This is a genomic window from Vibrio sp. (assembly GCF_050299255.1).
Lineage (GTDB): Bacteria > Pseudomonadota > Gammaproteobacteria > Enterobacterales > Vibrionaceae > Vibrio.
Genome location: NZ_JBNKVP010000026.1, coordinates 1 through 41,747, shown reverse-complemented (window position 1 = coordinate 41,747; position 41,747 = coordinate 1). Strand labels below are relative to the sequence as shown.

The 41,747-nt window shown below is 48.1% G+C and carries 40 protein-coding genes and 2 pseudogenes; 17 read left to right on the top strand and 25 right to left on the bottom strand.

Features of this window, described 5'->3' with window-relative positions:
• The 11 genes from ACQY6F_RS09395 to ACQY6F_RS09345 all read right to left on the bottom strand — a co-directional run.
• On the bottom strand, positions 1-845 hold an 845-nt coding region (locus ACQY6F_RS09395), incomplete at its 3' end, for a dihydroxy-acid dehydratase (RefSeq protein ID WP_428773897.1).
• An 87-nt stretch (positions 846-932) separates the two neighbouring features.
• Positions 933-1,415 (bottom strand): gluconokinase, encoded by a 483-nt coding sequence (locus ACQY6F_RS09390; protein ID WP_428773892.1) that lies wholly within the window; start codon positions 1,413-1,415, stop codon positions 933-935.
• Positions 1,416-1,449: 34 nt separating this feature from the next.
• A complete protein-coding gene (locus ACQY6F_RS09385; protein WP_428773895.1) occupies positions 1,450-2,727 on the bottom strand; it encodes a TRAP transporter large permease in 1,278 nt (425 codons plus the stop codon).
• Between the two features lie 151 nt (positions 2,728-2,878).
• Complete coding sequence (locus ACQY6F_RS09380; RefSeq protein WP_428773890.1) at positions 2,879-3,427, bottom strand: TRAP transporter small permease subunit; 549 nt, start codon at positions 3,425-3,427, stop codon at positions 2,879-2,881.
• Between the two features lie 53 nt (positions 3,428-3,480).
• Positions 3,481-4,497, bottom strand: coding sequence for a TRAP transporter substrate-binding protein (locus ACQY6F_RS09375; RefSeq protein WP_428773888.1), 1,017 nt, complete (start codon positions 4,495-4,497; stop codon positions 3,481-3,483).
• Between the two features lie 434 nt (positions 4,498-4,931).
• Complete coding sequence (locus tag ACQY6F_RS09370; protein WP_428773887.1) at positions 4,932-6,671, bottom strand: methyl-accepting chemotaxis protein; 1,740 nt, start codon at positions 6,669-6,671, stop codon at positions 4,932-4,934.
• Positions 6,672-6,783: 112 nt separating this feature from the next.
• On the bottom strand, positions 6,784-7,845 hold the full coding sequence (locus tag ACQY6F_RS09365) for a YjhT family mutarotase (RefSeq protein ID WP_428773886.1): 1,062 nt from the start codon (positions 7,843-7,845) through the stop codon (positions 6,784-6,786).
• A gap of 15 nt (positions 7,846-7,860) precedes the next feature.
• A complete protein-coding gene (locus ACQY6F_RS09360; RefSeq protein WP_428773884.1) occupies positions 7,861-9,018 on the bottom strand; it encodes an N-acetylneuraminate epimerase in 1,158 nt (385 codons plus the stop codon).
• Positions 9,019-9,388: 370 nt separating this feature from the next.
• Complete coding sequence (locus tag ACQY6F_RS09355; RefSeq protein WP_428773883.1) at positions 9,389-10,126, bottom strand: AAA family ATPase; 738 nt, start codon at positions 10,124-10,126, stop codon at positions 9,389-9,391.
• A 365-nt stretch (positions 10,127-10,491) separates the two neighbouring features.
• On the bottom strand, positions 10,492-11,571 hold the full coding sequence (locus ACQY6F_RS09350; RefSeq protein ID WP_428773881.1) for an FUSC family protein: 1,080 nt from the start codon (positions 11,569-11,571) through the stop codon (positions 10,492-10,494).
• A 79-nt stretch (positions 11,572-11,650) separates the two neighbouring features.
• Complete coding sequence (locus ACQY6F_RS09345; protein WP_428773879.1) at positions 11,651-12,142, bottom strand: MarR family winged helix-turn-helix transcriptional regulator; 492 nt, start codon at positions 12,140-12,142, stop codon at positions 11,651-11,653.
• Positions 12,143-12,242: 100 nt separating this feature from the next.
• Here ACQY6F_RS09345 and ACQY6F_RS09340 point away from each other — a divergent pair, with 100 nt between their 5' ends.
• Positions 12,243-13,427, top strand: a complete 1,185-nt coding sequence (locus ACQY6F_RS09340) for a multidrug effflux MFS transporter (RefSeq protein WP_428773877.1) — start codon at positions 12,243-12,245, stop codon at positions 13,425-13,427.
• 64 nt (positions 13,428-13,491) lie between these two features.
• On the opposite strand, the gene ACQY6F_RS09335 is transcribed toward ACQY6F_RS09340, so the two are convergent.
• On the bottom strand, positions 13,492-14,883 hold the full coding sequence (locus ACQY6F_RS09335; protein ID WP_428773876.1) for a sensor histidine kinase: 1,392 nt from the start codon (positions 14,881-14,883) through the stop codon (positions 13,492-13,494).
• The gene (locus tag ACQY6F_RS09330) at positions 14,876-15,601 is read right to left on the bottom strand and encodes a response regulator (protein ID WP_428773875.1); all 726 of its coding nucleotides are present in this window, start codon (positions 15,599-15,601) and stop codon (positions 14,876-14,878) included. The genes ACQY6F_RS09335 and ACQY6F_RS09330 overlap by 8 nt, the downstream gene beginning before the upstream one ends.
• A 179-nt stretch (positions 15,602-15,780) precedes the next feature.
• Here ACQY6F_RS09330 and ACQY6F_RS09325 point away from each other — a divergent pair, with 179 nt between their 5' ends.
• Entirely contained in the window at positions 15,781-16,140 is a 360-nt protein-coding gene (locus ACQY6F_RS09325) for a hypothetical protein (protein WP_428773873.1), read from the top strand.
• 60 nt (positions 16,141-16,200) lie between these two features.
• Complete coding sequence (locus ACQY6F_RS09320) at positions 16,201-16,368, top strand: SHOCT domain-containing protein (protein WP_428773871.1); 168 nt, start codon at positions 16,201-16,203, stop codon at positions 16,366-16,368.
• Between the two features lie 81 nt (positions 16,369-16,449).
• Here the strand turns inward: ACQY6F_RS09320 and arsB are convergent, their stop codons facing one another.
• A complete protein-coding gene (gene arsB, locus ACQY6F_RS09315) occupies positions 16,450-17,514 on the bottom strand; it encodes an ACR3 family arsenite efflux transporter (RefSeq protein WP_428773869.1) in 1,065 nt (354 codons plus the stop codon).
• Positions 17,515-17,739: 225 nt separating this feature from the next.
• Here arsB and thpR point away from each other — a divergent pair, with 225 nt between their 5' ends.
• A complete protein-coding gene (thpR, locus tag ACQY6F_RS09310) occupies positions 17,740-18,264 on the top strand; it encodes an RNA 2',3'-cyclic phosphodiesterase (RefSeq protein WP_428773868.1) in 525 nt (174 codons plus the stop codon).
• A gap of 127 nt (positions 18,265-18,391) precedes the next feature.
• On the top strand, positions 18,392-18,871 hold the full coding sequence (locus tag ACQY6F_RS09305) for an aminoacyl-tRNA deacylase (RefSeq protein WP_428773866.1): 480 nt from the start codon (positions 18,392-18,394) through the stop codon (positions 18,869-18,871).
• A 73-nt stretch (positions 18,872-18,944) separates the two neighbouring features.
• On the opposite strand, the gene ACQY6F_RS09300 is transcribed toward ACQY6F_RS09305, so the two are convergent.
• The 3 genes from ACQY6F_RS09300 to ACQY6F_RS09290 form a co-directional block, all read right to left on the bottom strand.
• A complete protein-coding gene (locus ACQY6F_RS09300) occupies positions 18,945-20,486 on the bottom strand; it encodes a glutamate synthase-related protein (protein ID WP_428773865.1) in 1,542 nt (513 codons plus the stop codon).
• 334 nt (positions 20,487-20,820) lie between these two features.
• Complete coding sequence (locus ACQY6F_RS09295) at positions 20,821-22,398, bottom strand: alkaline phosphatase (protein ID WP_428773864.1); 1,578 nt, start codon at positions 22,396-22,398, stop codon at positions 20,821-20,823.
• Between the two features lie 343 nt (positions 22,399-22,741).
• Positions 22,742-23,320, bottom strand: coding sequence for a nucleoside 2-deoxyribosyltransferase (locus ACQY6F_RS09290; RefSeq protein ID WP_428773863.1), 579 nt, complete (start codon positions 23,318-23,320; stop codon positions 22,742-22,744).
• Between the two features lie 414 nt (positions 23,321-23,734).
• Here ACQY6F_RS09290 and ACQY6F_RS09285 point away from each other — a divergent pair, with 414 nt between their 5' ends.
• From ACQY6F_RS09285 to ACQY6F_RS09260, 6 genes are all read left to right on the top strand, one after another.
• Positions 23,735-26,527: a M16 family metallopeptidase gene (locus ACQY6F_RS09285; RefSeq protein ID WP_428773861.1), complete on the top strand. Its 2,793-nt coding sequence runs from the start codon at positions 23,735-23,737 to the stop codon at positions 26,525-26,527.
• Between the two features lie 186 nt (positions 26,528-26,713).
• Entirely contained in the window at positions 26,714-27,652 is a 939-nt protein-coding gene (gene lpxL, locus ACQY6F_RS09280) for an LpxL/LpxP family Kdo(2)-lipid IV(A) lauroyl/palmitoleoyl acyltransferase (RefSeq protein ID WP_428773859.1), read from the top strand.
• Between the two features lie 126 nt (positions 27,653-27,778).
• Positions 27,779-29,002, top strand: a complete 1,224-nt coding sequence (gene trpB, locus ACQY6F_RS09275) for a tryptophan synthase subunit beta (RefSeq protein WP_428773857.1) — start codon at positions 27,779-27,781, stop codon at positions 29,000-29,002.
• Positions 29,003-29,172: 170 nt separating this feature from the next.
• Positions 29,173-30,375 (top strand): cation:proton antiporter, encoded by a 1,203-nt coding sequence (locus tag ACQY6F_RS09270; protein WP_428773855.1) that lies wholly within the window; start codon positions 29,173-29,175, stop codon positions 30,373-30,375.
• A gap of 393 nt (positions 30,376-30,768) precedes the next feature.
• Positions 30,769-30,969, top strand: coding sequence for a hypothetical protein (locus tag ACQY6F_RS09265; protein ID WP_428773854.1), 201 nt, complete (start codon positions 30,769-30,771; stop codon positions 30,967-30,969).
• 220 nt (positions 30,970-31,189) lie between these two features.
• On the top strand, positions 31,190-31,693 hold the full coding sequence (locus tag ACQY6F_RS09260; RefSeq protein WP_428773853.1) for a SixA phosphatase family protein: 504 nt from the start codon (positions 31,190-31,192) through the stop codon (positions 31,691-31,693).
• 235 nt (positions 31,694-31,928) lie between these two features.
• On the opposite strand, the gene ACQY6F_RS09255 is transcribed toward ACQY6F_RS09260, so the two are convergent.
• Positions 31,929-32,171 carry a DNA alkylation repair protein gene (locus ACQY6F_RS09255; RefSeq protein ID WP_428773852.1) on the bottom strand — a complete coding sequence of 81 codons (243 nt, stop codon included), beginning with the start codon at positions 32,169-32,171 and terminating at the stop codon, positions 31,929-31,931.
• A 270-nt stretch (positions 32,172-32,441) separates the two neighbouring features.
• Between ACQY6F_RS09255 and ACQY6F_RS09250 the strand changes: the two genes are divergently transcribed.
• Entirely contained in the window at positions 32,442-33,752 is a 1,311-nt protein-coding gene (locus tag ACQY6F_RS09250; protein WP_428773851.1) for an ATPase, read from the top strand.
• Between the two features lie 137 nt (positions 33,753-33,889).
• Here the strand turns inward: ACQY6F_RS09250 and ACQY6F_RS09245 are convergent, their stop codons facing one another.
• The 3 genes from ACQY6F_RS09245 to ACQY6F_RS09235 form a co-directional block, all read right to left on the bottom strand.
• Positions 33,890-34,141: a DUF2999 family protein gene (locus ACQY6F_RS09245; protein ID WP_428773849.1), complete on the bottom strand. Its 252-nt coding sequence runs from the start codon at positions 34,139-34,141 to the stop codon at positions 33,890-33,892.
• Between the two features lie 105 nt (positions 34,142-34,246).
• Positions 34,247-34,477, bottom strand: coding sequence for a DUF3820 family protein (locus ACQY6F_RS09240; RefSeq protein WP_428773848.1), 231 nt, complete (start codon positions 34,475-34,477; stop codon positions 34,247-34,249).
• A gap of 99 nt (positions 34,478-34,576) precedes the next feature.
• Positions 34,577-34,927: a helix-turn-helix domain-containing protein gene (locus tag ACQY6F_RS09235; protein ID WP_428773847.1), complete on the bottom strand. Its 351-nt coding sequence runs from the start codon at positions 34,925-34,927 to the stop codon at positions 34,577-34,579.
• Between the two features lie 209 nt (positions 34,928-35,136).
• On the opposite strand from ACQY6F_RS09235, the gene ACQY6F_RS09230 reads away from it, so the two are divergent.
• On the top strand, positions 35,137-35,808 hold the full coding sequence (locus tag ACQY6F_RS09230; RefSeq protein ID WP_428773845.1) for a glutathione S-transferase N-terminal domain-containing protein: 672 nt from the start codon (positions 35,137-35,139) through the stop codon (positions 35,806-35,808).
• Positions 35,809-35,875: 67 nt separating this feature from the next.
• Here the strand turns inward: ACQY6F_RS09230 and ACQY6F_RS09225 are convergent, their stop codons facing one another.
• Positions 35,876-36,232, bottom strand: a complete 357-nt coding sequence (locus ACQY6F_RS09225) for an NADH:ubiquinone oxidoreductase (RefSeq protein ID WP_428773843.1) — start codon at positions 36,230-36,232, stop codon at positions 35,876-35,878.
• Positions 36,233-36,650: 418 nt separating this feature from the next.
• On the opposite strand from ACQY6F_RS09225, the gene ACQY6F_RS09220 reads away from it, so the two are divergent.
• Positions 36,651-37,814 (top strand): threonine/serine exporter family protein, encoded by a 1,164-nt coding sequence (locus ACQY6F_RS09220; RefSeq protein WP_428773841.1) that lies wholly within the window; start codon positions 36,651-36,653, stop codon positions 37,812-37,814.
• 93 nt (positions 37,815-37,907) lie between these two features.
• Here the strand turns inward: ACQY6F_RS09220 and ACQY6F_RS09215 are convergent.
• Positions 37,908-38,105 (bottom strand): annotated as a pseudogene (locus ACQY6F_RS09215) (alternative ribosome-rescue factor A); the annotation flags it as partial.
• A 394-nt stretch (positions 38,106-38,499) separates the two neighbouring features.
• Between ACQY6F_RS09215 and ACQY6F_RS09210 the strand changes: the two are divergent.
• Entirely contained in the window at positions 38,500-38,709 is a 210-nt protein-coding gene (locus ACQY6F_RS09210; protein ID WP_428773840.1) for a cold-shock protein, read from the top strand.
• Between the two features lie 66 nt (positions 38,710-38,775).
• A complete protein-coding gene (locus tag ACQY6F_RS09205; RefSeq protein WP_428773838.1) occupies positions 38,776-39,309 on the top strand; it encodes a YaeQ family protein in 534 nt (177 codons plus the stop codon).
• Positions 39,310-39,368: 59 nt separating this feature from the next.
• Here ACQY6F_RS09205 and hmpA read toward each other — a convergent pair whose 3' ends face one another.
• A complete protein-coding gene (hmpA, locus tag ACQY6F_RS09200) occupies positions 39,369-40,541 on the bottom strand; it encodes an NO-inducible flavohemoprotein (protein ID WP_428773837.1) in 1,173 nt (390 codons plus the stop codon).
• 376 nt (positions 40,542-40,917) lie between these two features.
• Here hmpA and ACQY6F_RS09195 point away from each other — a divergent pair.
• Positions 40,918-41,136: pseudogene (locus tag ACQY6F_RS09195) on the top strand (nitric oxide reductase transcriptional regulator NorR); the annotation flags it as partial.
• Here ACQY6F_RS09195 and ACQY6F_RS09190 read toward each other — a convergent pair.
• A complete protein-coding gene (locus ACQY6F_RS09190) occupies positions 41,095-41,316 on the bottom strand; it encodes a hypothetical protein (protein ID WP_428773893.1) in 222 nt (73 codons plus the stop codon). The pseudogene ACQY6F_RS09195 and the gene ACQY6F_RS09190 overlap by 42 nt on opposite strands.
• Positions 41,317-41,747: the final 431 nt, after the last annotated feature.

Below are 41,747 nucleotides of genomic sequence, written 5' to 3'. Positions count from 1 at the left end.
ACCACATGACCCAGCGCTTTCGGGCTGCGATGATAACCGCTCAGCGACGCGATATGCTGAGCGATTTTCTCGGTCAGTTTTTCCCTTAGCGGATCAGTGGGCGAAACAAATGCCGAACCCGGCAGCATCAAGCCCATGGCTTCCAGTACCAGTTGATTGGTATTGGCGGTGCCAAAGAAGGTGCAGGTACCGGCAGAGTGATAGGCTTTACACTCCATCGCCAGCAGCGCCGATTTGTCCACTTCACCTGCAACATATTTTTGCCGGGTCGAGACTTTTTCGTCATTACTCAGACCGGTGGCCATCGGGCCCGATGGCACAAACGCGCTGGGCAGGTGACCAAACGCCAGCGCCCCCATCAGCTGCCCCGGGGCGATTTTATCGCACACCCCCATCAGCAAAGTCCCGTCGAAGGTATTGTGGCTCAGCGACATAGCGGTGGACTGGGCGATCAGATCCCGGGAAAACAGTGACAGCTCCATGCCATCATTGCCCTGGGTGATGCCATCACACATTGCCGGTACACCACCGGCGACCTGGGCGGTGTTGCCCAGTGGTAATAGTGCCCGCTTGATCACGTCCGGATAATACAGATAGGGTTGGTGAGCACTCACCATATCATTGTAGGCGGTGACTATCGCCAAATTCACCTTGGTAAAATCCAGAATTGAGGCTTTTTCCTCTGTAGTGGAGGCCGCCACCGTGTGGGCCAGGTTGCCACAAGCCAAACCAGCACGCAGTTTTCCCTTACTGGCTTGTCTCTCTAGGTTATCCAAATAGCTTTTGCGGCTTTGTGCACTTCGTTTAACGATAGTGTTTGCCACTTCAACAACTACTGCGTTCATTGTCATCTTGTCTTACCTAAGGGCCAGCAAAGTGGCCCGTAAATTCATCTTACTTACCAAAGGGCTGCAAAGTCAGCCGTGCAAAAATCAAATTCTGGCGAGGATTTCATCCACTATCTGGTCTGGAGCCTGCTTGATGTCGATATGAATCGCTTCCTGTTCGGAGGGTTCTATCAGGGTTTCAAACTGGCTTTCGAGCATCGCCGAGCCTTGAAAATAGTGCCCTTCCCTCGCCTTATGCCGAGACCAAATGGTGTCAAAATCTCCTTTCAGGTAACAGAATGTCAGCGTGTTGCCGCCACTGCGCAGAATCTCCCGGTATTCCGGTTTCAGAGCCGAGCAGGCGACTACTAACTGGTCCTCGCGCTGGATAAGCTGGCTAAGGCTCTGTAGCCAGGTCTTCCGGTCTTCATCAGTCAGGGGAATCCCGCTGCGCATCTTCTGAATATTTTCTTCCGGGTGAAAATCATCACCATCGAAAAAAGGAATGTTCAGCGTAGTTGCCAGTGAGTGACCAATCGACGATTTCCCACAGCCAGAAACCCCCATAACGACATATTTTTTGTTCATAGTGTTGACTCTAATTTAGGGTTAACGGACAGGCTTATCGCCACCATAAAGCCAGTTCAGGGAACATAATGACCAATGCAAGCACTGCAACTTGCAGGGCGATAAACGGTAGTAATGCAGTGAAGATTTCACCCAGAGTGATGTCTTTCGGCGCCACCGATTTCAGATAGAAAGCGGCCGGGCCAAATGGTGGTGACAGGAAGGCCACTTGCATGTTCAGGCAGAACACCACACCAAACCAGATAGGGTCCATACCAAGGCTGGTAATGATCGGCACGAATATCGGCATGGTCAGCAGCGCAACACCAACCCAGTCGAGGAACATGCCCAGCACGAACAGGATTGCCATCATGATCAGCAAGGTGGTCATGGCATTACCGCCACTCAGCGCCATAATGGTCTGCTCAACGAAATCGATACCACCCATCAGGTTGTACACGCCCACCAGAGCCGAAGCACCGATACCGATCCACATGATCATGCCGCAGGTACGCATGGTCGCGACAGCCGAATCTTTTACCATTGCCCAGTTCAGCTCTTTACGAATCGCCGCACTGATCGCAATACCCACCACACCCAGTGCAGAGGCTTCCGTCACCGACGCAATACCGGTGTAGATACTGCCCAGCACGGTTGCAACAGACAGCAGCGGGAAGAACAGCGCCTTAAAGTAGCTTGGGGTATGTTCTGAATCTTTGGCCAGGTCTTCCTCTGACGGCAGCGGTGCAAGTGACGGATTGAGTTTGCAGCGCACTAGCACGTAGATCATATAGAAAGCAGCCAGGATAAATGCCGGCAGAAACGACGCTTTAAACAGATCGCCAATCGAAACCGATGCCGACAGGCCGTAGATAATCAGTACGATACTTGGTGGCAGCATGGTTCCGAGTGCGCCGCCGGCACAGGTGGTCCCGATTGCCAGCTTACGGTCATAACCCAGGCGCAGCATTTGCGGTAGGGCCAGGATACCCAGCAGCACCGTTTCGCCACCAATTACGCCAGACATAGACGCCAGGATCACCGCGACAATCAGGGTTTGTACCGCAACGCCACCACGAATCTTACGGCCAACACTCTTCATCGCGTCAAACAGATCCCGGGCGATACCAGAGCGGTCGAGCAACGCGGCCATCAGTACAAACATGGGCACGGCCAGGAAGACATAACCGTTAACAAAACTGAATATACGGCTGGTCACCAGTGGCAGCGCATCTACGCCAAACCAACCCAAGGTGAAAATCAGTGCCACCAGGCCGGTCACGAATGCCAGCTGCATCCCGGTTAAAAGCAGGCCAATCATCAAAACCAGCATCAACAGACTGCCGTAAGCAATACCGATTGAAGAGAGATTAGCTGTGAATGCCTGGAAACCCACCCAACCTAATGCGGCAGTCAAAGTAACGAGGCCCGCTATCAACGCAATGGGTTTGCGGCTGCCAGCATCCTGGCTAATAGAAGATGAATTAAGCATTGTCGTCTTCCTTTAGTTCTTGAATTTCATTGATCAGGTGCAGCGTGAACTGAATGAACATCAGCACCACAGTGACCAGGATTAAGCCTTTCAGCAGCGCAGGAAAAGGCGGGTTCCAGGCAGTACCGGAGGTTTCCAGCCTGACTTCTCCCCAAGGGGTCAACCATGAGTTGGTGACCATCTGCCAGGCGGCGTAAGTCAGCAGACCACTGAACAAAAGCCCTGCCAGATGGTGGAATATGTTCAGGTAGTGTTTGGTTTTCTCGGATACCGCGTCGTAGATCAGTACCACGCGTACGTGCTTATCCGTCGCCAGCGCGTATGCACCACCCAGTACGAAAAGCGCTCCGCCAATAAATGATGCGGATTCGTGTACCCAGATGGTTGGAGCATTAAACAGATAACGGCTGGCAACTTCGTAAAAAGAAATAATCACAGTGAAGACAAATAATAAGCTCAGTATCTCGCTTAATTTGGCGATCACTTTATCCAGGGTGTTCTTGGGCATTTCAGCCACAATTTCAGTGTGTGAGTTTTTCATAATGGTATTTCCAAAAAGTAGGGAGGCGAGAAAACCTCCCTATATATAACAACTTATAGAAGGCCTGAATTTTTCAGGTAAGTCGTAATAGAGTCGTAGACTTTTTTCGCGTTTGGAGAGCGTTGAGCATATTTTTCCCATTCACCCATCGCGATCTGACGGAACTTCTTACGCTCTTCGGCTGACCAGTCGTGGATAGTAATATCCGGGTTAGCCTGCGCTGCACGTACTGCTTCCTGGTCGGCAATACGCAGCTGAGTAGTGATATCTTCAGCAAAGTCACGTACTGATACCTTGAGGATTTGCTGCAGATCGGCTGGCAGTTTGTCCCATTTTTTCTTGCTCATTGAGATATCGATGGTTGGCAGCGAGTGGAAACCTGGCTGAACCGGGTGGGTCGCGATATCGTTCATACCCGCTTTGTGGTTGGTAGAAAATACTGTGTAGTCGGCCGCGTCGATAACGCCTTTGCTCAGGCCGGTAAAGACTTCAGAACCTGGCAGGTTAACCGGAGTCGCACCCGCTGCCGCAAACACTTGCTGAACCAGGCCTTCAGGCGCACGCAGTTTCAGCCCTTTCAAATCGTCAACGCCATTCAGCGGCACTTTGGATACGAAAGATTCAACGCCGGTAGTGGAGCCGCCAATGTACTGAACACCATAAGGGGCATACAGCTCAGTCATCAGTTCAAAGCCGCCGCCGTAGTTAATGTATTGCAGCAGTTCGCGGGTATCAGACCAGGCACCGACCATGTTACCAATCAGGCCAAACGCAGGATCTTTACCAGAGAAATAACCGGTCGCGGTAATGTGGCCATCAATAACACCCATTTTGATCGCATCCAGTGTTTCGGTGTGTTTCACCACCGCACCAACCGGTAGTAAGTCGATTTCAATCCGGCCACCAGACATCTCTTCAACGCGTTTGGTCCACTCTTTCTGCACCTGATAGTTTTTGTCCCCAGATGGATCGCTTGATTGGAATTTGAAATTAAATTCAGCTGCAAGCGCTGAAGTTGACATTAACGCGACGGCGACAGCCGATGTTAGGGTTTTGGTTAAGAATTTCATCTAATAGTCCTTTGCTTTATAGTATCTCGTTCGATGTTACCCATAACACACGCAATGTTACCGGGAACATTTAAGATGTTATCGGTAACATTGCGTAACATCTAAGAATCAGATCACGTTTCGGAGATCAAATGAAAAACGGAATTTTCGCGGTTAGAAAGCGAATTATGGAGAATATAACTAGGGGACAACGAACTGAATAAAAATCTAACTTAGCTGGTAAGTCCCTCTCTAAACAGCGATTATACAGACGAATCGGGGCCAACAATGAAGCTCCCACAGCACTGGCAGAGTAATTGAATGAGCACCTACTGCCAGCCAAAGCCATGGTTGAAAAATGTGATTGAGTTAAAGGTAACTGATGTGATCGATCCAGTTAATGGTCCTAGGGACACTCATTTAAGTGTCCCTCTGGAGCCACTAACTGAGCGTTGCTAATGGATCTTAAACTGGCCGACAACCTGAGATAGTCCTGAGGAGGTATTGTCCAACCGCTGACTGAGTGCATCGGCCTCAGACGCGTCATGATTTAACTGTTCAATCAACTGCTGGATAGCCCCCATGTTGCGACCGATTTCATCCGTTACCTGACTCTGCTCTTCGGCGGAGGTCGCCATTAGGGTATTCAAATCGTTAATTTCACTCACAGAAGACGTCACCGTATGCAGCGATTCCATTACCCTATGGGTATTGTCTGATGTGGTTTGGCAGCTAATACGGGTTGAATCCATTTGACTGACCGCATTTTCGCTGGCCCGATGCAATTTTCCGAGCATTTCATTGATTAACGCCGTACTTTGCTGCGTTCTTGCCGCCAGCCCCCTGACCTCATCGGCGACAACCGCGAAGCCACGCCCTTGTTCGCCCGCTCTGGCAGCTTCAATGGCCGCGTTCAGTGCCAGTAAGTTGGTCTGCTCGGCAATATCACCAATAATTTGCAGTACCGCGCCGATTTCTGCCGTTTCATGGCTCATCTCACCGATCGTATTGGCCATGTTTGCGATATCTGATTCCAGCTTGGCAATGCTATCCTCAGCTTCATTAACGGCAGCTTTCGATAGGTTGGCAAAGTCATTGGTTTTTTCAGTCAGATTAGCGGCATTGGACGTGCTTTGGGCAATAGCGCCGGCGGTGACTCTCAGTTGCTCTATCGCCGCAATAACCTGCTCAGTTTCCGACATATGTGCTTTTAGCATCTCACTATGAGTCGCTGACTGCTTCATCATCTGCACCACGGCATCATCTATCTGATGAGATGAATCCGAAATTTCAACAAACAGCTCTCTTAGCTGGCCAATAAAGCGGTTTATGGAGTCCGATATTTTGCCGATCTCATCACCTGACTTCACTTCTAGTTTTTGTGTCAAATCACCATTGCCCTGAGACAGGTCAGCGACCAGACTCTGCAAACGAATCAGCGGCTTAAACGCGTAACTTAACAGCCCCACAGAGAGTATGATGATAATTACCGCACTGACAGTAAGCGCAAGCGTGATCATACTATTCAAGCTGTTGGTATTGGCTTGAATATTAGTTAAATCAATGTAACCGGTTAACAGCCAGCTATTATCATCAAATTCTATTTTATGCTCGATCGGAACCAGTTCTGTTCCTTGTTTATTTGAAAAAATCGGAATGTTATTTCCCGATACAATCTCCAAGTAACTGCCATCGCGCTGATATTTTTTTATAACATCCGCTAAGTAAGTTAAATTTAATTCAAAGAATGTTGTTGAACCATCGCGTTGCTTAGAAATTATTGTCATTACCGGCTGGTTGTCTTGCAGCCTAACCGGGGTTATGACCAAAGGTTTGCTCTGTGCTTCGGCGATCTTAACAAATTGAGCGGCCTGTTGGTCTGATAATGTTCCTGAGTTATCAAACGCGAACCCTTCTACAATCTTGGTGATCCTTTGAAAACCGGAGCTTTGCTGTACTTTCTTGATGTCGATAACACCTATTTTCAGGTTTTCCGCCATCGAAATTTTGGCTTGAAGTTCACTATTAATCTTATCTTCCACCAGGTCTATATTGTGCTGAATATTCTTGGTATCGGTTTGATAAATGTAATCGTTAATGAAATAGTTAACACTAAAATAAGAGACAGAGATAGTAACGAAAATAATAGCAACGATAAGTGCTACTATTTTATTTTTAAACGAGATATTTTTCATAAAAGATCATATCCATTGAAAGTGTGCAGATTCAGGCGTGGCATTGATAATTTGATAAAAAATAACCTCAAACAAATCTGTCTGTTTGAGGCTACTAAATTAGTATTTAATATCAATACAGGGAGAAGCAGCGCGTTTGTGCTTCACCGGAGCAATTTTCGCCACCAATGATGTACATGCGCTGCTCTAAGGATACCGATAACCCATAAGCAAGCGCTTCCCCGAACACGCCGGCGAAGGTCCAGCCAGAACCATCATATTTCCATACCTTGTTGCTATAGTGCTTGGTCAAACCTTGATGACTGTACAACCTGCCATTTCTAAAGTTTTTTTGACTGCCAATGAAATAGGCACCACCCACAACGTAAACTTGATTTTGAAATGTGGCGACAAAATGGCCTGCCAGCCCTTCATGTTCACTATCAACGTCGACGATAGACGGACACAGCACACCTTTCGTTACCACAGAACCAGCCAGCTCAAATTGCTTGGTTTGCAAGCTTCTTAGCCCCGGTTTGATTTCTCCTTCAATGAGCGTAATTCGGTCGCCATCTTGAGCAACGCCTGCCCCGCAGTTTGCGGGGAAGGCATTTCTTCCTACAATGGACCAGCGATTGTCCGCCGGGGTAAATGTCCAAAAGTCCTGATTCCAGCCGTAAGCATCGACTTGTTGCGACATAAAATGGGTTAGCAGTTGTTGGTGTTTTTCAGGTTCCGATTGGGCATCAATGGCTGACAACTCCGCGACAAAATCATCGAATGTTTCTTTGCGGTAACCGCCAAAAAACACCAGCTCCCCTGAAGTCAAACAGCAGCAGGACGCCCCTAATAACCCGATGGGCAATCCCCCTTCCAGTTGCGTCCAGCGATTCTCCAGGCTATCAAACTGATAGCCATCCAGTAATACCGTGGGATGGCTGTTGCCCGGTTCAACACCTGCGCCTGAAAACACATAGAGCTTGTGCCCGCTCACAGCAAATGCGGCATCATCACGGGCGCAGCCCGGGAAATCGGCTGCGGATTGCCAACCGAGTTGAGGCTGCTCTAAATCGAAGAAGAATAGCTGCTTGCCTGCACTGCCCAGCCCGGCATAAATCTTACCGCCAAGCACACCGCCGACACCGTGTTTAATTCCGATCGGCAGATCAGGAATTGAGTCGATCACTAACGACATAAAGTTCCTCGTAAATCAGTCTGTCACAACCACTTTTGAGCCATCCCAGGCCAACATATAAACTTTGTTGCTCTGGCTACGATCACTCTTTTCACCGCCGGCGATTAAGACGCCGTCTTGAGTGGTAAAAGAGGCACCATAAGCCAGCCCTTCAGGCAGCTCGTTTGCTCTGGACCACAGACCGTCTTGTTCTATGTAGATTTCAGGATTAAACGCCTTGCCCAGTCCGGCATGGGCGAACAGATTGCCACTTTCAAATGCCGCTTTAGCGCCATGGAAGTTGGCACCACCGGCAACAATTGTTACGCCGTTGCTCTTACCTGCAAACGCTCCCGCCACGCCTTCTTGTACCGCTCCCGGCTCTGGTGCAGGTAAAGCATGCATACTGTTCCAAGGCTGACTCTTACCAAATTGAAACTGTTTGACTTCGGCCGTTCTCAAGCCGGGTTTAATTTCACCACTGATCAAAGTCGCGACAGGCCCGTCGGTGACCAGCGCACTACCACAGTTGGCAAAATAAGGAGAGGTTCCGACTACGCTCCACTGTTGCGTTTCTGGTTTGAAACTCAGCACCTGCTGGTTCCATTGATAATCAGACGGTTTCATTCCCATGTAGTCGTCAACGATTTTCTGCCAGGCCTCCGGCTCAGCCTGCTTATCTGTTGTCATGACGTCATGCAGGTAACTATCGAAATACTGTTTGTTATAACCACCAAACAGTATGATTTGTTTATTGTCCGGAGAATACGAAGCCGCGCCCAACAGACCGACCGGCGAAGCGGTATTCACTTGCGCCCATGAGTTTGCCTTCACGTCATAGCGGTAAACGGTGTCAAATAGTATCGGCGAAGCATCTGACTGATTAACTTTGCCGGAACCACCAAATACATACACTTCGCTGCCGACCACCGAAGCGGTAGCCCCGCTACGTGATGCGCCAATAAAGGCAGCCTGTTTTTGCCAACCCTTCGCCACATCGTTCAGATCGAGCATATAAAACTGTTGCCCCGCAGAACCCAGACCAACAAACACTTTATTTCCCACCTGAGCACTGATGCCATCTTTAAGACCAAACGGGAGATCAGGCCATTGGTTATCAGCATTCGCGCTGACACTGAACGCCAGAGAGGCAGCAAGCAAAGGGGTACAAATTAAGTGATTTTTTATGTTCATTATTTTTTCCTTGTTAAGTACTGAGCCGTACCGCGTGACATTGATCACTGGCTTGATGGTCAGCAACCATCCTGATTGTTGAATTTCACGCTCATTATTGATCAATAAAAAAATATTTCTTTGATCAATATAACAATAAAAAATATTTTTATTTATAAAACCAAAAAAGCCCATCAGCAGATGAGCTTTGTTATATGTACTGTAAAATCAGATAGCTATAGGCTATACGGCAAAGTTGCTATCACTGCAGCGATATCAAGTCGTGGCTATGCCAAGTTAATAGCGCAATCCCCCATTCCAGCAGGGATCGCATTTCTGGTGGCTAAGCTTCGATAAACGCCTTCGCAGAGACCGTCTCAGACTCTTCTTATTAATTAGTCAGCGATTTGTTGCCATTTAGCCAAAGAAGAATATTTTTCCACAGAGTATCATCTACCTCGCCCTTTTCCACGAAACTATCGTTCAGAAACGCTTCCTGATAGTGGTCTGATTCGCTCATCATGCCGAGCGTGGAATGCTGGCTAAACATGCTTAACAGGTGCATTACCTTACGCAGTTTTTCGTCATTCGCATTTTGGGTTCGGTTAATGACAAAACCAAGTTTCACTTTCTGCATCACATCCCGGTATAGATGGCGGCTGATCAGCATTTCGATAAACGGTAGTGACGCTTTCAAATCAACCGGTGATGGCTGAATAGGAATGATGATATGGTCGACAAACCGAATGTAACGAGCTAATTCCGCCTCCGACATGTTGGAAGGGGAGTCGATAACGATAAACTCTGATTGCGGATCCACTTTCAGCGACATACTGATATCAGTGAAACTGCGCATGGCCGGATTAAAGGCCTGGCACGGCAGGCTGCCAACCAAGTTTGCCCAATTGTAAGTGGATTTTTGCCGGTCGAAGTCTACCAGCTCCGTTTGATAACCGTCCTGAATCAACTTGCTCACAAGCCCGGCTGTTACCGTTGATTTTCCGACCCCGCCCTTTGCATTCAGCACGATCACTTTCTTCGCTTTTGAGTGTGCGATGCCTATTTTTTTATTATGCGTAGCTTGTTTAAATTGACTACTAAAATATTTGGTTGAGAGTGCTATATTCATTGGTATTTGAGCTTAAAATTGTGGCAATTTGGGTTAAGGGCAAGCAATCTTAACATTCAAAACTGATTAGTAAATAAGCCGATTTTTAGTAAATCACATTTCTAAACAATTTATTTTATCGGCAATTTTACTTAGTTGATTTATATGTAAATAATTTCCCATACCCACTTAATTGCATAATGCTTTTCCAAAAATCGTATAAATTCTCCATACAGGTCAATTGCAGATTACACCTCTATTGATTTATTTATTTAAAAACAGACAAATAGTGTTACTTTCGTTCAGAACAAGTAAATAACTAAAATCCAGCTGCACATTAATTGACCAACCTCTTAATGCGACAACTCTGCAAAACGCGGCTGTGATCACTTCACTCGCAAACGCAATAATCGTTGCTCCAGGCGGTCATAGAGATCACGCTGATGAAGCAGCCAACCGCCAAGATAACCTACTGAACTACCAGCAATTACATCAATAAGTCGAAGCAAGATCACTGAGTTAATTTCAAATGATGCACTTCCCCCTTCCGCAAGAATGATGGTTAAGGGGGTGATAAATATCACCGCAAGGCCATAGTTGCGTGTGACTAATATTTCTATCACAAAGGTAAGGCAGATAATCAAAGTTACCAGGATCCAAGGCCCTGGATTAAATGAAAATATCAGCCAGGCTAAGCCCATACCAATTATGGTGCCAACAATACGGTGCACCTTACGATGCCAGACCATACGGAAGGTTGCGCCCTGTAAGATTGCTGCGCAAGAGATTGGCGCCCAGTAAGGTTTGTCGAAGCCCAGCCACAGGGCCAACAGATAGCTGGCCGCGATAAACGTCGCTATGGTTGTCGCTTCCAACACAATTGCGACCACTCGGCGTTCTGGTGCTTCTGCCGGATGAATGCCCGCTCTGAACCCCCTTAACAACTGGATAAGACTGTACGTGAGTGTCATGACACATGCTCCCACACAGCCGAAAAACAGGATACCGGTACGCTCTGCCGCCAAAGAGAGATCGAATGGCATGGCACTGGCAATACAGCCGACCAGGATAAAGAAAAAGCTGCCGGGAGCAGGCACTGCAAAATAGCGGCAGATAAACGTCGCCCAAAAAGCGACGAATCCAAGCGCGACAGAGATCGACACCGGGCTGAAACCAGCCAGTAGGCACAACAGAAAGCTGGAACAAAATCCAAACGTCGTCAACGCCATCGTAACCAGCCGGTGTGACAGAGGAGTCTGCCTAAGATAAAGACTGGCTAAACCCCCACAGCTTGCTGCAACGCCAACGGTAAATTGGCCCAACCAGGTTGCGATAACCACCGGTAATCCGGCAGACAGTGCCACCGTAACCAAAAATCCCCACGGACGTTTGCGATCACTCAGTTCCAGAAATGGGCGAATATGAGCCCACAGCGCGGATGTCGACGAAGGTTTAGCTGACGACATTAAATCTCCTTGATAAAAAACAGGCAATCTACCGTTAACGGCAAAAAAGTTTAATGCGTTGGGATTCCAATTAGCCAAGCTATTCCCAACGGCAAATTAGCTTGTGCAGCAGCTGTTCTAATGAGTCTAGCTCTTGTGGCGAAAGTACCGATAATTGCTCTTTTTCTAAGTCATGGACTTCGCTCATTGCCTTTTCAATCAGATCCTTACCGGCATCTGTAAGCCTGACTAGCTTACTGCGGCCATCTTCAGGGTTTTCCACCCTTTCGACTAGGCCCGCGTCGGTGACCCGATTAAGCACTTTAGTCAGGCCGCCGGAACTGAATAGCATTGAGTGATACAGGTCAGTCGGTGACAGGCAATACGGCGGCGCAGAGCGACGTAATGCCGACAGAATGCCGAAATCGGCCCTTTGCAACTGGTGTTGCGAGACCAAAGCCTCAAACTCATCAGTGAGATATTTATGAACTCTATGCAGCCTGAGTATGGCCGGTGATACGTTTTTGTACGCCTGCGGCCAATGTTGCAGGCCAGAACTGAACATATTTTCCACGGATTTCTGATTGGGCATAACGTCTTTCCACTACTTGTTCTGTGACATGGCGCAAATATATCTTGCCAGAAAGGTAAATGGCAACTAATATCTTCCCGGAAAGATAAATGAGGTATAAATGAACAAAACATTATCCAACAAAGTGGTATTGCTGCTGGCGGCGGTGTTTGCAATGACGCCGTTTGCCATCGACAGTTACCTACCGTCAATCACATCCATCGCCAGGGATCTCAAGGTCGACACCGCCATGGTATCGATTACTGTCAGCCTGTACGTTTTCGGCCTGGCTATCGGCCAACTTATCGGCGGGCCACTTTCAGATAAGCTGGGCAGGCTAAAAGTCTTGGTCGGCGGATTAAGCCTTTTTGCTATTGGCAGTTTGTTTCTGGCATCGGTAGACGACATCAGCTGGTTTTGGTTTTGGCGGGCGATTCAGTCGCTCGGTGGTGGCATCGCGGTGGTTGTGGTACCCGCAACGATTCGCGATAACGCGACAGGAAGGGATGCCGCTAAGCTATTTTCGCTTATCGCGTTAATTATGATGATCGCCCCTTCGATAGCGCCAACTGTAGGTACGCTAATTATGAACTCCCTGGGCTGGCAATGGATCTTCCGCCTGTCTGCATTACTCGCTTTCATCGTAGCGATCTATGCAATTCCAACTATGCCAAAAGGCCAGGTGACCACGGCAAAAGACTCGATCAGTTTTTTCGCCGTATTCAAAAACAAGCAGGCGCTCGGTTACTTAATCTCCCAGTCTTTTAGCTACACGGTACTCATGACATTCATCACCAATGCCCCGTTTGCATACATGGTTCACTATCAGGTATCTGCCGAAATGTTGTCTGGCCTGTTTCTGGCCAATGTGCTTGGAGTGGTGGTAATCAACCGCCTCAACTCTCTGTTGCTTAATCGCTATGATCCCGAACTGCTATTGTCAGCATTCATTAAGCTGCAGTTGGCAGGCGTGCTAATATTGGTGAGCTCACAGTTGCTGTTACCGACTAACCTGCTGTTCGCGGCAACCGGCTTTATTGTCACGACTGCTGCAATCGGCGGCATCATGGCCAATGCAAATGTCAGCTTTTTAAAACATTTCGGTAGGAATGCCGGTATGGCATCTGCGGCAGTTGGTGCCAGCCAATACTTCCTGGGCGCGGGGATCAGCGCACTTGCCGCTATTTTAAGTAATGACTCTTTGTGGCCAATCGTTATTATTATGTTACTCGCGACTGTGTTATCGCTGCTCGGTAGTACTCACGCTAATAATAAAAATAAGCATCAGGTTGAAAACTTTGTTTAAATAGCGTCCCATCTTAATTTTCGTTAGCCAATCAAAACTATAGGGTTCAATTGCCCGCCAACGTTTAAACCAAGGCAATGGTGAACTGACAAACCAATCCGGAAGGGCTGTTCTTTTTCAGCGTTAATGTGCCACCATAGTTGTTGGCTAATGCCTTAGTGATAGACAGCCCTAATCCAACATTGGAGCCAGCGGTATCTCTGGCTTGATCCAAACGGGTGAAGGGTTTTATCACCTCGTCCAATTTGGCCTCGTCAATCCCGATGCCGGTATCGGCAACGGCGAATTCAAGAAAGCCATCGCATTTAGCAACACTGAGCGAGATATCGCACTGCTCTCCACCATACTGGACGGAGTTATTGATTAAATTCTCCAGCATACGGCGAACGGCGATGGCCGGAACAGTTTCGACCAGATCACCATCACCTTGATATTGGACCGCAATGCCCTTATCAGCATACTCATCCACGATGGTCTGTAAGAGGCTGTGGATACTGGTCGCCTGCCGTGCTTCTAACGAGCTGTCATCCTTGGCAAAACTCATGGTCGCTTTCAACATTTGCTCCATCACCGCAACCGATTTCAACATCTGCTGCTTATCTTCGCTGTCTTCAATAAACTCCAGCCTGAGACGCAGGCTGGTTAACGGTGTTCGAAGATCGTGAGAGATCGCAGCCAACAAACGGGTTCTTTCCTGGATATACTCGGCCAGGTCAACCTGCATTTTATTGAATGCGGTGATGGTGGGTAACAGGTCACTCGGGCATCGTTCGCTGACCGGGGTAACTTTACGGTTAAGGGCAAACTCTCTGGCCGCTTCGCCCAGTACTTTTACCGGCGCCAGCGCACGATGAATGATAAATATCGATACGGCCAACGTCGCCAGCATCACCACCGTCAGCGCAGTCAGCACTCCCGCAGACCAGTGAGTGATCTCTTCCTCGATACCAGACGAAAAATTCAACCACTGGTTGTCACCCAGCTGCACTGAGCCTTCTATCGTCGCTACGTAGCCCATATGCAGACCGCCGCCCTGCTGCCTTGACATCATGGCGTTGTGCATATCACGCATGTTCATCATCGGCCGGGCTTGTTTTACCAACGACAAATTGGCGTCTTTAATCCCGGCAGACTGCAGCCGGTTATATAAGACGGATAGTTCCTGAGGGCTACCCTGCCCTCGTGTCACTTGCGGGGTTGTCGAAACGTATAGAGACAAATCCGAGCTGCTGCTGGCGGCAACTATAGACTCATGCAACGAAGCGGGGGTCTGGCGCAAAATATCAACCACCGACAGCACCCGCTGGATGGCACCCGTTGAGGACAACAGATTAAGACTTCTGGACTTTTCCGACGATAACAAATGCGCCGAAAGAAACAAACTCACCGCAAGACCCAGCAACACCACGATGCCGATTTGATGAATTAACCTAAGGCTGCGAATCCACTTAATCATGGCTAACCTCACAGCTAAATTGGTAGCCACCTCCCCAGATGGTTTTGATCAGTCGGGGGGCTTTCGAATCCACTTCTATTTTCTTACGTAACCGGCTAATCAGGGTGTCGACGGCTCGGTCGTAAACGTCTGCACCGCGTCCCTGAACCAGTTTGAGCAAATCTTCCCGCTTCAACACCACATTCGGGTGAGTAACAAAAGCCAGTAGCAGCTCAAATTCGGTGGAGGTCAGTGATACTAACGCGCCTTGCGGGTTGATTAACTCCCGGGATGTTGTATTCAGCGACCAGCCTGAAAATGCGTAGTTTAATGGCGATACGGACGAACGTTCGTTCACATTGGGGATGGCAAAATGACGTCTTAACACCGATTTTATCCGCGCCAACAACTCACGGGGGTTAAATGGCTTGGCGATATAATCATCGGCTCCGACTTCCAGCCCGACAATCCGGTCAATATCTTCTCCGAGCGCCGTGAGCATGATAATAGGGATGTTGGAGGTCGCCCGAAGTTCCCGACATAGGGTCACACCATCTTTGCCGGGCATCATCAAATCCAGAATGATCAGGTCAAACTGGTGCTGGTTCAGGCTCTTCATCATACTGTCGCCATCTTCCGCCGTGACCACCACCAAACCATGTTGGGTCAGAAACCGCTTCAGCAGCTCTCTTATCTCTGCATGATCATCAACAACCAGTATGCGGTATGTCTGCTCCATCTGTTTTCCTCAATACGTCGCTGTTAATAAGCAATATAACCAGTTTGTTACGGAATGTGTGACAAGATATGTCAATAACAGTGATTGCCATCAATTGTCAGAAACAAAAGGAATTGCGACACACATCCAGCCGAAGAAATTGCTGTAATCAGATTGGAAAGGACAACTGGAGAGTAATTATGAAAACCCTAACTAAACTATTGGCTACCGGTATCGTATTAACCGTTTCTGTCGCGGCCTTTGCCCACATGGGCGGTGGCTACAGCGGAGGCGGATTCCAGCACCCAATGATGGGCAACGGTAATATGATGGGCAACGCCCCTATGATGAACACTGATAGCCCACAATACAAAGCCATGCTTGAATTGCATAACAACCCTGAAGCCATGCAAGCCTGGATGCAAAGCATGCATGACAACCCTCAGGCAATGCAGGAATGGATGAACCAAATGCACAATGACAATTACGCCAATCAAGGCGGTGGATTTGGCTGTCAGGGTAACCGTTTCAACAACAACCAGAACAGTAACGGCCAATAACGAGAGAGGTACAGCATGCACGGAATGTACGGGTTTGACTTTGGAATAGGACATATCGCTATGATGGTATTTTGGGTAGTCATTGTCGGGCTGGTTCTCTGGGCGTTATTCTCTGCCAAAGGCACCCCTTCTGTGCAGGCTGAAACTCCACTGGAGATCGCCCAAAAACGTTATGCCAAAGGCGAAATCAGCAAACAGGAATTCGACGATATCAGGCATAATCTTTGAAACCATTAAAGCCACAACCGTTCAGACAAGGTTGTGGCTTTTCTTCTTTGCTGAGTCTTGGATAGCTGGCGAACTCAGAGTTTAATCATAATATTTGCGCTTCAATCGCCAGGCGACGTTGACCAACCCTATCAGCACCGGCACCTCCACCAGAGGCCCTATTACGCCGGCAAACGCCTGATCTGAGTTCAAACCAAATACCGCGATGGACACCGCTATCGCCAGCTCAAAGTTGTTGCCCGATGAGGTGAAAGCAATCGACGCATTCTGGTCGTAGGGGATCCCCAGCCGTTTGCCTATGAAGAAGCTGGTAAAAAACATCAGCATAAAATAAACCACCAGCGGTATCGCAACCCGCAATACATCCACCGGCAGTTCAAAAATCATCTCGCCTTTCAGGCTAAACATCAGCACTATGGTGGCCAGCAGGGCGACCAAGGTGATCGGTGAGATCATTGGGATAAACTCATCGTTATACCACTGCTCCCCTTTGGCTGACACCAGCCAACGACGGCTCAAATAGCCCGCGAGAAAAGGGATACCCAAATAGATCAATACGCTTTTGGCAATATCCAGAATGGTAATATCCACCGCATACCCTTGCAGACCAAAATAGGGCGGCAGCACCGTGATAAATAACCAGGCCATAAAACTGTAAGTCAGGATCTGAAAGGCGCTGTTCAGTGCCACCAGAGTCGCACCATACTCCTTGCTACCACCGCTGATATCGTTCCAGACCAGTACCATTGCGATGCAGCGGGCCAGACCGATCAGGATTACTCCGACCATATACCCCGGCTGGTCACGTAAGAAGATCATTGCCAGCGAAAACATCAGGATCGGGCCAACAATCCAGTTCATCACCAGCGACAGCGTAATTGCCTGCTTGTCACGGGTCACTTCCCCCAACAGGCTGTAGTTCACTTTAGCCAGCGGAGGATACATCATCAGTATCAAGCCAATCGCCAGCGGGATATTGGTGGTACCCACGGACATACTTTGGTTCCATTCAGCAACTTGAGGAAAAAAATTACCTACCCCCACGCCAATGGCCATTGCGAGAAAAATCCAAATCGTCAGGTATCGATCCAAAAAACTCATCTTCTGCGAAGCGGTCACTTCGGCACTATTCGCAATGTTATTCATAACTGCCCTTTCATTTTTCTATTGTAAACAACCAAACGGGTTGCGAGTCTTGCGGGAAGAGGCTTCCCGCTAGCACTACTGTATCAATCATAGATGATCGTTATTTAACAGAATGAGCGATACGACCAATATTCAAATAACGGATATTAAGACTGACAATTGCAGGAGCAGTTTTTGTATTACACTCAAAGGTATCAATTCACAACTCACTGATATGGAAAGCGAATGCGCCTGTTTTTTGCTTTAACCTTTGATCCGTTAACCAAACGGGAGATCTCCTGTTACCGCGATCTGGTGGCAGACCATGCGGCAAAAGGTCGCTTTACCAGCGAGGGGAACTTCCACGTAACGCTGGAGTTTATCGGTGAAACGCCGGCTGCTCAGTTGGCGATACTCACCCCTATTCTCCACCAGCTGAGTGGTTGTCCGGAATTTGTTACCGTGCGCCACCTTGGGGCTTTCAGCCGCAAAGAAAAAGCGTTGGTGTGGCTGGCAGTGGAGCGGGATAAGGCCCTGATTGCGCTGCAAAAGCAATTGGCTAAGTTACTTTCCAATGCCGGTTATTCCCCCGAACAACGCAGGTACACCCCGCATATCACCTTAGGTCGAAACATCATTATGCGAGAGCCGCTCAATGATTTGGTGATCCCACCGGCTGAACTTACCATCCATTCGCTGGCTTTGATGGAAAGCAAACGCGAAGGCGAGCGATTGGTATACCAGCCAGTTGCGGAAATTGTCGTCAATTAACTGTCTTCTGCACTTTGGTTTTCGAACCGCTAGCCCGCCGTAGCCGCTGTCAGAGGTTGATCTAACGTGGTTGCTTCAGGGTTCTTGGCTATACTGATATAGGGTCATAGACATGCGGAGGTTTACAATGACCATAGCAACCCGACTCGACGATTATCTGACTGAGCACAACATTAACTTTCACACCGTTAATCACAGTTTCAGTCACAGTTCGCTTCAAAGTGGTGTTGCAGCTGGCATTCCTTTAATGAATCTCGCTAAAGGAGTGATACTGGAAGATCATGAAGGCCGACATATGATGGCGGTGTTGCCAGCCGATTCCAAAATCAGTCTGTCACGGCTTAACGACGAGTTAAATGCGAACTTCCATTTAGTGAAAGAGCAAGAGGTTTACCAAATGTTCAACGACTGTGAACACGGCGCCGTCCCCCCAATTGGCAGCGCTTACCATATGTCGACCATTTGTGATGAATCGCTGGCCAATCTAGATTGCGTTTACCTGGAAGCGGGTGACCACAAAACTCTGATCCAACTGGACAGAGATGCGTTCAAAGAACTTATGGGTAACAGCAGATACATGAAATTCAGCAGTCAGATTTTTCACTAAACGGCACTAACGACCAAAGGCTTTTACTGCTGAGTAAAAGCCTTTTTTAATCCCAGCAAATCAGGACACTGTGTCAGATTTTGTTGTAGCCGGCGTATTTCACCCCGGACAAATAGGCCATTTCACGCTGCCAGGTTGCTAAATCATGCCGGTTAAATTGGCGCAGATCGTTATGGCCACAAGCCCGGGCCATCACCTGCATCAACTCTACCGAGGCGGTGAAAAAGTTATGTAGCTGCCGGGCTGATTTGTCGATATTTAACCGCTGACGTAAATCCTTATTCTGTGTGGCGATCCCGGCCGGGCAGTTATTGGTATTACAGATCCGCGCCGCCACGCACCCTATCGACTGCATGGCACTGTTGGCAATCGCCACGCCGTCGGCACCTAAGGCCAGCGCTTTGACAAAATCCATTGGCAATCTCAGCCCGCCGGTGATGATCAGCGTCACTCGGCCGCTGGCCCCTTTCGAGTCCAGATATCGTCGTGCTCTCGCCAGTGCCGGAATGGTAGGGACGCTGATATGGTCACGAAATATCTGTGGCGCCGCACCGGTCGCGCCGCCCCGCCCATCCAATATGATGTAGTCAGCACTGGCATCCAGCGCAAACTGAATATCCTGCTCAATATGGTTGGCGCTGAGTTTAAAGCCGATGGGAATACCGCCGGTCACATCCCGTACCCGATCGGCAAATTTTCTAAAATCATTGACGGTAACCAAATGCTTAAATGTCGGCGGTGAGATGGCCGGTTCACCCTCGGGTAATTCTCTTACCTCGGCTATCCGGCCAACATTTTTGTTGCCTGGCAAGTGACCACCGGTGCCGGTTTTCGCCCCCTGGCCTCCCTTGAAGTGGAACGCCTGCACTTGCTTTAACAACTCTTCCCGGTAGCCGAACCCGGCACTGGCGTATTCATAAAAATAGCGCTGGTTGGCTTGCTGTTCTTCAGGCAACATCCCCCCCTCTCCGGAACAGATCCCGGTACCAGCCAGTTCGGCTCCTTTCGCCAGTGCTATTTTGGCCTCTTCCGACAGCGCACCAAAGCTCATGTCGGACACCAGCAACGGTATTTGCAGCGTCAGTGGCCTTTGAGCATTCGGCCCTATTACCAATTGTGTGGCCACCGGCTCCTCTTCCATCAGCGGTTTAGTGGCCATCTGTGCCACCATGATTTGCAGATCATCCCAGTGTGGCAGCTCGTTGCGTGGTACCCCCATGGCGGTCATCGGGCCGTGGTGACCCAGTGTATTAAGTCCATCTTTGGCCATCTGATGGATAAGTTCGACTGTTGGTTCTTCCCTGGTCGCTTTGGCCACCGGCGCCTGATCGGGTTTCGATGTTACTCCCGGCCCCTCTTTGCCCACTTGCTCGGCACTGAACTGTTTATGCGTGCCATCGCAGAACGGCGCATTGCTGGTATGCTTGCAGCGGCACAGGTAAGCGGCTTCGCTTTTTTCCGCCACGAAGTGTTTTGGTTTAAACCCGCTGCCCGCATGGGAACCATCGCAGAACGGTTGATTGTTCGAACGTCCGCAGGCACAGAAGTAGTAATCTTTGCCCTGCTCTAAGTCGACTTTGATCGGTTTGTTGGCGGCGATGATCGGTTTATTCATGGTCGGCATCCTTGTCGCTTTACGTTGCTGGCTTGAAAGTTTGCTGTCAGCTAAAAGTCTTGACCATAAATACCCCGAACGCCATCAGTAATATGCAATTGCTGTCTTCAGGCCAGAGAAGGAACCTCTTCATTCGAGGCCAATTTTTTCTTGTCTCTTTAGTTGCCGGTGTTTGTTACCGGCACGCTACCACTCTCCGCCACTCACCTTGGTAACAGTAAAAGAGGATTCATAATGCCGTTGTATCTTGCGAAGGCATAAAAAAACGGCCCTGAGCAAATGCTAAGGGCCGCTGTGTTTTAACAACTGGAATCGTTATATCTAGGTAAGGCGATTACTTAACCATACCTTTAATAAACTCACCCAGTTCTGAGTGGTGCATGATCTTCGACACCGGGATAATCTCTTTCAACGGTCCCCAGGCAAACACGTTAACCGGCGTATGGGTGTGAGTGCCGGTGCCCCAAACCGTGTTCTGACCAGTCGCGTGTTGACGAGCCAGCACATTGCCACGATCGTTGTATGGGAAGAAGGCGTCAAAATCATTGATAGCAGGTACGTCTTCTGCGGCCAGGTAGCTGTGACCGTCGTGCTGGTAAGGGTTTGGCTTGGTTTTCAGCACGTTCGCTGCCTGACCCACTGTGATTGGGAAATCACTGTTGGCATTGACAATATCAGCCAGTTTTTCCGCCGTCTGTTCAGATTTGTCCAGCTGGTCAAACTCAGCGAACATAGCGGCGTAGCTTAGCTTTTGGTTGTACAAGCCATCCAACACATCAAATTTACCGAAGTTGAAGTTAGGTGCATAGGCGCGCTTCTGGAACGCTTCGCCGCTGCGTTTTTCTGGTTTCGGCAACCCTTGCGAAGAGTAACTAAAGCCAAATGAACCGGTCTCGTGGTCGGCAGTGACGATGATTAAAGTATCATCACGATCTTTAGCCCACTCGTAAACCGCGTTAACCGCTTCATCGAATTTGATCATTTCGTGCAGCATGGTACCAGCGTCGTTACTGTGGCCCGCCCAGTCGATTTGACCACCCTCTACCATTAAGAAAAAGCCATCTTCATCTTTCGCCAGTACATCGATAGCTTTTACCGTCATCTCTTTTAACGTTGGCTGAGTACGTTTTGGATCATCTTTCGAGTTGCTGTAGGCGATACCATCGTTCATACCTGAATAAGCAAACAGTCCTAGCAATTTATCGCCCTGCGCCTGTTGCATCATCTGCTTGTTAAACGCCAGACTGTAGCCGTCGTCCTGGGCTTCAGTCAGCAGGTTACGCTCATCACTGCGCTTGGATTTCAGCTTTACATCACCGTGCGTCAGCTCAACCAACTGCTGGTATGTGGCACCTTTGTCGTTGCTTGATTTAGGAATCCAGTGACGAAGTCCGCCAGACAACATAACGTCGGCACCGGTTTCCAGCATGTCAGAGGCGATGTCATTTTCCAGCGAGCGATGCGGTTGATGCGCCGCAAAAGCCGCTGGTGTCGCGTGAGTCAGGCGAGTATCCGACACCAGCCCGGTCGCTTTACCAAGACGCTTGGCTTTCTCCAGCACGGTTTCAATATGGTCACCATTGGAGTTAATACCAATCACCTCAGAAGCGGTTGGGACTCCGGTCGCCAGCATGGTGGCAGAACAGGCGGAATCAACCACGATCGCGTCTTCCGGGTGAGTCAGAGACGAGCCTATCACCCCTTGCTGGGCCAGTTTATACAGAGCGGTTGTTTGCTCTTTGTATATGGAATGTGGTGCATTGTTGGCATAAGTTTCTAGCAATCCCACTTGCTGCGGTCCCATACCGTCTCCAATCATTAAGATTACGTTTTTAATCTCGGCGGACAGGGCAGAAAAAGAGAGGGTAGACGTCACTGCAGCTACGACCAATGGTTTAACTATGTGTTTCATTTTGGTTCCTAAGGTAAAAATGCGGCGATAGTTAACCAACAGTTTTTGAAACTTTTATTGCAGTTATATTGTATTTTTATGGCTGCGCTCGTGACAATATTGTCAAATATAAATCAAAACGCATAAAAATTAAGCAGACCTTTACTGGTGAGAGCAGTTTTATACTGTTAATTGGAGGGGTAACTCAGACGCGGCTTACAGCTGATATATAACTGAATTTTATGCACCCGATAATAAATTACCTACCAGGGTATTATTCAACCAGAGATAAATAAATTTCGTATACCACAATGGATCGACATTGTGATATACGAAAATAACAAAGTTAACCTAATATTTTTAATTAGTGCTCTTTCTCATATTTTACTACTTGCTTCAAACACTGTTCAAAGCCAACCAACTCTCTATAGGGTTGGTTTTTTTCAACCAGATCGTGCATCACGATGGAATCACTGACCGCGCCATCTAACATCAAGTTATCAATCAAACCAAAGTTCTCTAATGTCATACCCAGGTTATCAATATACTGATTGTCACCCACGCTCTGGCAGCCTGGCAATGTAGATAAATTGCGCTCTAAAAACAGCATGGTATCGTTAGTATATGCGAACACTGGCTTGCCATATCCTCTGGCGAGTCCCATTTCATAAGCCGTCCCGACATCACAACTCGCGCCACGAAACGGGGTGATGTTGGCAATAATATAATCGGCTTCTGCGATTAATTGCTCGTTAGCAAAAGCGATTTCCAGGCCGTTTTCCTGAGGTACTGCCGACGAAAACTTAATCACATTATCCAGAGGGAACAACCCCTCAAACCCGTATAGAGAGCAGAGTGACTTTTTAAAATCTCCAATTTTTGTTGCATCAGAAAGAAACACTTCCGGCCCTGCGAGATATATTTTTCTTGTTATATTAGACATCATCCTACCCGATTAAATAATTAAATAAACACTGATATTAAACATGTGGTTAATTCAGAAAATTATTAGTTTAGAAACCTATTAGTTTAAGGCGTGTTAAAGAGATCCATGACTAAAATAATCACAGTCATTAATCTTGTTATTTTTCAGAGGGAGCGATTTTATTGATAATTTTATTTATATAAAGTAATTTTATGTATTGTTGTGTAATAACCAAACAAAAGTACTTTCTGCACCACACTGGTCATTTGCACTTATATGTTGCTGACCTTTTATCAGGCAACATTACACTTCCATACTTGACCTATTGCATATAAAACCTTCAATCTATCACAGCTAACATCATGATATTTATAGATTTGTAACTAATCTCCATGTTGCCTCTTCTGACGCTTCGTGGTCTATGGAGTACTTATGTCTAGGTTTTCAATATCCCCCCCGACGGTATGTCTGTTATTGCTCTCTGCTTCTTTTGCTTCCCAGGCTGAGCCAATATCTGCGGATACCCAATGGAAAAGCCAAACTCTGCCGAATGGCTTTAATTATCACTTTTACTACATAAAAGACGAACCAATAGAACTTCGTTTTCTTGTCCATGCTGGTAGTGTCCAGGAAACAGAGCAACAATCTGGCTATGCCCATTTTCTTGAGCATATGGCATTTAATGGCAGCCAGCATTTTCCCGGCAACAACATGATCGCTGAGTTCGAAAAAGCTGGCGTAGCGTTTGGTCCGGGCATCAACGCATATACTGGTTACGACATCACCGGCTACGAATTTTCTCTGCCCGATAACACTCAGATCGAAAAAGTACTGACCTGGTTCCAGGATATCGGTTACGGGCTCAATTTGAAGCGGAAAGAAATTGAGGCAGAAAAAGGGGTCATTCAAGGAGAGATACGGCTCAGATTACCCAAAGAAAGGCCAATGGCTATGCAGGTCTACGACTATCTGATCAAAGATACCGTGCTGGCAAAACATGACCCAAATGGCACAGCGGACAGCATCGCTCAACTTGACCCGGAACAGCTAAAGGCTTACTACCAAAAATGGTATGCGCCCAATAATGCCGAGCTGATCATCGTCGGCGACTTTGATTTTGCCAAAACCGAAAAACTGGTGAAAACCAAGTTCTCTGACTGGAAAGCCAAAACCATTGACCGCACGGTTACTGCCGAGGTCACCCATTCTCAGGATCGCTCGGCGCAGTTTCTGGTTTTACCGGAAGGAAGTATCTCTGCCATTAGCCTGAATTACCCGGTAGATATTGCACCATATCGAACCCTGGAAGACCAAAGAAAAGGCTTACAAAACAACCTGATGAACACCTTAATCCAAAATAGACTGACTAACAGGTCTATGGAGGAGAAAGTTGAATATTCAGGTATAGACGTTTCCAATTTGGACATCGAAAATGTCAGCTACAATTATATCGATGTAGAATTTGCCGAAGAAAAACGAGCTGAAATTCAGAAGTTCATTGCCACAGAACTCGCTAATCTTAGAGATCATGGCGTAAACCAGTCCGAGCTGGAAGTGGCCCTCGCCTTATATAAATTTGAGTTGGAAAACCTAGAATCAGACTGGGAGCAAAAGAGCTCAAGAGAGATTATTGCTGACAAAGAATTGTCGCTGGAGCACGACACCGTTTATCAGTCTATGGAAGACTACCGCGCAAACCTGTCACGATTTATCAATCAAGTTGATGTTGCTGAGCTCAACCAACAGATTCAACAACAGCTTAGCCGCAAAGACCGAATTGTATTCTATGGCCTGGCATCAGAACGTGCCAAACAGATTAACCCCAAACGCTGGTTGGAAAAGGCGGACAGACAGTTCTCTTCTACACTGGACCAAGCCGGTAAAAAAATCGCCACTCAAGCAAACATCGAGCAGTTACCAACTCCCACAACTAAAGGTGAGATCATCAGCAGCTACAGCAACCTGCAACATGACCTCACTAGCTGGAAGCTGGAAAATGGCATTGAAGTGTGGTTTCTACAATCATCCTATGCAGGGGAAGATGTCTATCTAAATTACTCTGCGGAAGGGGGGACACTATTATTGCCCAGCACGCTAAAACCTGCTGTTGAACTCAGCCAAAGTGCGTTTATGCACAGCGGTCTTGGTGAAATGAATGCGATTCAGCTCAATAACTTCTTTACCCTTAACAACACCTGGCTGGATTTTTCGGTAGATGAAAATCAGCGTACTCTGAACATCTCAACAACTCAGAAAAATCTGGCAACAGCTTTTGCCCTGCTGCATCAGGCCGCAACCAATGCAAAAGTGGACCAATCTCAATTTTCTACTGCAAAAAGCAGATTCATCGATGAACGCCGATCCATGCTGGATAGCCCTACGGGGCGTTTTGACACCGCGATCAATGATGCTATCTATGGAGAAAACAACTCCGAACGCCCGTCTTCTGTAGAGCAATTAACCTTAGTTGATTCCGAACAGGTTGACTCGGTTTATCAGCAACTGTTCAGACAAAAAGATGATTTTAAATTGATTATCGTGGCTGATATGGCACCAGAGGCTATCGAAGCCTACCTGCGCCAGTACGTGGCCAATATCAGTTATCTTGAAGGGCAACTAAAGCCGCGGGATATTAAGCTGAATAAAGGTCAGGACAGTGTGATGGTGAAAGCATCCAATGAGCCCAAAATTGCCTTTCTTACAATATTCTCATCACTTGGTTCGCAGATGAATGTTGAAGAGTTATACAGCCTTGATCTATTGGAAAAAATTGTAAACCGAAGGATAGATGCCCTGCTGCGAGAAGAACGAGGGCTGGACTACTCGCCCTATGTAGAGGTGTACAAATCCAGTACCTCGGGTTTGGCGACAATGTTCTTTGTGCTGTCGATTGACCCGAAACAAAAGAACCAGGCAGACATGACCATGAATGAGCTTATTACCGCTATGAACAAGGGGATAACACAAGAAGAGCTGGCGATCGTTAAGTCTCTATTACTGCTTGAACTCGAGGATGACCGTGATGATCCAGAGCTGCAGAGCTCTACGCTCTCATATTTCGCTGTGTCAGGGTTTGAATTGCAGGCTTATGCGGACCCCGAACCGTTTATCAACAAAATAACCGCTGAGGATATTAATCAGACCTGGCAGAAACTCACCAACCGTCAGGCCCACCGTCTGAACGCCTACCTGGCGCCAAAAGACTGGCAGGAAGACAAAGAATAACCCTCACCAAAACGACGTTGTAGCCTGGCTGCAACGTCGTTGGCGTCAAGCGACATATCATTACGTACCCGTACAATATACCCATTTATTTTAATAAGTTAGCTATCAACAATAACCATTAACCATAGCAGGCATCACTTAGTGTCGTCTCATGTTCCGATTAATAGCGTTATTGGTAGGTAACCTGTGAAGATCATCCCTCCCCCTCCATTTCAACTAAAATTATTGCATCCTAAATACTGGCTGGTGTGGTTAGCATTCGGGCTGTTGGCTGTGATCGTCAATTTTTTGCCCTATCCGGCAATAAGAGGACTAGGCTATCGCACCGGCTCACTGATCATGCGCATCTTAAAAAGGCGCCGCAGAGTCGCTGAAAAAAACCTGAGCTTATGTTTCCCTGATTTGCCTGAAGCACAGTGTAAAGCATTGGCTCAGCGTAGCTTCCAGTACGCGGGGATGGCGCTGATGGAAACAGGTATGGCTTGGTTTTGGCCTAAGTGGCGCGTCAGCAAGCATGCACTGGTTTTCGGCAAACAAAAGATACTGGATCAGGAATCTAATCATCGTGGCGTGTTGGTACTTTGCAGCCACCACCTCAATCTGGAAATGACCGCCCGAATTTTCAGCCAGTTTGCTCCTGGATACGGAGTTTACCGCCCTCACACTAATCCGGTTTATGAGTTCATCCAGCACCGGGGCCGCACCCGCTATGGGCATAAGATGATTGATCGACAAGATGTAAAATCAATGCTCAAAGTGCTCAAGAACGGCCATCGACTATGGTATTTGCCCGATCATGACTATGGCCACCACAACTCAGTATTCGTGCCATTCTTTGCTGTTGATCAGGCGGCAAGTACGGCTGGCTCGAGTGTCTTAATCGACGCAACACGATGCGCGGTCATTTCGGGAGTTTGTGTAGTTGATAATGGTAATTACATGCTGCATATAGGCAATGATATCAGCCCGAAAATTGAGCGAAGAAATCCAACCCAGGCGGCCACCATTATCAACCAAGAGATCGAGACAATGATCAGCCGGAATATTCCCGCCTGGATGTGGATGCACAAGCGTTTTAAAACCCGGCCCGAGAATCACCCATGCCTTTATCGCAATGGGGGTTAGAACACCACTTTGTACTATTCGACTAGTTTAAAAGGACTACATCACGATTTAAGCAACTGATCACACAACCATTTGCCAAGTTTAGGTATAAAGGCATCACGATATTCATTTACAAGGACGGAAATAATGAAAAACACCTTTGACCACCCAATGCCTAACAGCGACGGTTACTTTGGCGAATACGGTGGTAGTTTTATTCCCCCTGAACTGGAACAAATCATGCGTGATATTAATGCGGCGTATGAAGAGTGCAGCCAAGATCCCGAATTCCAGACAGAACTGGCGCGCCTCTACAAACACTTTGTTGGCCGTCCCAGCCCGATATTTCATGCTGAGAACCTGTCGAAAAAATATGGCGTCGATATCTACCTGAAACGGGAAGATCTTAACCACACCGGTGCGCACAAAATTAACCACTGCCTGGGTGAAGCGATCCTGGCTAAAAAGATGGGTAAAACCAAACTGATTGCGGAAACCGGTGCAGGTCAGCATGGCGTAGCACTCGCGACCGCCGCGGCACTGGTCGGGTTAGAGTGCGACATTTACATGGGCGAAGTGGATATTGCCAAAGAACACCCGAACGTGGTGAGAATGCGGATCCTGGGTGCCAACGTAATTCCGGCGACACACGGACGCAAGACACTGAAAGAAGCCGTCGATGCTGCATTTGAAGCTTACCTGAAAGACCCGCATACCCAGCTTTATGCCATCGGCTCTGTGGTTGGCCCTCACCCATTCCCTAAAATGGTCCGCGACTTCCAATCCATTATCGGTAATGAAGCCAGAGTCCAGTTCCAGGAAATGACCGGAAAACTACCAGAGAATCTGGTTGCCTGCGTGGGTGGCGGATCCAATGCGATGGGCCTGTTCAGCGCATTTCTGGACGACAAAGATGTGGCAATTCATGGAGTGGAACCGGCAGGACGTTCACTGCAACAAGAAGGCGAACATGCTGCAACTCTGACTCTCGGCGAACCGGGCATCATGCACGGCTTTAAATCCTACATGTTGAAAGATGCAGAGGGCGAGCCGCAAAAAGTGTACTCTGTCGCCAGTGGACTAGACTATCCGTCGGTTGGGCCACAACACAGCTACCTGAAAGACATCGGCCGGGTGAAATACGGCACGATAACCGATGATGAAGCGATAGACGCATTCTTTGAATTGTCGCGCCTGGAAGGCATTATCCCAGCCATTGAATCTTCACACGCGGTGGCGTATGCGATCAAACTGGCCAAACAGGGCGAGAAAGGGGCTATTCTGCTCAACCTGTCCGGCCGCGGCGATAAAGACATCGATTTTGTGGTCGAAAACTATGGCGCAAAATATGGCATTGAGTCTTTGATATAAAGCGAAACGCAAGACAAAGCCACCTGCTGATCAGGTGGCTTTTTTGTATTATTCACACGGTCTCGGCAGGCCAATTACGCGCTAATTCTTGGAATGGGTTGGTTATTTTCACCTCAAGCTCTAATCTTTAAGCTGTATTCTCACTTTTCTGTTCGCTCAAGGAACGTACGATGAATTTAGAGCACCTCTATGCAGTGATGAGCATTCTCGCAGGGATCGTATTCTTATATACCCTGATTGCAAAACGCATTGAGAACTCTGGTATATCAGGCCCTATCGTATATGTGGTTTTGGGATTGCTGCTAGGTGAAAAAGGCCTTGGGATTATCGGCGAATCGGCCGAAGCTAACGATCTGAGACTGTTCGCTGACCTTACTCTGGCATTGATTCTGTTTTCAGACGCAGCCCACTCCAACCTAACGGTTTTAAAACAGAAAGCCGTCTATCCGGTAAGAATGCTGCTCATCGGACTGCCGGGAGCCATTATTTTCGGCACCCTTTTGGCCATGGTGCTGTTTGATGTACTGTCTTTAATTGAAACCGCCATTCTTGCCACCATGTTGGCTGCGACCGACGCAGCACTGGGCAAAGCCGTCATTTCCAACCCTAAAGTTCCCGCTCCGGTACGCGAAGGCCTTAACGTAGAAAGTGGTCTTAATGATGGCCTTTGTGTTCCGATCCTATTATTGCTGATTTCGATAGCCACCAGTACTACCCACGCGGGTTTGGGTACCGGTCATGCATTAATGGTCTTTGCCGAAGAGCTGGGGATCGGTATGCTGGTTGGGATGTCTTTGGCGTATGCTGGCGCAAAACTGCTCTACTGGAGCGCTAAGCTCGCCTGGCTTAGTGAAGTATGGGTTCAGTTGACAGTAGGTGCTATTGCGCTATGTAGTTTCGGGTTGGCGCAGACGCTACACGGCAGCGGCTATATAGCCGCCTTTACCGGCGGGCTATTGTTTGGCCATCTTGTTTCTCGCCATACGCACAAGCTGGTGTTAACCACCGAAAGTTTCGCAGAACTACTTGCGATGTTAACGTGGATTCTATTTGGCGCAGCCGTCGTTGGCCGTATCTTGGGGCTATTCTCGGCCAGCATGATTGTGTACTCGCTGCTAAGCCTGACCCTGGTGCGTATGCTGCCTATTTACCTCTCTTTTATCGGCACCTCAGTACCCGCCAAGCACCGCTTGTTTATGGGCTGGTTCGGCCCGCGTGGTTTGGCGAGCATCGTCTTCACCGTCATTGTCTTAGATGCCGAGTTACCTGGCGGAAGGTTTATTGCCCTGACAGTGGTTTGCACAGTGATTTTGAGTCTACTTTTGCATGGTATAACCGCCCGAGCATTCGCTGAGCGGATTGGCAGTGATTAGGGACATCTCTTTTCCTTTGTCGTTTTAAGCAGGTAAACCTTGCGGTATATGAGTCCTAACATTGACACTTTACGCTTATTCAAATGACCTAATGCGTATTTTTTCGATGAAGATCTCAAAATTACCCCACAACCCAATATAACTTGGTGCATACAAACTGATTTCATATGTTGACTAGTATGAATCGATTATTGTTTATTTGTTAGTAGGATCTATGCGTACTAATAGGCCGTGACCTTTTTGTGAGGAGTATCTAGTGGTTTACGAATACACAGGACACTTTGGGAAAAGTGTTTAGAAAACTACTTTAAATATAAGTGTGTAAATTGTGCAGCTGAATTTTTTCTCACTGTACATATCGAGACATTATACGCCAACGAGGTAGGAGCTTAGATGAACAATGAAAGCACAACCGTGAATCAAGCTGATGGTTTACGCTGTCTAATGAAGAGACAAGTCAGTATAGATAAAGTAAAGGCCATTCGAGTTGAATTACGACAAGCCATAATTGCGGGTAAATATAAAGATGCAGAAACGTTAATGGCGCTACTCACGATTGCCCAAGAAGAACTAGAAGAAACCTATTGGGCATAACATCCGTTCTATGCCTCATCAAAAAGGTCTGCGTCGGCAGAGCATTTATTGTGTATCGCTAAGGGATACCATTTCGATCTATCTCAACTCCTTTGAATTGTATTCACCAAAAGTTGCCTACGAAATTACACTAGCACACCACTAAACAGAAGTGAGGCTCAAAAGAACAATTGCCCCTAATATTATGGAATGACCTGATAACTTTTCATGGGCAGTATAGATGAAAACATTAATATTGGTTCGTCACGCAAAAACCGAACAACTAAGCTTCAGCAGTGCAAAATCTGACTTTGAACGTGAGTTAAAACCGCGGGGCCATAAAGACTCAGAAATGATCGCCCGTAACTTGAAGCGTCGCCATAATCCACCCGACTTAATCATCAGCAGTAATGCTGAGCGAGCAAAACAGACTGCGGTTAATTTTGCCGGGCTGTTAGGTATAGATACGCGAGATATTTTGTTGGAACCATTTCTCTATGGGGGTTACACCAGCGCCGAACTTGCAGACTACCTTTCGCAGTATAACCACGATTACGACAGCATAATGATCATTGGCCATAACCCGGAAATCGAGTCGGCTGCCATATCCCTTACTGGCAACACAGATCTCCAGTTTCCCACCGTTGGGACCATAGCGATTTCATTTAACGTCGATAGTTGGCAGGAGATTGAGACCCAACGAGGCAACATCGAATGGTTTATCACGCCTAAGATGCTTAAATGATGCATCCCTGGTGGTTTTTCGTTGCTTTACTAATTTGCGCTGCAGCCGTTGTTCCTGGTAACCAAAGTTAAGGCTATATTCGGCCCTGGCTGTTTAACCACTTCAACCCTTCACGGCGAGCCAGGCCTTAGATGTTCTGCTGGTCAATAAACGTCTTCACCGCCTTGGCATTGGTTTTAGAATACTCTCGCTGTGGAAGCGACCACGACTCACCCACAACAGCGGGAAGAGATGGTCATGCAGGCAGCTTCGCTGTTGAAAAAAGCAGCTTGAGTGCATCTCTTCTAGGACCAGATTGAATATCATAGAACTCAAATTGATCACACAGATAAGATTTCATCATCCTGGCGTTTTTAGCATCGGCCAAAGGCTCCAGTGCTGTTTGTACCGCTTGATTCCATGGGTGCATCGATTGTTCTCTGGATAAAAACAACAGGCGGATAGCCAGCACGCTTTGGTTTGCTTGATTGTACGTCAAACTCTCGGTTCTCATACCTCTATAATTGTCACCAATTCAAAGTCCGATTAAATGAATGTATATTTATTAACCACATTGTTCATTAATCAAACAATATTTCTTCTTCACCGTTTAAACCAATATTTTATTCCATATCTGGCCCTTTCTAACTTCAAAAAATAATCATATATGGGTGTTAATTTCCCATAAAAATGAGAGACTTATCGGCTCATAAATATATGTAATGACAATTACTCTAAAATAATCTTTAACAATAAAAGAGCCACAAAGATGAATCTATTCAAAACAGCAGCAGTTGCCGGCATCGTCGTTTCTGCATTGTCAGGTTGTCAAAGCACAGGGAAAGATCAAAGTGCAATGGCAGACGTCACCAACAAGCAGCAGGTCGAATCTCAAATCGATGCCTTCAGTCTGTTTGAACAAATCAAATCGCAACAGGAGCAATGGAGTAAGACTCTATCAGACCTGGATTCTTTCAAACTCTATTCCGCTTCTAAGGTCCGCGCGCTGCAGGAGTCTTGGGAAGAAACCACAGAGGTCTACAACGAAATTGCCGAAGACCCAAGTGAAACAACCGAAGACTATTCCATTTTCAGCTCGGACACATATGCTGAGAAATATAGCGAGCTACTTGGTGAGACTGAAGCCTCATACAATCAACTGGTTGCCCTAAAGGCTCAGGCTGACGAAGTCCTGGCAGAGTCTATCGCGCAAATGGATTACTTAGACCAACTGGATGCGAAAGCCGCCTTTTCGACCAAGTATAGCCAAGTGCATTCCAGCTATCTAAAACTGTTCACTTATGTTGATGACAATGAGATTAGCGATGCCCAATTTGCTCAGGTGAAATTCCTTGATGTTGCCAAGCAGCTGGAAGTAAGAGTGATTCTCAAAAAGTACGTTGAGCCGCTTAAGGCCCAGCTTGCAGACCAGCGCACCAAACGGCTTGATAACCTGGCTCCGCTCACCTTCAAGAAATCAGCGGCCGAAATCGCAAAAGTAGAACTTACCGTAAAGACCAATTCTCGTGACTTCACAGCCATCGAGAAAGCGGTTAAAGAGGCTGAATTCGCCCTTGCCCATACTATGAGCGTCGCACACGAAGTGACTAGGCTTTCTCTGGTCAAAAACAAGCTGTTCGAGCCTGTAGTGCTCACTTACGAAAAGGCTTTACTCGAGATTTCTACAGCCGTCGATGGTGAAGATTACCGTAACCAGCCACTGACTCAACAGGCGAATGCCATCCTTGCATCACTGCAAGCCAGCAAAAGCGAAGAGTCGAACTTAAACGAAGAACTGTCTCAATCATTGGCCAGCGCTAACGATGAGATCAGCGTGCTCAAAGCGAGCCTGGAAAAAGCCGCTGCTGAGTTAGAGCTGAATAAGAAGTCATTGCAGCAGGAAAAAGAGCTCAGTGAACGCTTGTCAAAACTGCTGGAGTCGTACACGAAAACCGTAGAAAGTGTTGTTTCTAGCGGCGCTGCGGCAGAGGTAGTGACGGCTCAAGAAGCTGTGCCTGAGAAAGCTGTAGCTGAACAAACAGAGACACTTGTCACTGCGGTACCTACTGTTACGGAATAAGCCACACCGTCAGATAATATAAAAACAAGCTCTGTTCCAAAACCCGGCTCAGAGCTTGTTTTATTTTTGCTCCAAGTCACCCATTGGCGATGACTTAACCTGGAAATGTTTCAGGTACGAAAATCGAAACGAGGGGGTTACTTTTGCAGTTGCTCTTTCGCCGCTTCCACTTTGGAGAAATCCAGCCCCAGTTCGGTAACAGCCTCTTTGATCAGAGCCGGGTTTTGCATCACCTGGCCGAGCAACAACTGAAGTTTGTCTTGCGGCAAGCCCAGCTGGCTGATGGTTGCCATGGCAGCAAGCGGGTTTTGAGTTAGCACTTCAAACAGTTCGCTGATCTGTTGGTCGCTAATATTGTTTTCTTTCAACATTGCAAGAATCGGGTTCATCACACTACCTTTAACCACTAAATGAAATAGGCGCACAGTCTAGCATTTGCTTAGAGACGATTGTACTGCGAGATGCCGTTGGCGTTGCGAGTTTGCTAAACCTGGCTAACGGTGGTCAGGATTGCCATATTTCAACGGCTTCACTACCGAATCCAGCCCTTCGATTTTTAAAGCCAGGCATAGTTGCAGCAACTGGCCCAACTCACCTTCAGGCCAGCCTTTTTTGTCAAACCACAGCAGGTACTCTTCCGGTAAGTCGATAAGATGACGACCGGCATATTTGCCGAATGGCATGGTCATTCTGGCCAGTTTCAGTAGGTTTTGTTTTTCCAGCATAGTGCGATCAGATTGAATCAAATTGCCGCTAGCCTATCAGGCCGCTCAGACCTGCTGCAACCCTTGCTGTCAACTTTGCTGAAACGGGCTAAATCAGGCTCAGGGCTCTACCGTGTGGACGTACTCGACCACCACCTGGTTGCCTTCAATATAAGCGCGCTGAATCTCACCATCTACCGTCATTCTGCTTTGCAGATAGACCGCCTGGGTACCGCTGTGGCCGTCGTTGCGCAGCGATGGCAACACTAGCTTAGGGTCGACATGCATATGACGACAAAATTGGGTAACAAAAGTCATGCTAAGCGGCTCGTCTCCGCGCAGCATATCTGAAAACTGGACCTGAGTAAGACCCAGTCGCTTGGCGACTTCCATTTGGGTCAGGCGCATTTTGGCTTTTTGAGACATCCAGATTTGGTAAAGCGCTTCCCGGTCTTGCTGAGTAAATTGCATAGCCTTCCTATTGGTCTTGGCGAATGATTAAATTTTCCGTCAAGCCGAGGCTGGCATGTCAGCATCAGGTGAGCATTCGTTCAGAATTGTGATATTGCCTGCCGCCTGTATAAATGCCATCCGTCACTTTGTTGGTATCAAAGTGGTGCGCAAACCCGGCTAACCTCAACTAAAATTGTTCTAAGCATCTGAAACCAGAGGAACACACGGTGAACACCGCAATCCAACTCTATTCCCTGGCGACGCCTAATGGCCAGAAAGTCGCCATTGCCTTAGAAGAGATGGGCGTTGACTACGAAGCCCATACCATAGACGTCAGCAGTGGCGATCACCACAGCGCTGAATTTGTCCGTATCAACCCCAATGCCAAAATACCGGCAATCGTTGACCCAATTGCCGATGATGGCGCGCCGCTGGCCATTATGGAATCTGGTGCAATCCTGCTGCATCTGGCGGAAGCCACCGGTAAGTTTCTCCCGATAAATCCCACCAAAAGAAGCCACACCCTGCAGTGGTTGTTCTGGCAAGTCAGTGCCGTCGGCCCTATGTTCAGCCAATATGGTCATTTCTGCGTTCACGCTCCTCAGGGGCAGGACCTCAGCTATGCCAAGCAGCGCTACACTGACGAAACACTGCGATTATTAACGGTGCTGGAGAACCAATTGGAAGGCAAAACGTTTGTAATTGGCGACGATCTGACCATCGCCGATTTTGCCATTCTGCCTTGGGTCGTCTGTCTGGATAACAGCTATCACGCCAGCGAAGCTTTACACCTTGCCAGTTATCCGAACATTCAGTGCTGGGCAGCCAACCTGATGGCGCGGCCTGCGGTTGCCAGGGGAATGAAAGTCTGTAGCCTGGAAGAGCAGATAGAGTGCTAATTTTGGGCAGCAGATAGACAAAAGACCAGCTCGATGGCTGGTCTTTTTCTGTTTACAGCGGTCTGCTTTACGCCTGAGCGAATTTTTCCGGCGTCGGGGTAATGCTGTCGCGGTAACTAAACCAAAGGTACGTGACCACCAGCGAGAAGAACAAATAGGACAAGGTGAACACCAGCGGTGAGGTGATCAGGTTCGCTGACATTCCCCACGCGACACCCGCGACGGTGATCGATAATTTCGACAGCGCACCGCAAATTAGCAGAAACAGCGCCAGATGCGGAAAGCGAGTGGTCCGGAATGCAAACCAGTAGCAACTGCCAACGGCCAGGGCAGAAATCGACAGGCCTAGCATGAACGAATTGAGATGGTCAGCTGAGGCAACACCGGCAGATAAAGAAGCCATTAGGATCAATATCAGTTTCATCGTATTTCTTTACTCCGCAAAAGTAGGTTTTCATAAATGAAATCTCATTTTGCGGCTATTTTCTTCTTTTTAAATTTAATTTCAAGCCCATTTTTTACCCACAATTTGTACATTTTGTAACCAATTATTTGATTGTAAATAATCGGTTAACAAACCATATATGCACAATCAAGCTGGTATGCGGTTAAGCACGAAAAATCTTACAAAGTGAATAATTTTGTAACATATATTTAACCTTAAAATATTTTGGTCAGCGGTCACAAAAGCAACAATATATGACTTCGAATGTATATGCATACAGCGCTATTTACCGTCGGCCTGTTGGTGCGAAAATTTTGCGCTAAAAACGCAATTATCACTACTTTCTGTCATCACTCTCTGTTAATTTCTGCTCACTCTTAATCAGGTCGTGTTAGCGATGCCTACAGAATACCGAATCAATAAAATCGTCGAGATTGGCGATACGTTACACAAAAGCGGCTGTGCGCCCTACAAACTGGAAAAGTACACCCAGTACTACGCCAATAAACATGGCGTCGATGTGATGATTCAAGCCACGCCGACAACGGTGAACTACCAGTTCCCCGATGACGATAATGTGGTGATAATGAAGCGCCACCAGCCCGCGTCTATCAACCTCAGCAGACTGGCCAATACCATTATCCGCATCAACCAGCCCAGCAATGAACCGCTGCCGGAGCCGATCAAGTACCCGAAATGGGTCATCGCGCTGGCGAACATGGGCATTCCCCCGGCTTACCTGATGCTGGTTGGCAGCACCCTCGAAGCGGTGGCTTTCTCCGTAATACTGGGACTGGTGGTCTGGTTATGTCAGTTGGTGTGTAAAGCCCGCCGGGCAATTGCCGTAGAGTTCATTGCCGCGCTGTTCACCGGCATTCTGGTCGCCTTTGTAGCCAGTACCGGCATGCCGATCCCCATTTGGGCATTATGTATCGCTGCTGTGATCCTGTTTGTACCCGGTTTGTCTATTGCAAACGCATTGGAGTGTCTGGCATTTAACGATCTAGTATCTGGCACCAGCCTACTTGGTCAGAGTGCCCTGACCTTAATCAAGCTATTTGTCGGTATTGTAATCGGGTTGAATATCGGTGAATCCATCTGGGGTCAGGCGCAAAGCGTGCCATACCTCAACGAAGTGCCTTTTATTATGCATGTGTCCGGGTTGTTTCTACTGTCAGTGTCAATCGGCGTGATCTTCAATGCCCGCCCTATGGACATCCTGCTGGGATTGCCGGTTGCCATGCTGGGTATGTGGGGACCGTTCTACCTCGGCCTGGATGCAGGCTGGGTGGTCGGCACCTGGGTCACGACGGTACTGATCACCTTATATGGCACCTGGCTGGCCAAAATGCTTAACCTGACCGGTGCCATTTACATCGTACAGGGCATCATTATCCTGGTACCAGGCAGTCGGGTACTGGTCAGCGCCGGGCAATCGTTCTTTGAGCAATCGATCCTGCCCATCCCGAGTATTGGCTTATCGGCGCTATTCATGTTTTCTGCCATCGTCGCCGGACAGGTTACTGCGTATTCGATCTATTCACCCAAAATAGAGCGCTAACGATCTAGCCTCTGGCAATAAAAACGGGCAGACCTCTGATGGCCTGCCCGTGTTATTTGAAGAGCCCTATTCAAACAACGCTGATTAAGCGGCTTTTGAATAGGGCTCTTTGCCTCTGTGTTTCTGCTTACGTTGAAAGCTACCTTTACCTTTTTTCGCTTTCACGACGCGGGTGCGAAACAGCTGGCTGGTGACGACGGCTTTAAGGGCATTATCTTTAACGACACCGCGACCTACTTCCAACTGTGTGGATTCAGTCTTCGGCCCGCTATCGGGTATTTTTGGCTTCATATGACTCTCCTGATTGTTTATCGATTGAACAGCTCAATCGCGCTGTGATTATTGTCCAGCTTTTTACCGAACGCAATCATTTTACCAGAGCCTGGGGCTACTAATGAAACATGACAGGCGAATGAATTGGCTCAATGTTGGAACTAAAATGAAACTCAGCGCATAAATTTACATGAAATCGTGACAATTTATGAGATTTAGCTCGAAGCCCGATTGACTTAGCGCAGAATTACTCTAGACTCGAATCCAGCTAGAAAGCAGTTCTTTGTCTACAAAACGTTTCGTTGGATTACTTGTGATTCCGCCGTCGTGTCGTACGCAATAGCAATCTACTTTTCCACGCTATCCGTGCCGTATTCGGCTAAGATTTTGATATATATATAGGAATAAGACTATGTCTAACACTGTTACTGGAACAGTAAAATGGTTCAACGAAACTAAAGGCTTCGGCTTCATCCAACAAGAAAATGGCCCAGACGTGTTCGCTCACTTCAGCGCTATCACTGGCGACGGTTTCCGTACTCTGGTTGAAGGTCAAAAAGTTGAGTTCGTAGTAACTCAAGGCCAAAAAGGTCCTCAAGCAGAAAGCATCAAAGTACTGTAATAGCACGACTTTTTGTTTTAAATAGCCAGCTTTAGCTGGCTATTTTTGTTTTAGGTTATAACGTTAATGGCACTGAAACCCACAATTTACAAATTCCGTATCGCCCTGACCAATCTCAACAGCGATTATTACGATACCCTTAACCTCACCGTAGCCCAGCATCCATCTGAAACGGGCATTCGCATGTTAGCCCGGATTCTGGCTTATGCACTCAATGCCGATCAGAAGCCCAGTTTCACCAAAGGCCTGTCAACCACCGATGAGCCGGACCTCTGGTCGCTTGATCTGACTGGTAAACCCACTCTGTGGATCGACATCGGCGAACCCAGCTTCGACCGGATCAAAAAAGCGGCTCGACTCGCCACGCAGAGCAAAGTGTATTGCTTCAACAGCAAGGCCAACCAATGGTGGCAGCAAATCCAGAATAAACTGACCGGACTTAATACCGAAATCACCTACCTCGGTTGCGATTCCCTACTCGAATTATCTGAGTCTCTGCCCCGCACCATCGATATGTCGATCATGATTTCCGGTGACACCTTGTATCTCGATACCAACGACGCCAACTATGAGGTGGTTATCGAGCAGTGGCGCGGTTAAACGCGGCCAATACGCATTCAGATTGAGCCCGGTCATCCACCGGGCTCATTTGTTGGTCGTTATAGGTAGCTGTGCGGGCCAAACACTTCATAATGGATTCGGCTGCGGTCTACTGCCAGATCCTGTAGCTGACGCACGACGCTCTCCATAAATCCTAGCGGTCCACACAGGTAAAAATCCGCCTCCGCCATTGGCAACTGGTCAGCGACCTCGCTGAGCTTCATTTCGCCACTCAGTTCTGCTTCACCTTCCAGGTACCAGACAAACTGTTGCCAGTTGCTATCTTTAATCAACTTGCGCGTTTCCACCGCAAAGGTGTGTTGCGCGACATGGTTGCACGCGTACAGGTGGCTGACCTCCCTTTTGCCCTCTGCGGCCAGTTGCTGCAACATCGCCTGCAGGGGAGTGGCCCCGACGCCTGCGGCGATCAGTACTACCGGTCGGTTACGTTCCTGGTAGAAGAAATCCCCCGCTGGCGGATAGAGCGATACCGTGTCTCCGACTTTCAGTTCATCATGCAGGTAATTGGAAACCAGCCCCGGGTGTCTCTCGCCTTCCCGCTTAACCGAAATACGGTAGTTATGGCCATTCGGGCGCTGAGACAGTGAATACTGGCGTATTTCGCTGTACTCTCCCTGGCTGGGTTTCACTTCAACGCCGATATACTGGCCTGGCTGGTAATCCAGCACTGGCTGGCCGTCTGCCGGTTTTAAAGTAAAGCTGGTAACCGACTGCGATTCAGGCTGTTTGGCGGCGATAACAAATTCACGTCGGTGCTGCCAGCCCCCTTTGGCCTGCTTACGCTGTTGATAAAGCGCGCCTTCTCGTTCAATAAACACATTGGCCAGAAACCCGTACGCTTCACTCCAGGCCTCTTCCACTTCAGCAGTAAATGCGTCCGGTGCCAGTTCACGTAGTGTCTCCAGCAAGTGGTGGCCAACAATCTGGTACTGCAGTGGCTGGATGTTGAAACTGGTGTGTTTATGAGCAATGCGCTCCACTGCACTGGTCAGCGCAGCCAGGTTATCGATATTCTTGGCATAGGCAGCAACGGCCTCAAACAGAGCCACACTCTGACGCCCGGTTTTCTGGTGGCTCATATTAAACACGTCTTTCAATTCGGGATTGTGGTGGAACATGCGCTGGTAGAAATGTTGCGTCAGCGCCGGTCCTGCCTGCTCCAACAATGGAATGGTACTCTTCACTATCTCGATATGACGATCACTAAGCATATTATTTTACTCTCTCTTTTAAGCTGACTGGCACCTTGTATTTTTCAGATGCCTGATGGCGGTTGTTCACCGCTCTGGTTTCTCTACTTGGGCGTTCGCCTGGCTAGCCTCACTCGGGATTTGGGTTGAGCAATCATATTTTTAACCCGAGTTTCGGGTTCATTTGGCCCGTGGTCAGCCACAGAGGTTGCCGGATACAACGCACAACCTTGTTGCGGAACATCGCTAGTCTGCAAAACTAGTGCCAGCAGCAAATCCATCAAATATCTGGATTTATTGACTTTGCTTTGTACAACCATGTCAATTCGACTACTATTAAGTAAGTCAAAATGACTCTATAATCACATAATTACCCCGTTAATTAACTGTAGTGCTAATGCAAACTTTTTCTATCTCCACCCTGACCGAAATGACCATCGGCCTCGCCAGCGGAAGTGATGATCAGCAGCGATTCAATAATCTGCTCGACGCTATCCGTAAAGCGATAAACTGTGATTGTGTCGCACTACTGGCTTTGCAGGGTAACCTGCTTACTCCGCTCGCCATTCAGGGCTTAACCCGGGATACTCTTGGGCGAAGATTCGGGGTTGAAGAACAGCTTGGTCATTTGCGGCAGGTGTTCCCGAGGGATGAAGGCCCACAGCTCTTTACCGGTCCTGCCGCTCAGCGCATGCACGTAACCGTCATTGGTCGCCGAATAAACGACGATGTCGGGATCCTCCGTTGTGCCGCCGTAAACTATGGCCGCAGGTTGCGAATGCAGCGGGTCGCCCATGGCATAACGGACCAGCGTATTCGGATTATTGTCTTCGTCGGTGACGTCCACGCCGCGCACGAAGTCGATCACGTCTTCCTTGGCCGGCTCGTTGGCCGACCCGGTCAGTCCGAGGTCGCCGAACCCGAACGAGTCGACATTGCTCCTCGATACGGCATTGCTAGCTGCCGTAAGGTCGTTGTTGGCCGACAGGTTCGTGTACACGTTACGAACGCTCGGGTCTGGCAGTACGTTGGCGGCGCCGCCGGCACGAACATCGTTGCCGTCCGCGCCAATGGACCAGTAGCTCTGCGACTTGGGTTTGAAAAAGCCGGTGGTCGGGTCGACGGCAGCAAGCCCGTTGCTGTCGACGATCTCGCCGTTTGCAATCCGGTACTTCTTCAGGTTGCCGGGCCAGTGGGTTCTTTCGCTGGCCTGAAACGCGCTCAGGT

Bases quoted from the DNA above. Each gene is read 5' to 3' on its own strand.
- ACQY6F_RS09390 (WP_428773892.1), bottom strand. From the start codon at position 1,415: ATGAACAAAAAATATGTCGTTATGGGGGTTTCTGGCTGTGGGAAATCG.
- ACQY6F_RS09385 (WP_428773895.1), bottom strand. From the start codon at position 2,727: ATGCTGGTTTTGATGATTGGCCTGCTTTTAACCGGGATGCAGCTGGCA.
- ACQY6F_RS09380 (WP_428773890.1), bottom strand. From the start codon at position 3,427: ATGAAAAACTCACACACTGAAATTGTGGCTGAAATGCCCAAGAACACC.
- ACQY6F_RS09375 (WP_428773888.1), bottom strand. From the start codon at position 4,497: ATGAAATTCTTAACCAAAACCCTAACATCGGCTGTCGCCGTCGCGTTA.
- ACQY6F_RS09370 (WP_428773887.1), bottom strand. From the start codon at position 6,671: ATGAAAAATATCTCGTTTAAAAATAAAATAGTAGCACTTATCGTTGCT.
- ACQY6F_RS09365 (WP_428773886.1), bottom strand. From the start codon at position 7,845: ATGTCGTTAGTGATCGACTCAATTCCTGATCTGCCGATCGGAATTAAA.
- ACQY6F_RS09360 (WP_428773884.1), bottom strand. From the start codon at position 9,018: ATGAACATAAAAAATCACTTAATTTGTACCCCTTTGCTTGCTGCCTCT.
- ACQY6F_RS09355 (WP_428773883.1), bottom strand. From the start codon at position 10,126: ATGAATATAGCACTCTCAACCAAATATTTTAGTAGTCAATTTAAACAA.
- ACQY6F_RS09350 (WP_428773881.1), bottom strand. From the start codon at position 11,571: ATGTCGTCAGCTAAACCTTCGTCGACATCCGCGCTGTGGGCTCATATT.
- ACQY6F_RS09345 (WP_428773879.1), bottom strand. From the start codon at position 12,142: ATGCCCAATCAGAAATCCGTGGAAAATATGTTCAGTTCTGGCCTGCAA.
- ACQY6F_RS09340 (WP_428773877.1), top strand. From the start codon at position 12,243: ATGAACAAAACATTATCCAACAAAGTGGTATTGCTGCTGGCGGCGGTG.
- ACQY6F_RS09335 (WP_428773876.1), bottom strand. From the start codon at position 14,883: ATGATTAAGTGGATTCGCAGCCTTAGGTTAATTCATCAAATCGGCATC.
- ACQY6F_RS09330 (WP_428773875.1), bottom strand. From the start codon at position 15,601: ATGGAGCAGACATACCGCATACTGGTTGTTGATGATCATGCAGAGATA.
- ACQY6F_RS09325 (WP_428773873.1), top strand. From the start codon at position 15,781: ATGAAAACCCTAACTAAACTATTGGCTACCGGTATCGTATTAACCGTT.
- ACQY6F_RS09320 (WP_428773871.1), top strand. From the start codon at position 16,201: ATGATGGTATTTTGGGTAGTCATTGTCGGGCTGGTTCTCTGGGCGTTA.
- arsB (WP_428773869.1), bottom strand. From the start codon at position 17,514: ATGAATAACATTGCGAATAGTGCCGAAGTGACCGCTTCGCAGAAGATG.
- thpR (WP_428773868.1), top strand. From the start codon at position 17,740: ATGCGCCTGTTTTTTGCTTTAACCTTTGATCCGTTAACCAAACGGGAG.
- ACQY6F_RS09305 (WP_428773866.1), top strand. From the start codon at position 18,392: ATGACCATAGCAACCCGACTCGACGATTATCTGACTGAGCACAACATT.
- ACQY6F_RS09300 (WP_428773865.1), bottom strand. From the start codon at position 20,486: ATGAATAAACCGATCATCGCCGCCAACAAACCGATCAAAGTCGACTTA.
- ACQY6F_RS09295 (WP_428773864.1), bottom strand. From the start codon at position 22,398: ATGAAACACATAGTTAAACCATTGGTCGTAGCTGCAGTGACGTCTACC.
- ACQY6F_RS09290 (WP_428773863.1), bottom strand. From the start codon at position 23,320: ATGTCTAATATAACAAGAAAAATATATCTCGCAGGGCCGGAAGTGTTT.
- ACQY6F_RS09285 (WP_428773861.1), top strand. From the start codon at position 23,735: ATGTCTAGGTTTTCAATATCCCCCCCGACGGTATGTCTGTTATTGCTC.
- trpB (WP_428773857.1), top strand. From the start codon at position 27,779: ATGAAAAACACCTTTGACCACCCAATGCCTAACAGCGACGGTTACTTT.
- ACQY6F_RS09270 (WP_428773855.1), top strand. From the start codon at position 29,173: ATGAATTTAGAGCACCTCTATGCAGTGATGAGCATTCTCGCAGGGATC.
- ACQY6F_RS09265 (WP_428773854.1), top strand. From the start codon at position 30,769: ATGAACAATGAAAGCACAACCGTGAATCAAGCTGATGGTTTACGCTGT.
- ACQY6F_RS09260 (WP_428773853.1), top strand. From the start codon at position 31,190: ATGAAAACATTAATATTGGTTCGTCACGCAAAAACCGAACAACTAAGC.
- ACQY6F_RS09250 (WP_428773851.1), top strand. From the start codon at position 32,442: ATGAATCTATTCAAAACAGCAGCAGTTGCCGGCATCGTCGTTTCTGCA.
- ACQY6F_RS09245 (WP_428773849.1), bottom strand. From the start codon at position 34,141: ATGAACCCGATTCTTGCAATGTTGAAAGAAAACAATATTAGCGACCAA.
- ACQY6F_RS09240 (WP_428773848.1), bottom strand. From the start codon at position 34,477: ATGCTGGAAAAACAAAACCTACTGAAACTGGCCAGAATGACCATGCCA.
- ACQY6F_RS09235 (WP_428773847.1), bottom strand. From the start codon at position 34,927: ATGCAATTTACTCAGCAAGACCGGGAAGCGCTTTACCAAATCTGGATG.
- ACQY6F_RS09225 (WP_428773843.1), bottom strand. From the start codon at position 36,232: ATGAAACTGATATTGATCCTAATGGCTTCTTTATCTGCCGGTGTTGCC.
- ACQY6F_RS09220 (WP_428773841.1), top strand. From the start codon at position 36,651: ATGCCTACAGAATACCGAATCAATAAAATCGTCGAGATTGGCGATACG.
- ACQY6F_RS09210 (WP_428773840.1), top strand. From the start codon at position 38,500: ATGTCTAACACTGTTACTGGAACAGTAAAATGGTTCAACGAAACTAAA.
- ACQY6F_RS09205 (WP_428773838.1), top strand. From the start codon at position 38,776: ATGGCACTGAAACCCACAATTTACAAATTCCGTATCGCCCTGACCAAT.
- hmpA (WP_428773837.1), bottom strand. From the start codon at position 40,541: ATGCTTAGTGATCGTCATATCGAGATAGTGAAGAGTACCATTCCATTG.
- ACQY6F_RS09190 (WP_428773893.1), bottom strand. From the start codon at position 41,316: ATGGGCGACCCGCTGCATTCGCAACCTGCGGCCATAGTTTACGGCGGC.